Source organism: Streptomyces sp. NPDC107765, assembly GCF_055657085.1.
Window position 1 is genome coordinate 1 of sequence record NZ_JBVKBL010000006.1, and the last position, 56,118, is coordinate 56,118.

50 protein-coding genes, 1 pseudogene and 1 riboswitch (1 of these 52 only partly in view) are annotated in these 56,118 nt (G+C 71.2%); of the genes and pseudogenes, 30 read left to right on the forward strand and 21 right to left on the reverse strand.

Features of this window, described 5'->3' with window-relative positions; all coding sequences use genetic code 11:
• Positions 1-243: 243 nt before the first annotated feature.
• The gene (locus ACZ7MX_RS16305; RefSeq protein WP_472132561.1) at positions 244-2,334 is read right to left on the reverse strand and encodes a SpoIIE family protein phosphatase; all 2,091 of its coding nucleotides are present in this window, start codon (positions 2,332-2,334) and stop codon (positions 244-246) included.
• Positions 2,335-2,652: 318 nt separating this feature from the next.
• Here ACZ7MX_RS16305 and ACZ7MX_RS16310 point away from each other — a divergent pair, with 318 nt between their 5' ends.
• The 6 genes from ACZ7MX_RS16310 to ACZ7MX_RS16335 all read left to right on the forward strand — a co-directional run bounded on the left by ACZ7MX_RS16310 (position 2,653) and on the right by ACZ7MX_RS16335 (position 7,988).
• On the forward strand, positions 2,653-5,025 hold the full coding sequence (locus ACZ7MX_RS16310; protein WP_472132563.1) for a sensor histidine kinase: 2,373 nt from the start codon (positions 2,653-2,655) through the stop codon (positions 5,023-5,025).
• Positions 5,022-5,423: a roadblock/LC7 domain-containing protein gene (locus tag ACZ7MX_RS16315; RefSeq protein ID WP_030412739.1), complete on the forward strand. Its 402-nt coding sequence runs from the start codon at positions 5,022-5,024 to the stop codon at positions 5,421-5,423. Before ACZ7MX_RS16310 ends, ACZ7MX_RS16315 begins: the two co-directional genes overlap by 4 nt.
• A complete protein-coding gene (locus ACZ7MX_RS16320; protein WP_472132565.1) occupies positions 5,420-5,785 on the forward strand; it encodes a DUF742 domain-containing protein in 366 nt (121 codons plus the stop codon). The genes ACZ7MX_RS16315 and ACZ7MX_RS16320 overlap by 4 nt, the downstream gene beginning before the upstream one ends.
• Entirely contained in the window at positions 5,772-6,362 is a 591-nt protein-coding gene (locus tag ACZ7MX_RS16325; RefSeq protein WP_472132567.1) for a GTP-binding protein, read from the forward strand. Before ACZ7MX_RS16320 ends, ACZ7MX_RS16325 begins: the two co-directional genes overlap by 14 nt.
• Before the next feature lie 98 nt (positions 6,363-6,460).
• Positions 6,461-7,081, forward strand: a complete 621-nt coding sequence (locus ACZ7MX_RS16330) for an L-threonylcarbamoyladenylate synthase (RefSeq protein WP_030412736.1) — start codon at positions 6,461-6,463, stop codon at positions 7,079-7,081.
• Between the two features lie 85 nt (positions 7,082-7,166).
• Positions 7,167-7,988, forward strand: a complete 822-nt coding sequence (locus ACZ7MX_RS16335) for a VOC family protein (RefSeq protein ID WP_472132569.1) — start codon at positions 7,167-7,169, stop codon at positions 7,986-7,988.
• Here ACZ7MX_RS16335 and ACZ7MX_RS16340 read toward each other — a convergent pair.
• Positions 7,985-8,134, reverse strand: coding sequence for a hypothetical protein (locus ACZ7MX_RS16340; RefSeq protein WP_472132571.1), 150 nt, complete (start codon positions 8,132-8,134; stop codon positions 7,985-7,987). The genes ACZ7MX_RS16335 and ACZ7MX_RS16340 overlap by 4 nt on opposite strands.
• Positions 8,135-8,216: 82 nt before the next feature.
• Between ACZ7MX_RS16340 and ACZ7MX_RS16345 the strand changes: the two genes are divergently transcribed.
• From ACZ7MX_RS16345 to ACZ7MX_RS16360, 4 genes are all read left to right on the forward strand, one after another.
• The gene (locus ACZ7MX_RS16345; protein ID WP_472132573.1) at positions 8,217-9,779 is read left to right on the forward strand and encodes a GMC family oxidoreductase; all 1,563 of its coding nucleotides are present in this window, start codon (positions 8,217-8,219) and stop codon (positions 9,777-9,779) included.
• 202 nt (positions 9,780-9,981) lie between these two features.
• Complete coding sequence (locus ACZ7MX_RS16350; RefSeq protein ID WP_472132575.1) at positions 9,982-12,000, forward strand: LodA/GoxA family CTQ-dependent oxidase; 2,019 nt, start codon at positions 9,982-9,984, stop codon at positions 11,998-12,000.
• The gene (locus ACZ7MX_RS16355; RefSeq protein ID WP_472132577.1) at positions 11,997-13,166 is read left to right on the forward strand and encodes a tryptophan 7-halogenase; all 1,170 of its coding nucleotides are present in this window, start codon (positions 11,997-11,999) and stop codon (positions 13,164-13,166) included. The genes ACZ7MX_RS16350 and ACZ7MX_RS16355 overlap by 4 nt, the downstream gene beginning before the upstream one ends.
• Positions 13,163-13,882: a hypothetical protein gene (locus ACZ7MX_RS16360; RefSeq protein WP_472132579.1), complete on the forward strand. Its 720-nt coding sequence runs from the start codon at positions 13,163-13,165 to the stop codon at positions 13,880-13,882. The genes ACZ7MX_RS16355 and ACZ7MX_RS16360 overlap by 4 nt, the downstream gene beginning before the upstream one ends.
• A 49-nt stretch (positions 13,883-13,931) precedes the next feature.
• On the opposite strand, the gene eccCb is transcribed toward ACZ7MX_RS16360, so the two are convergent.
• The 5 genes from eccCb to ACZ7MX_RS16385 all read right to left on the reverse strand — a co-directional run bounded on the left by eccCb (position 13,932) and on the right by ACZ7MX_RS16385 (position 21,483).
• The gene (gene eccCb, locus ACZ7MX_RS16365; protein ID WP_472132582.1) at positions 13,932-18,281 is read right to left on the reverse strand and encodes a type VII secretion protein EccCb; all 4,350 of its coding nucleotides are present in this window, start codon (positions 18,279-18,281) and stop codon (positions 13,932-13,934) included.
• 51 nt (positions 18,282-18,332) lie between these two features.
• Entirely contained in the window at positions 18,333-18,788 is a 456-nt protein-coding gene (locus ACZ7MX_RS16370) for a hypothetical protein (RefSeq protein ID WP_472132584.1), read from the reverse strand.
• A gap of 165 nt (positions 18,789-18,953) precedes the next feature.
• Positions 18,954-19,493 (reverse strand): SMI1/KNR4 family protein, encoded by a 540-nt coding sequence (locus tag ACZ7MX_RS16375; protein WP_472132586.1) that lies wholly within the window; start codon positions 19,491-19,493, stop codon positions 18,954-18,956.
• 92 nt (positions 19,494-19,585) lie between these two features.
• Positions 19,586-20,281, reverse strand: a complete 696-nt coding sequence (locus tag ACZ7MX_RS16380) for an LPXTG cell wall anchor domain-containing protein (RefSeq protein ID WP_472132588.1) — start codon at positions 20,279-20,281, stop codon at positions 19,586-19,588.
• A 230-nt stretch (positions 20,282-20,511) separates the two neighbouring features.
• On the reverse strand, positions 20,512-21,483 hold the full coding sequence (locus tag ACZ7MX_RS16385) for a helix-turn-helix transcriptional regulator (protein WP_472132590.1): 972 nt from the start codon (positions 21,481-21,483) through the stop codon (positions 20,512-20,514).
• A 117-nt stretch (positions 21,484-21,600) separates the two neighbouring features.
• On the opposite strand from ACZ7MX_RS16385, the gene ACZ7MX_RS16390 reads away from it, so the two are divergent.
• Both ACZ7MX_RS16390 and ACZ7MX_RS16395 read left to right on the forward strand, forming a co-directional pair.
• Entirely contained in the window at positions 21,601-22,008 is a 408-nt protein-coding gene (locus ACZ7MX_RS16390) for a DUF3224 domain-containing protein (protein WP_472132591.1), read from the forward strand.
• Between the two features lie 203 nt (positions 22,009-22,211).
• A complete protein-coding gene (locus ACZ7MX_RS16395; RefSeq protein WP_472132593.1) occupies positions 22,212-23,165 on the forward strand; it encodes an SMP-30/gluconolactonase/LRE family protein in 954 nt (317 codons plus the stop codon).
• Positions 23,166-23,253: 88 nt separating this feature from the next.
• Here the strand turns inward: ACZ7MX_RS16395 and ACZ7MX_RS16400 are convergent.
• A pseudogene (locus ACZ7MX_RS16400) lies at positions 23,254-23,819 on the reverse strand (HoxN/HupN/NixA family nickel/cobalt transporter); the annotation flags it as partial.
• A gap of 161 nt (positions 23,820-23,980) precedes the next feature.
• A complete protein-coding gene (locus ACZ7MX_RS16405; protein ID WP_472132595.1) occupies positions 23,981-24,376 on the reverse strand; it encodes a DUF5997 family protein in 396 nt (131 codons plus the stop codon).
• Between the two features lie 59 nt (positions 24,377-24,435).
• On the opposite strand from ACZ7MX_RS16405, the gene ACZ7MX_RS16410 reads away from it, so the two are divergent.
• Positions 24,436-25,245 (forward strand): LysR family transcriptional regulator substrate-binding protein, encoded by an 810-nt coding sequence (locus tag ACZ7MX_RS16410; protein WP_472132596.1) that lies wholly within the window; start codon positions 24,436-24,438, stop codon positions 25,243-25,245.
• 196 nt (positions 25,246-25,441) lie between these two features.
• Entirely contained in the window at positions 25,442-27,013 is a 1,572-nt protein-coding gene (locus ACZ7MX_RS16415) for an esterase/lipase family protein (RefSeq protein ID WP_472132598.1), read from the forward strand.
• Here the strand turns inward: ACZ7MX_RS16415 and ACZ7MX_RS16420 are convergent.
• Positions 27,006-27,569 (reverse strand): glycoside hydrolase family 25 protein, encoded by a 564-nt coding sequence (locus ACZ7MX_RS16420; RefSeq protein WP_472132600.1) that lies wholly within the window; start codon positions 27,567-27,569, stop codon positions 27,006-27,008. The genes ACZ7MX_RS16415 and ACZ7MX_RS16420 overlap by 8 nt on opposite strands.
• Positions 27,570-27,669: 100 nt before the next feature.
• Entirely contained in the window at positions 27,670-28,485 is an 816-nt protein-coding gene (locus tag ACZ7MX_RS16425) for a DUF6424 family protein (RefSeq protein WP_472132602.1), read from the reverse strand.
• A gap of 531 nt (positions 28,486-29,016) precedes the next feature.
• Here ACZ7MX_RS16425 and ggt point away from each other — a divergent pair.
• Both ggt and ACZ7MX_RS16435 read left to right on the forward strand, forming a co-directional pair.
• Positions 29,017-30,873, forward strand: a complete 1,857-nt coding sequence (gene ggt, locus ACZ7MX_RS16430; protein WP_472133252.1) for a gamma-glutamyltransferase — start codon at positions 29,017-29,019, stop codon at positions 30,871-30,873.
• A 153-nt stretch (positions 30,874-31,026) separates the two neighbouring features.
• Positions 31,027-31,590 (forward strand): Type-2Aa cytolytic delta-endotoxin, encoded by a 564-nt coding sequence (locus ACZ7MX_RS16435; protein ID WP_472132604.1) that lies wholly within the window; start codon positions 31,027-31,029, stop codon positions 31,588-31,590.
• A gap of 128 nt (positions 31,591-31,718) precedes the next feature.
• On the opposite strand, the gene cynS is transcribed toward ACZ7MX_RS16435, so the two are convergent.
• Both cynS and ACZ7MX_RS16445 read right to left on the reverse strand, forming a co-directional pair.
• The gene (gene cynS / locus ACZ7MX_RS16440) at positions 31,719-32,189 is read right to left on the reverse strand and encodes a cyanase (RefSeq protein ID WP_472132606.1); all 471 of its coding nucleotides are present in this window, start codon (positions 32,187-32,189) and stop codon (positions 31,719-31,721) included.
• Between the two features lie 112 nt (positions 32,190-32,301).
• Positions 32,302-32,904 carry a carbonic anhydrase gene (locus tag ACZ7MX_RS16445; protein ID WP_472133254.1) on the reverse strand — a complete coding sequence of 201 codons (603 nt, stop codon included), beginning with the start codon at positions 32,902-32,904 and terminating at the stop codon, positions 32,302-32,304.
• 360 nt (positions 32,905-33,264) lie between these two features.
• On the opposite strand from ACZ7MX_RS16445, the gene cynR reads away from it, so the two are divergent.
• The 4 genes from cynR (at position 33,265) to ACZ7MX_RS16465 (ending at position 37,432) form a co-directional block, all read left to right on the forward strand.
• Positions 33,265-34,197 carry a transcriptional regulator CynR gene (gene cynR, locus ACZ7MX_RS16450; RefSeq protein WP_472132608.1) on the forward strand — a complete coding sequence of 311 codons (933 nt, stop codon included), beginning with the start codon at positions 33,265-33,267 and terminating at the stop codon, positions 34,195-34,197.
• An 80-nt stretch (positions 34,198-34,277) separates the two neighbouring features.
• Positions 34,278-35,039, forward strand: a complete 762-nt coding sequence (locus ACZ7MX_RS16455; RefSeq protein ID WP_472132610.1) for a MerR family transcriptional regulator — start codon at positions 34,278-34,280, stop codon at positions 35,037-35,039.
• A gap of 234 nt (positions 35,040-35,273) precedes the next feature.
• The gene (locus tag ACZ7MX_RS16460) at positions 35,274-35,648 is read left to right on the forward strand and encodes a hypothetical protein (RefSeq protein WP_472132612.1); all 375 of its coding nucleotides are present in this window, start codon (positions 35,274-35,276) and stop codon (positions 35,646-35,648) included.
• Positions 35,649-35,812: 164 nt separating this feature from the next.
• On the forward strand, positions 35,813-37,432 hold the full coding sequence (locus tag ACZ7MX_RS16465) for an amidase (RefSeq protein ID WP_472132614.1): 1,620 nt from the start codon (positions 35,813-35,815) through the stop codon (positions 37,430-37,432).
• On the opposite strand, the gene ACZ7MX_RS16470 is transcribed toward ACZ7MX_RS16465, so the two are convergent.
• Complete coding sequence (locus tag ACZ7MX_RS16470; RefSeq protein ID WP_472132616.1) at positions 37,393-37,881, reverse strand: hypothetical protein; 489 nt, start codon at positions 37,879-37,881, stop codon at positions 37,393-37,395. The two genes, ACZ7MX_RS16465 and ACZ7MX_RS16470, sit on opposite strands and share 40 nt — an antisense overlap.
• A gap of 143 nt (positions 37,882-38,024) precedes the next feature.
• Between ACZ7MX_RS16470 and ACZ7MX_RS16475 the strand changes: the two genes are divergently transcribed.
• On the forward strand, positions 38,025-38,390 hold the full coding sequence (locus ACZ7MX_RS16475) for a MerR family transcriptional regulator (RefSeq protein WP_472132618.1): 366 nt from the start codon (positions 38,025-38,027) through the stop codon (positions 38,388-38,390).
• A gap of 676 nt (positions 38,391-39,066) precedes the next feature.
• On the opposite strand, the gene ACZ7MX_RS16480 is transcribed toward ACZ7MX_RS16475, so the two are convergent.
• Positions 39,067-39,807 carry a hypothetical protein gene (locus ACZ7MX_RS16480; RefSeq protein ID WP_472132620.1) on the reverse strand — a complete coding sequence of 247 codons (741 nt, stop codon included), beginning with the start codon at positions 39,805-39,807 and terminating at the stop codon, positions 39,067-39,069.
• 422 nt (positions 39,808-40,229) lie between these two features.
• Here ACZ7MX_RS16480 and ACZ7MX_RS16485 point away from each other — a divergent pair, with 422 nt between their 5' ends.
• The 3 genes from ACZ7MX_RS16485 (at position 40,230) to ACZ7MX_RS16495 (ending at position 45,233) form a co-directional block, all read left to right on the forward strand.
• On the forward strand, positions 40,230-42,776 hold the full coding sequence (locus ACZ7MX_RS16485; RefSeq protein ID WP_472133256.1) for a SpoIIE family protein phosphatase: 2,547 nt from the start codon (positions 40,230-40,232) through the stop codon (positions 42,774-42,776).
• A 113-nt stretch (positions 42,777-42,889) separates the two neighbouring features.
• Positions 42,890-43,468, forward strand: coding sequence for a PadR family transcriptional regulator (locus ACZ7MX_RS16490; RefSeq protein ID WP_472132622.1), 579 nt, complete (start codon positions 42,890-42,892; stop codon positions 43,466-43,468).
• A gap of 40 nt (positions 43,469-43,508) precedes the next feature.
• Positions 43,509-45,233, forward strand: a complete 1,725-nt coding sequence (locus tag ACZ7MX_RS16495) for an acyl-CoA dehydrogenase family protein (RefSeq protein WP_472132624.1) — start codon at positions 43,509-43,511, stop codon at positions 45,231-45,233.
• A gap of 110 nt (positions 45,234-45,343) precedes the next feature.
• On the opposite strand, the gene ACZ7MX_RS16500 is transcribed toward ACZ7MX_RS16495, so the two are convergent.
• Both ACZ7MX_RS16500 and ACZ7MX_RS16505 read right to left on the reverse strand, forming a co-directional pair.
• Entirely contained in the window at positions 45,344-45,907 is a 564-nt protein-coding gene (locus ACZ7MX_RS16500) for a GNAT family N-acetyltransferase (RefSeq protein ID WP_472132626.1), read from the reverse strand.
• Between the two features lie 55 nt (positions 45,908-45,962).
• Complete coding sequence (locus ACZ7MX_RS16505; protein WP_472132628.1) at positions 45,963-47,474, reverse strand: glycosyltransferase family 39 protein; 1,512 nt, start codon at positions 47,472-47,474, stop codon at positions 45,963-45,965.
• A 368-nt stretch (positions 47,475-47,842) separates the two neighbouring features.
• On the opposite strand from ACZ7MX_RS16505, the gene ACZ7MX_RS16510 reads away from it, so the two are divergent.
• Positions 47,843-48,721 carry a DUF4190 domain-containing protein gene (locus ACZ7MX_RS16510; protein ID WP_472132630.1) on the forward strand — a complete coding sequence of 293 codons (879 nt, stop codon included), beginning with the start codon at positions 47,843-47,845 and terminating at the stop codon, positions 48,719-48,721.
• Between the two features lie 230 nt (positions 48,722-48,951).
• Complete coding sequence (locus ACZ7MX_RS16515) at positions 48,952-49,584, forward strand: GmrSD restriction endonuclease domain-containing protein (RefSeq protein WP_472132632.1); 633 nt, start codon at positions 48,952-48,954, stop codon at positions 49,582-49,584.
• 142 nt (positions 49,585-49,726) lie between these two features.
• Here ACZ7MX_RS16515 and ACZ7MX_RS16520 read toward each other — a convergent pair whose 3' ends face one another.
• Positions 49,727-50,173: a MerR family transcriptional regulator gene (locus ACZ7MX_RS16520; RefSeq protein WP_472132634.1), complete on the reverse strand. Its 447-nt coding sequence runs from the start codon at positions 50,171-50,173 to the stop codon at positions 49,727-49,729.
• Between the two features lie 96 nt (positions 50,174-50,269).
• On the opposite strand from ACZ7MX_RS16520, the gene ACZ7MX_RS16525 reads away from it, so the two are divergent.
• From ACZ7MX_RS16525 to ACZ7MX_RS16535, 3 genes are all read left to right on the forward strand, one after another.
• Positions 50,270-51,217: an SDR family NAD(P)-dependent oxidoreductase gene (locus ACZ7MX_RS16525; RefSeq protein ID WP_472132636.1), complete on the forward strand. Its 948-nt coding sequence runs from the start codon at positions 50,270-50,272 to the stop codon at positions 51,215-51,217.
• 115 nt (positions 51,218-51,332) lie between these two features.
• Positions 51,333-51,776, forward strand: coding sequence for a helix-turn-helix transcriptional regulator (locus ACZ7MX_RS16530; protein WP_472132638.1), 444 nt, complete (start codon positions 51,333-51,335; stop codon positions 51,774-51,776).
• Positions 51,777-51,786: 10 nt separating this feature from the next.
• A complete protein-coding gene (locus tag ACZ7MX_RS16535) occupies positions 51,787-52,197 on the forward strand; it encodes a VOC family protein (RefSeq protein WP_030412696.1) in 411 nt (136 codons plus the stop codon).
• Between the two features lie 85 nt (positions 52,198-52,282).
• On the opposite strand, the gene nicT is transcribed toward ACZ7MX_RS16535, so the two are convergent.
• Positions 52,283-53,413 carry a Nickel transporter NicT gene (gene nicT, locus ACZ7MX_RS16540; protein WP_472133258.1) on the reverse strand — a complete coding sequence of 377 codons (1,131 nt, stop codon included), beginning with the start codon at positions 53,411-53,413 and terminating at the stop codon, positions 52,283-52,285.
• A gap of 31 nt (positions 53,414-53,444) precedes the next feature.
• Positions 53,445-53,660, reverse strand: a riboswitch (cobalamin riboswitch).
• A gap of 81 nt (positions 53,661-53,741) precedes the next feature.
• Here nicT and ACZ7MX_RS16545 point away from each other — a divergent pair.
• Positions 53,742-54,116 (forward strand): ArsR/SmtB family transcription factor, encoded by a 375-nt coding sequence (locus ACZ7MX_RS16545; RefSeq protein ID WP_472132640.1) that lies wholly within the window; start codon positions 53,742-53,744, stop codon positions 54,114-54,116.
• A gap of 63 nt (positions 54,117-54,179) precedes the next feature.
• On the opposite strand, the gene ACZ7MX_RS16550 is transcribed toward ACZ7MX_RS16545, so the two are convergent.
• Both ACZ7MX_RS16550 and ACZ7MX_RS16555 read right to left on the reverse strand, forming a co-directional pair.
• Positions 54,180-55,061: a carbohydrate ABC transporter permease gene (locus ACZ7MX_RS16550; RefSeq protein ID WP_472132642.1), complete on the reverse strand. Its 882-nt coding sequence runs from the start codon at positions 55,059-55,061 to the stop codon at positions 54,180-54,182.
• On the reverse strand, positions 55,058-56,118 hold the 3' portion of the coding sequence (locus ACZ7MX_RS16555) for an ABC transporter permease (protein WP_472132644.1). 346 nt of this gene lie beyond the right edge of the window; the window shows 1,061 of its 1,407 coding nt (coding positions 347-1,407); its start codon lies beyond the right edge, outside the window; it ends in the stop codon at positions 55,058-55,060. Before ACZ7MX_RS16555 ends, ACZ7MX_RS16550 begins: the two co-directional genes overlap by 4 nt.

A 56,118-nucleotide genomic window follows, 5' to 3' on the forward strand; every position in this document is an offset into this window, starting at 1 on the left:
AACGGGAGGGGACGGGCCGGAGGGGCCGGTTGTGTGGACGTAAAGCGTCAGCAGTCCACACAACCGGCCCCGGAGGCCCGTCACCGCACCCACAAAAAACCCAGCCCGCCGCAGGCGCAACGGCGACCAAGCCCCGCGGCGGGAAAGACAGCTACGTGCGGGGCGCCGCAAAGCGCAACGGCGAGCAACCCCCACGGCGGGACAGCCAAGTACGTGGGGAAAAAGCCAAGCGCAGCGGAACGGTCAAAGACAACTCGCAATCAGGAGCGCCACGTCGTCCGGGTCCTCCGGGCGTCGTAGTTCGCGGAGGAGGCGGTCGCAGGTTTCTTCCAGGGAGCGGTCGGGCGCGTCCAGCAGGCACAGGAGGGTCTCCAGACGTTCGTCGAGGGAGTGGTGGCGGGTCTCGACCAGGCCGTCGGTGTACAGGACGAGCTGGTCGCCGGGGCCGAGGTGCACCGTGGTGGTCTCGAACGGGACGCCGCCGACCCCGAGCGGCGTGCCGGTGGGCAGGTCGAGGAAGGCGGGGTGCCGGCCGTGGCGGACGAGGACCGGCGGCAGATGGCCGGCGGTGGCCAGGTGGCAGATGGCGCGGTGCGGGTCGTAGATCGCGTAGACGCAGGTGGCGATGTAGTGCTCCAGCGCCGAGGTGATCTTGTCGAGGTGGGTCAGGACCTGCGCCGGGTCCAGATCGAGGTCGGCGAAGGCGCTCGTGGCGGTGCGCAGCCGGCCCATGGTCGCGGCGGCGTCGATGCCGCTGCCCATGACGTCACCCACGACCAGCGCGGTCCGGTCGCCGTCCAGCGGCAGCACGTCGTACCAGTCGCCGCCGATCTCGTACGTGGCCTGTGCGGGCCGGTACCGGGACGCGATCTGCAGGCCGGGGAGCTGCGGCGGGTGGTCCGGGAGCAGGCTGCGCTGGAGGGTCTCGGCGGCGTTGCGCACGCTCTGGTGCGAGCGGGCGTTGTCGATGCACACCGCGGCGCGGGCGGCCAGCTCACCGGCGAGCGCGAGGTCGTCCTCGTCGAACGGCTGCGGGGTGCGGGCCCGGGACATGCCCAGGAAGCCGAGGATCTGGCCCCGGGCGGTGAGCGGGACCAGCAGGTAGGAGTGCACCCCGGCGCGGGCCAGCCGGGCGGCGGCGGGGGCGTCGCGGGCGATGCGCGCGAGGTCCCGGTCGTCGGTCCGGGGCACCAGGATCGGGCGGCCGGTGCGGACGCACTGGGTGGCCAGCCGGTCGGGGGCGTAGGCGACGGTCTGGCCGGGGGGATCGGCGGCCTGGACGGCCTCGGTGGGGTAGGCGGCCTTGACCGCGAGGGCGCGGAAGAGTGCGGGTCCGTCGGCAGCGTCGTGGCGGTGCTCGTCCAGGACGGAGTCCAGTACGTCGACGGTGGCGACGTCGGCCAGTTCGGGGACGGTGACCTCGGCCAGTTCGCGGGCGGTCTGCCGGACCTCCAGGGTGGTGCCGATGCGGGCGGTGCCGTCGGCGATCAAGGCCAGCCGGCGCCGGGCCTCGGTCGCCTCCATGGCGGCCTGGTACCGGTCGGTGACGTCGACCACGAGGTCGGCCACGCCCAGCACCCGGCCCTGGGGGTCGTCCAGCCGGTACAGCGAGATGGACCAGGCGTGCAGCCGGCCCGGGTCGGCGGGGGTGTGGCCGACGATGGTGGTCTCGTCGACCATCGGGATGCCGGTCGCCAGGACCTGCCGCATCGCGGCCTCCGGCACCTCGAACTTCGGGGCGGTCATGATCTCCCGGTAGTGCCGGCCCAGGTGCTCGTCGGCGGGGACGCCGTGCATCCGTTCCAGGGCCGGGTTCACGGCCACGTACCGCAGATCGGTGTCGAGGATCGCCAGCCCGATGGGGGACTGGGAGATCAGCCGGGTGGACAGCGCGACGTCCCGCTCCAGCTCGCGCAGGGTCGGGGAGTCGGTGGCGAGCCCGAGGGCGTAGAAGTCGCCGCGGTCGTCCAGCAGCCGCATGTTGCGCAGCTCCACCATGCGTGCGGTGCCGTCCTTGTGCCGGACCGGGAAGGTGCCGCCCCAGCTCCCGCCGGTCTCCATGACCTCGGCGAACTTCTTCAGCACCAGGTCCCAGTGCTCTTCGTGCACGAGCAGTGGCGCGGCGTATTTGCCGAGCGCCTCCTCGGCGGTGTAGCCGTAGAGGTCCTCGGCCTGGGGGCTCCACAGCGCGATCCGGCCGTCGGCGTCCACGAGCACGGCGGCCACGCCGAGGAGGTCCAACAGCCCGCTCGGCGGGGACCACCGTCCCTGCGGCAGGCCGGCTTCGGGCCGGTCGCCGGCCGGCGGGGTCCCGGGGTCTTCGGCTGCGCTCACCCGGGCACTCCTTCCACTGCCCCGGCTTCCATCGTGCCCCCGTCCCCGCGGATGCGCCGACCGGGGATGCGGCCGGTCCGGGCGAGGGGCCGGTGCGCGCGGTGAAGTTCCCCTTTTTCGCGCCCTGTTCGTGCCGTATTGCGGTGGCTATTAGCACGTAGTGATCATCGAGGCAACCTCTCGTTTTCGCGTCGTGGCTGGTTATGATCGGCAACCCCCACGGCCTCACGATCACGGACCGGCGCCTTCCGTTTCCCCCACGCGGAGCGGCCGAACCGCTGATGGGCTTCTGTTCCCTGTCTCCACCCACGAGGACCGATGACTTCCACAGACCCTGAGGGCCCGCCGCCCGAAGGCCAGCGAAAGCAAGCACGAAACCGCCGGCGGGGTGTGGTCCGGCTGCGTACCCTCCTCATCTGGCTGGCGGTGGTGCCCACCGTCGCGATGGGTGCCCAAGTCTTCGTCTCCGCCGACCGGCTGCTGCAGCAGTCCGCGAATCTGCGCGCCGACGTGGCCGACGGTGAGCGGATCGGCCGGCCGCTGTACGACCTCATGGCCCAGATGCAGGCCGAGCGCAGCACGACGGCGGCGCGGTGGGCCGGCTCGCCGGTCGCGCGGGCCGTCCTGAACCGTCAGCGCGCCGCCACCGACCGCGCCGTCGCCGCGTTCCAGCGGGCGGCCGGGGGCCGCGACGCCCGGGACGACGACCGGGTCGACCACTACCTCCGTGAGGTGCAGAAACAGCTCGGGGAGCTGGACGCCTACCGCGAGCGCACGGATGCCCGTTCCGGCAGCGCGGACCGGACCATCAGCTACTACGGCGACGCGATCGGCCGGATGATCCGCGTCTACCAAGAGTTCAGCAACATGGACGACGCCGAGCTCACGCAGGAAAGCCGGCCGGTGGTCGCCCTGTTCGAGGCCTCCGAGGTGCTCGCCCGCGAGGACACCCTCTTCGCGTCCGCCGGGCCGGCCCGAAGGCTGAACGGGGCCAGGTTCGGCGAACTCACCGACTCCATCGGCGCCCACCGCTTCCTCTACGGCACGTCGATCGTGCCCTATCTGCCGGAAGACGGCCGGAAAGCCTATGCCCGGATCGCCGCCTCGGACGCGTGGAAGACCATGTCCCGCATCGAGGACGCGGCCCTCGCCGACCACCACGACATCCCGAACGGCGTCGCACTGCCCCGCGCCGTGGGCGACTGGCCGGCCGCCTACGGCACGCTCGTCCCGCAACTGACCGCCCTCAACTCCGAGCGGGTGCAAGGGGTCATCGAGCACGCCGACGCCACGGCCGACGCGCTGGAGGCCGAGGTCTGGTGGATGGTCGCGGGCAGCGCCGCGGGCCTGCTGCTCGTCGTGGCCGTCGTCGTCTTCACCACCCGCACGGTGCTGCGCCGCATGGCCATGCTGCACGAACGCACCGTCACCGTCGCCGAGAAGACCCTCCCGGACATCGTCGACCGGCTCCAGCGCGGCCGGCCCGTCGACGCCGCCGCACTGCCCGGACCCGGGCGGGAACGGGACGAGGTCGGCCGCATCAGCGACGCGTTCGCCCGGGCCGTGACGGTGTCCGTCGAGGGCTACCGGCAGCTCGCCGACGAGCGGCACGGCTTCGGCATGTTCGCCGCGGGCATCGCCGCCCGCACCGGAAACCTGGTCAGCCGCCAGCTCAGCCTGACCGAGGACCTCCAGGACACCTTCGGGCACGACGAGGCGCTGCTCGCCCAGCTGATGAAGTCCGACCAGCTGACGGTGGGTATGCGGCGGCAGATCGAGAACCTGCTGATCCTCGCCGGCGGCGAGATCACCGACCCGCACACCGAGCCCATGCGCGTCGCCGACCTGCTCCGGGAGGCCGCCGCGGAGGTCGAGGACTTCCGCCGGATCGACCGGGTCGCGCTCGACGAGATCAGCGTGGAGGCCCGGTCCATCAGCGCGATCAGCCACCTCCTCGCCGAACTGCTGGACAACGCCACGCGGTTCTCCCCGCCGGCGTCGAAGGTCGCCATCCGGGCCGAACTCGTCACGGACGGCCTGTCCGTGGAGATCGAGGACCGCGGCCCGCGCGTCGCCGCCGAGCGCTACGAGGAGATGAACGCCCGGCTGCACGCCGCCCCGCCGTACGCCGTCCTCGCCGAGAACGCCCACCGGCTCGGCCTCTTCGTGGTCGGCCACCTCGCCGACCAGTTGCAGGCCCGGGTCACCCTGCGCCGCTCCGCGTTCGGCGGGACGGCGGCCATCGTGATCATCCCCCAGGACCACCTGGTCCGGACCGAGGAGGCGGCCCCCGCCGCGACGGCACCGCGGGTCCCCGCGCCGGAACGGCCGGCCCCACGCACCCCGGCGCAGCCACGACAGGAGGAGCGCAAGCCCGAACTCGTCCTCCACGCACGCCCCGTGGCGCCCGCCGAACCCGCCGAACGGGCCCCCGCCGGGGCCGGGCTGCCGCGCCGTCAGCCCGCCGAGGCCCGGGCGACGGTCCGGCCGCTGCCCCGGGGCGGCTCCGCCCCGCCGCCGCTGCCGGAACGGGTGCCCCAGACGCACATGGCCCGGCAGCTCCGCGAGCCCCGCACCGTGGAGCCGGCCGGCCAGGACACCGCGACCCCCGAAGAGGTGGCCGACGCCTGGGCGGATTACGAGCAGGGCACCGAAACAGTGGAAATCGAGCTCCGACAGGACCAGCCATGACGACGAACGACATGATCTACAGCATTCTGGACAACAACCTGAGCCGGATCGCCGGCATCGAAGGTGCCGTGCTGCTGTCCAACGACGGCATCCGGCTCAGCGCCTACCTGCTGGAACGGGACCAGGCCGAACGGATAGCCGCGGCCTCCTCCGGCATCGCGGCCACCATGAAGGCCATTTCCCGGGAGGTCGGCGGCGGCCGGGTGATCCGGCAGCTGGTGGAGATGGACGACCGCTACCTCTGTCTCGTCGGCTGCGGCGAGGGCAGCACGCTGATCGTCGTCACCTCGCGCAAGGCCCGCCTCGGCGAGCTGGGCGGTGAGGTCGTACGGGCCTCGCAGGCGCTCGGGGAGTGGCTCGGCACCCCGGAGCGCACCGCGGCCCCCGAGCCGTCATGACGGCCGGCCCGCAGCCGGCCCGGCGGCGCCGCACGCGGCTGTACGCCCTCACCGACGGGCGGACCACCGCACCGCGCACCGTCCTGACCATGGACACCCTGATCACGGCGACGGTCGCGGCGGATGCCGACGGCAGCCTGTCCACCGAATGGCAGGCCATCCTCGCCATGTGCCGGCCGCCCCACGGGCGGGCCGTCGCCGAGATCGCCGCGCGCATGCACATGCGCCTCACGCCCATGGCGGTCCTCCTCGGCGAGCTGGCGGACCGCGGTCTGATCCATCACCGGCCGCCGCTGGAAGCGGCCGAAACGTCCAATGTTCATCTGCTCAGGAAAATCAGGGACAACCTTGCCCGGATATGACACAGACGCCCTGGAAGAGTCACCCGTCAAGATCCTCATCGCCGGTGGATTCGGGGTCGGCAAGACGACGCTGGTCGAGGCGATCTCCGAAATCGAGCCGCTGCGCACCGAGGAGCGGCTGACCGCCGCGGGCGTCGGCGTCGACGACCTCCAGGGCATCGAGGACAAGTCGGCGACCACCGTCGCGATGGACTTCGGCCGGATCACCCTCAGCGACGCCGGGGTGGTCCTCTACCTCTTCGGCACACCGGGTCAGGAACGCTTCTGGTTCATGTGGGACGACCTGTTGGCGGGCGCGCTCGGGGCGATCGTCCTGGTCGACACCCGGCGGCTGGACCGCAGCTTCCCGGCCGTCGACTTCTTCGAGAACCGCGGGCTGCCGTTCGTCGTCGGCGCCAACTGCTTCGACGGCGAGCAGCCGTACAGCGCCGAGCAGATCAGGGCGGCCCTGCACCTCAAGGACCCGGACACGCCCCTGCTCATGCTCGACGCCCGCTCCCGCGAGGACGTCCGCGGCGCCCTGCTGTCGCTGCTGGACGTGCTCATCGCCGAGGTGGAACCGGCCCCGTCGGTCTGACCCCCTGCGGTGCCGGGGCGGCCGGCCGTGGTCCGGCCGCCCGGCGCCGCCCGGCAGGCCACCGGGGCGGCCCGGTTCCGATCACCTAGACTCGCCGGATGGCGAAGTACTTCGATGTCCATCCCGAAAACCCCCAGCGGCGCACCCTCACCACCGTCGCCGACAGCATTCGCTCCGGCGCGCTCGTCGCGTATCCGACGGACTCCTGCTACGCGCTGGGATGCCAGCTGGGCAGTCGGGACGGCATGAGCCGGATCCGGTCGATCCGGAACCTCGACGAGCGCCACCACTTCACCCTGCTGTGCCAGAACTTCGCGCAGCTGGGGCAGTTCGTGCACGTCGACAACGACGTCTTCCGCGCCATCAAGGCCGCGACGCCCGGGAGTTACACCTTCATCCTCCCCGCGACGCGGGAGGTCCCGCGGCAGCTGCAGCACCCGAAGAAGAAGACCGTCGGCGTCCGGATCCCCGACCACCTCGTCGCCCAGGCCCTGCTCGCCGAACTCGGCGAACCGCTGCTCTCCAGCACCCTGCTGCTGCCCGACGAGGACGAGCCGATGACGCAGGGCTGGGAGATCAAGGAACGACTCGACCATGTGGTGGACGCCGTGCTCGACTCCGGGGACTGCGGCACCGAACCGACCACGGTCATCGACTTCTCCGGCGGCGAACCCGAGATCGTACGCCGTGGCGCGGGCGACACCGCGCGGTTCGAGTAGCCACCCGACGGGTGCCGCACTCCGTTCGGCGCGCGGACCGCACCCCGCGCGCCTAGCGTGAAAGGCGGAAGGAGTGAGGCACACCATGAGCGATTTCCCGGAAGGCGCCCCCTGCTGGGCGGACGCCATGTTCAAGGACGTCGAAGGCGCCAAGAGCTTCTACGGCGAGGTGCTCGGCTGGACCTTCGGCGAGGCGGCCAGTGAGTTCGGCAATTACACCCAGGCGTATTCCGACGGCAAGGCCGTCGCCGCCGTCGTCCCGCCGATGCCCGGCGGTGACGACGTGCCCTCCGCATGGTGTCTGTATTTCGCGTCCCACGACGTGGCGAAGACCGCAGAAAAGATCAAGGCAGCCGGCGGCACCCTCCTCATGGAGCCGATGCAGGTCGGCTCGTTCGGCTCGATGACGCTCGCCCGGGAGCCCAGCGGGGCCGTCCTCGGGGTCTGGCAGGCCGGCGAACACCACGGATTCGAGAAGGTGGCGGAACCCGGCGCGTACTGCTGGGCGGAGGTGTTCACCCGCGCCCCGGAAAAGGCCGATGCCTTCCTCCAGGCGGTGTTCCCGTATTCCGCGAAGAAGATCGAGCCGGGCGACGACCCCGAGGCCCAGGGCATGGACTTCAAGGTCTTCAGCCTCGGCGACTCCGGAAATCCGGTACTCGGCCGGATGAAAATGGGTGACGAATTCCCGGCCGAGATCCCCTCCTACATCCAGGTGTATTTCACCGTCGCGAACTGCGACGACGCCGTCGCCGCGGCGAAGAAGCTCGGCGGCCGGCTGCACTTCGGCCCCATGGACAGCCCCTTCGGCCGCTTCGCCGCCCTCACCGACCCCCAGGGCGCGGCCTTCGCGGTCATCGACACGACCACGACGGCCGGCGAGATGCCGCGGATGAGCGACGCCTAGCGGACACCCTGCCGGCCGAACACCCCGCCGGAGCCGGACACCCCGCCGGAGCCGAACACCCCGTCAGTCCCGGCGACCCCCTCCGTCCCCTCGATCCCCTCGATCTCCTCGACCCCCTCGCCCCCTTCGTCCCGTCGGTCCGACAATGGCCGGTTTTCCGGTGTGGGGGACCGGCCGATACGGCTTGGGTGGGGGATCCACCACCGTGTTTGGGGAGGGGACGGGACGGTGTACGTGTACGACTACATCATCGTGGGTGCCGGGTCGGCGGGGTGCGTACTGGCAGCCCGGCTCAGCGAGGACCAGGACGCCCGGGTCCTGCTCGTCGAGGCCGGGCCGCCGGACGACGCCCGGGAGATCCACGTACCGGCCGCGTTCAGCAAGCTGTTCCAGACGAAGTACGACTGGGGCTACCTCAGCGACTGCGAACCCGGATTGGACGGCCGCCGCCGGTTCCTGCCCAGGGGCCGCATGCTCGGCGGTTCCTCGTCGATGAACGCCATGATCTACATCCGGGGCAACCGGCGCGACTACGACGCCTGGGCCGCCGCCGGCGCCGAACAGTGGGCGTGGGACGACGTCCTCCCGTACTTCCTGCGCGCCGAGGACTTCCAGGGGCCGCCCTCTCCCTGGCACGGCACCGGAGGGCCGCTCACGGTCAGCGAGGGCCGCTCCCGAAGCCCCCTGATGGCCGCCTACGTGGCGGCGGCGCAGGAGGCCGGGCATCCCCTCACCGACGACTTCAACGGCCCCGAACAGGACGGCGTCGGCCACTACCACCTCACCCAACGCGACGGCCTGCGCTGCAGCACCGCCGTCGGCTATCTGCGACCTGCCCTGGCCCGGCCGAACCTCGACGTGCTCACCGGAGCCCGGTGCACCCGCGTGCTGTTCGACGGCGACCGCGCGACCGGCGTCGAGCTGGACCGCGGCGGGGAGCTGCTGCGGCGGCGGGCGGAACGCGAAGTGGTGCTCTGCGCGGGCGCGTACAACTCCCCGCAGCTGCTGATGCTGTCCGGGATCGGACCGGCCGGGGAACTGGCGGCCCACGGCATCACCGCCCGCGTCGACCTCCCGGTGGGGGAGAACCTCCAGGACCACCCGCACGTCGGCCTCACCTTCCTGACCGACACCCCGTCCCTGCTGGCCGCCGAAAGCCCGGACGCGATACGGCAGTTGGAGGACCACGGGACCGGCCCGCTCACCTCCAACGTCGGCGAGGCCGGCGGCTTCCACCGCACCCTCGACGGCCTCGAAGCCCCCGACATCCAGGTGCACGCCGCCCCGGTGTTGTTCCACGAGGAGGGCCTCGGCGCGGTCACCGACCACGCGTTCATGGTGGGCGCGGCCCTGCTCACCCCCACCAGCCGGGGCAAGGTCTCGCTGCGCTCCGCGATCCCCAGCGCACAGCCGCGCATCCTGCACAACTACCTGGCCACCAAAGAGGACCGGGACACCTTGGTCCGGGCGGTCAGGCTGCTGCTGGACATCGCCGACCGGCCCAGCCTGCGCAAGCACCGCAGGGCCGACTTCCGCCACCCCGCCTCCCTGACGGACGCGGGCCTGCTGGACTTCGTCCGGAGCGAACTGCACACGCTGTACCACCCGGCGGGGAGCTGCGCCATCGGTCCCGTCGTCGACCCGCGCCTGAGGGTGCACGGGGTGCGCGGGCTGCGGGTGGTGGACGCGTCCGTGATGCCCACCGTCGTACGGGGCAACACCAACGCCCCCACGATCATGATCGCCGAAAAGGCGGCGGACCTGATCCGCGACCTCCCGGCACCCGTCTGAGCCTGTCGGCCGGAAATCCGCAGGTATATCGCCCGCCGTCACCTTCGGTGAATTGACGGCGGGTGATACGGGCCGGGTGGCGGCCGGAAGGGTGAATTCGTGCACTCATTGTGACGCCTTGGGAGAGCGGTCCGCATTGAGGTGTTCCTACGGTTGAGTCATCGGTGGGCATGTGTGGCCCCACCCGAACGAAGGCTCTTCCATGGACACCCAGATCGTACAAATAAAGATTCACCCTGCCATCGGCATAGCCCGGGTGGGCAACAGCGATCAGCAGCCCTTCATCGGCCCGGAATCACCGGACCAGCCGGCACTTCCGGCCGGCTCGTACAAGGACAGCTCGGGCAAGGTCATCCGGCAGGCCGCCCGATTCCGCATCTACGGCTACAACGAGAAGGGGGAGGTCGTCAAGGAACTCAAACTGGGCCAGGACGGCGTGACGGACATCAAATGGTCCGTACATCTCGCCAACAAAAAGCCTGCCTGGTACCAGTTCCACATTCCGCTCGACATCCCCGAAGCCACCGCCCTGCCGGACGCCCAGCGGCGCCGCCGCAATGTCGACGTCAAGGGCGCGGACCGGAAGAAACTCGTCATCGACCCCGGCCGCAAGGACATCCGCGCCTCCGCGCAGGAGACCGCCACCTTCGACGGCAAGATCATGGACAAACCGGTGTCCCTGGGGTCCATCTCCACCCAGCAGGACGGCCGCCTCCTGGTCGTCGGCGGCGTCGGCAGGTCGGCCTCCTACGCCACCCCGGAGAAGCCGATCACCGGTGTCACCAACAACGACACCTGGTACGACGACGTCTCCGACGGCCCGGTGACGGCGGAGGTCACGATCAACGGCGCGACGAAGGCCGCGACCCCCAGCTGGGTCGTGGTCGCCCCGCCGCACTACGCCCCCGGCGTGAAGACCGTCCGCACCCTCTACGACCTGCTGTACGACGTGTTCGTCACCGAACAGACGCTGCCCGTCGAGCAGCAGCCTTCGTTCCCGGACGACATCGAACCGCTGCTGGGCCGGTTCTGCGATCTGCAGTGGGTCAACCACGGCTTCGCCACCCAGTTCGGCTGGCAGGGACCGCACGACTTCCGCAACCCGGCCCTCCGCAAGCGGCTCGCCGACCCGGGCGAGGCCAGCCGCGAACTCCGTCGCCAGGTCTACGTCCAGATGCGCGACTACTGCCGGGACGGCATCTCCCCCGTCCCCTGGCCGTGGATCTACGGCGACGCCATGGCCAGCAAGCCCAACTCCGTCCGGCAGCACATCACCCTCTCTCCCACCCAGGACCGGATGCTGGCGCTGTGGGCCGAGGGCCACTTCACCACCGGCCCGACCCGCACCGGCCACCCCGACGTCGACCAGGCGCCCGTCACCGAGCAGCCGCGCCTGCTGGACCGGGGCGCGCTGGAGAACTGCGCCGCCGACGCCTTCCATCCCGGCTGCGAGGTCACCTGGCCGGTGCGGCACAAGACCATGTACTCCGAGCCGTTCCGCATCCTGCACCGCACTCCCGACAACCCGGAACGCGACTACGGCGATGTGCTCAGCCTCGTGGACGCCCTCGGCAAGAACGGCCCGCTGTACGCGCAGGGGCCCGGCGACCTCACCCGCTGGATGGCCGCCCCCTGGCAGTGTGACGCGGCGAGCTGCCGCTCCGGCTACGAAGTACGTGCCGGGCTCGGCCCCCGCTACAGCCCCTATCTGCCGACCTTCTGGCCCGCCCAGGTTCCCAACCACGTGCTGAAGCAGGCCGACTTCGACATCGTCAACACCAAGCCGACCGGCGATGACGACAGCGCCAGGGAGAACGCCTTCGAGAACCGGGCGGTGTGGCTGCGCGGCCTGAAGGGCACCGACTTCAACGTCCAGCGCCGCCAGATGATCGACGACTGGTACAAATTCGGCATCGTCCGGACCCAGGAATACCAGGTGGGCGACGAGAAGTTCCCCCGGTTCATGCAGGTGGAGTCCGAGCCCGGATATCCGACGGCCCCCGACCACGCCAACCTCATCAACATCCAGGTGCCCGAGGCGGGCGTGCCCCAACTGGCCGCCGCGGCCGACGCCTGGGGCGGCAGGACCCCGGCCGAGTCCGTCGAGGCGGACCTCGTGCGCCAGGCGGTGCAGGAGGTCAGGGAGGCGACCGGAGTGGACGAGACGGCGATCGCCGCCGGATACCTGGAGAAGCTCGACCCCCTGCACGGCTCCCCGTGAGCCCCGGGCCCGCCTACGACGTCGTGGTGGCGGGCGGCGGTCCGGCAGGCTGCGCCGCCGCGCTCGCCCTCGTACGGGCCGGGCGCACGGTCCTGCTGGCCGACGCCGGCACCGGGCCGCCCAAGGCCGGTGAGGCGCTGGTCCCCGTGGCGCGGCTGCTCCTCGCCGACCTCGGCGTCGACCGGTCCGTGCTGGGCGCCGGCCATCTGCCCTGCCACGGCAACCTGTCCGCCTGGGGTTCGGCCGAACTGCACGCGGTGGACTTCCTCCACGACCCGTACGGGCACGGCTGGCACCTCGACCGTGGGCTGTTCGACCGGCGGTTGCGCGCCGCCGCCCGCGCGGCCGGTGCCGACCTCGCCGAGCGCACCGCCGTACGGCGCCCCGACCGCCAACCGGACGGCACCTGGCAGCTCGCGCTGCGCGACCGCTCCCGCGGGGACGAGGAACGCACGGTCCGCTGCCGCTGGGTGGTGGACGCCACCGGTCGGGGTGCGGCGATCGCCGTCCGCGCCGGCGCCCGGCGGCGGACCGGAGACCGGCTGACCGCGCTCCACCTGACCCTGGACCCGGCCGCGCAGCACACCGCCGACGGCCGTTCCCTGGTCGAGTCCGACCAGGACGGCTGGTGGTACACGGCCCTGCTGCCCTCCCGGCGCCGGCTGGTCGCCTACTTCACCGACCCCGATCTGCCCGTCGCCGGCGGACGCGGCGCCGAGCGGTTCCGGGACCGGCTGCTGGCCACCCGGCACGTCATCGGCCGGGCCCGCCCGCACGGCCTCACCTCCCTTCCGCCACCCCGGCGGGCCGCCGCGCACACCGCCCATCTGGACCGGGTGCACGGCGACGGCTGGACGGCCGCCGGCGACGCGGCGGCCGCCTTCGACCCGCTCAGCTCCCAGGGCATCCTCACCGCCCTCTACACCGGGCTGAGCGCGGGCCGGGCGGTCGACGCCCGGCTCCACGGCGACCGGACGGCACTGGCCGGCTACGCGGCGCAGGTCGCCACGGCCCGTACGGCCTACCGGCACGACCACCGCGTCGTGCACGCCCGGGAAACCCGCTGGCCCGACCGCCCCTTCTGGGCCCGACGGCAGCACCCACCCCACCCGGACGCCCGCACCCTCCCGAACACCCTCCACACGAAAGGCACGACCTCACCATGAGCACCACCCCCGAAGCCGGCCACGCCGGACACGAGCACATCCACCGCTTCCTGATCCTCGGCAAGAAGAAGCAGTTCTTCTACCACCTGGCGCTGTACAACCCGCAGTCCGGCCACGACTACCAGGCGGTCTTCACCTTCACCATCAAGGACAACGGTGAGCTGCGGGACATGTACCTCAAGGACCTGGCGCAGCACGAGAGCGAGCGGGTCTTCTACTCGCTGCGCTGTCCGCACCACTTCGAGCTCCCGGAGCTCCAGCAGGGCAAGGTCTTCAAGGTCCACCTGGAGCGGGTCGTCGTCGACAAGGACGGGAACCGCGACTTCCAGCAGATGACGACGTCCGAGACCGAGGTGGAGTGCAAGAAGGAGGACGTCCGTCACTTCCGCAAGCTCGGCAACCTCCCCTACCCCGAGTACCTCACCTACCTGATGTTCGGGGAGGGCGAGGAGATCCACCTCGCGCACCAGCTCGCGGCCCGCCCGAACTGGGACGAGGCGGTCACCATCAACCCCATGGCCGCCATCGACCCGGCGACCCTGAAGAAGGTCCCGACCCTCGTCATCGAGTCGATCAAGGACGCGCACGGCACGCTCATCGAGAGCCCGCTCAAGAAGGGCCAGCAGTACGAGGGCAAGCTCAACGGGGACGAGTCGACCCTCGACTTCACCGTGGGCCGCCAGGGCTGGTGGAACCACACCAGCCTCAACAACTGACCGACCCCCCAGGTGTCCGGGCCGCGACCCTCGCGGCCCGGGCGCTGCGTCACGCGGGCGGGGACCAGGCCGTCTGGACCAGCCGTGCCTCCCGCTTGCGATTGACGAACAGGGCGCGGCCGGGCGGGAGCCGGCGCGCACGGTGGTTGCCGATCAGGTGCCCCTCACCGGGGTCACCCGACAACAGCAGCCCCTGTGCGCCCAGTTCGAGCGTGCGCTGCATCACGGGCTCGAACGACGCCCGGCCGGCGCCCGAGGAACTGCGCGCCAGTATCAGCCGCAGCCCCAGATCGCGCGCGAACGGCAGGTACTCCAGCAAGGGCTGCAGCGGATTGCCGCTGCTGGTCGCCACCAGGTCGTAGTCGTCGACGAGCACGAAGGCGTCCGGCAGGTCGTACCAGCTGCGCCGGCGCAACTGCTCGGGGGTGACGTCCGGCCCGGGCATCCGCCGGCTCAGCGAACCGGCGAGCCCGGCGATCACCTCCTTCAACTGAGGTGCCATACCGCAGTAGTGGGAGACGTGACCGTCGGGAATGTCGCCCAGGAGCGACCGGCGGTAGTCGGCGACGACCAGCAGCGCCCGCTCCGGCGGGTGGCGCTCGGCGATCTGCCGGGCCAGCAGCCGCAGCAGCGACGACTTGCCGGACTCGCTCTCGCCGTAGACGACCAGCAGCGGATCGGTCTCGAAATCGAGGCGCACGGGGGCCAGCGCGGCCTCGTCGAGGGCGAACGGGATGCCGGTGGCGGGCCCGTCGCCCGGCTGCGGCAACGCCTCGACCGCGAGCAGGGCCGGCAGCATCCGGACCGGTGGCGCGGCCGGCCCGTTCCAGTGCGTGCGCACCGCGCTCACCAGGTCCGACAGGGCCTCCCCGAGCGTGTCGGGGTCGGGGCGGCCGTCCAGCCGCGGCAGCGCGGCGAGGAAGTGGTCCCGGTCGGGCGACAGGCCGCGGCCGGGCCGCCCGATCGGCACGTTCTCGGCCTGCCGGCGGTCGACCTCCGACTCCATGGGATCGCCCAGGCGCAGTTCCACCCGGTTGAGCAGCAGATCGCGCAGCGCGGGCCGGATCTCGGTGTACCGGTTGGCGCCGAGCAGGAGGTGGACGCCCAGCCCGAGGCCGCGGCCGGCGATGTCGAGGACGGCGGACTCCAGCTCCTCGTGGTCGGACCGGAACGACGACCAGCCGTCGAGCACCAGGAAGACGTCGCCGCACGCCTCGTCGGGGAAGTGCCCGGCGGCCCGGCGCTTCCGGTAGGTGGCCATGGTGTCGAGGGAGTGCGAGCGGAAGAACTCCTCGCGGCGGTCGAGGAGACCGGCGACCTCGGAGATCGTCCGGCGCACCTTGTCGGCGTCCAGCCGGGAGGCGACCGTACCGACGTGCGGCAGGTCCTCGACGTCGAGCAACCCGCCGCCACCGAAGTCGACGCAGTAGAACTGCACTTCACGCGGTGTGTGGGTGAGGGCGAACGCGGCGATCACCGAGCGCAGCGCGGTCGACTTGCCCGACCGGGGGCCGCCGACGAACAGCCCGTGGCCGGCCGCGCCGGAGAAGTCCAGGTACCGCACGTCGCGCCGCTGCTCGTACGGCTTGTCCACCACCCCTGCGGGCACCACGAGCGTGCCGGGGGCGAACACCTCCGCGTGCAGGCCCCGTGCGGGTGTCACCGCGAGCGGCGGCAGCAGCTGGTCGACCGTCGGCGACTCGTCCAGCGGCGGCAGCCACACCTGGTGCGCCGCCGGGCCCCGGCCTGCCATCCGCTGCACCAGCACGTCCAGGACGGTGTCGGCCAGTGCGTCGGCGGGCTCGGCGCTCCGGCCGGGAGCCCGGTGGACGCCGGAGACGTACGCGGCCTTGAAACGGGCCATGGCGTCGCCGTCGTGGCGCAGGATGCCGGACCCCGGGGCGCTCGGCAGGTGGTAGGCGTCCGGTACGCCGATCGCCGCCCGGGACTCCGCGGCGGAGAACGTCCGCAACCCGATCCGGTACGACAGATGGGTGTCCAGGCCCCGCAGCCTGCCCTCCTCCAGCCGCTGCGAGGCGAGCAGCATATGGACGCCCAGGGAGCGGCCGATCCGGCCGATCTGGATGAACATCTCGATGAAGTCGGGCTTGGCCGTGAGCAGTTCGCTGAACTCGTCGACCACCAGGACCAGGGAGGGCAGCGGCAGCAGATCCGCGCCGGCGGCCCGGGCGTTCTCGTAGTCGGTGATGTTGGCGTAGTTGCCCGCGGAGCGCAGCAGCTCCTGGCGGCGCTGGAGTTCGCCGGTGATCGCATCCCGCATCCGGTCGATCAGGGCCGTGTCGTCGGCGAGGTTGGTGATCACCGCCGCCACGTGCGGCAGCATCGACACGCCGGCGAAGGTCGCGCCGCCCTTGAAGTCCGCCAGGATGAAGTTGAGGTTCTCCGAGGAGTGCGTGACGGCCAGCGCCAGCACCAGGGTGCGCAGCAGCTCGGACTTGCCCGAACCGGTCGAGCCGACGCACAGCCCGTGCGGGCCCATCCCGCCCTGCGCGGCCTCCTTGAGATCGAGCACGGCCGGCTGCCCGTCCGGTCCGATGCCGATCGGCACCCGCAACCGCTCCTGCGCGGTGCGCGGCCGCCATGCCTGGACGGTGTCGAACGTCCCGGGGTCCTCGATCCCCATCAGGTGCGTGAAATCGAGCTGGTCCGTGACCCGGGAAACGGGCGGCGCGATGTCGTCGGCCGCCGACCGTGACCAGCCGCCGCGGGCCTGCCGGCCCAGCGCGGCGGCCGCCGTCGCCAGATCGTCCACCGTGGTGAGGCCGTCCGTCCGGGGCAGGGCGATGTGCACGTACCGCTTCTCGGTCCGGTCGGTGCACAGGGCCACACCGGGGGTCGCCGGGGTCAGCCGCGCGGCCGGTTCCGGGTGGACGAGGGACTCGTCGGGGGAGCTGAGCGCCAGCTCGAAGCGGGTCAGCATCACGTCGAGCAGCGACTTGGGCAGCGCCGACCAGTGCGGCGTGGTCACCGCGAGGTGCACGCCGTGCCGCAGGCTCGTCGCCCCGATGCCCCGCAGCGCCACCGCGAGGTCCTGGAAGTTGTCGGCGAACTCCGACCAGCCGTCGACCAGGAGGAACAGATCGCCCACCGGCTGGTCGGCGAGTTCGCCGCGGGCCCGCGCACCGCGGTACGCCTCGATGGAGTCGATCGACGGCAGCTGGCCGAACTGGTTCTCCCGCTGGGTGTTGAGCCAGACGGCGTGCGCCACCATGCGGTGCACCTCGTCGGGGTTCTGCCGGTGGGCGACGCCGCGGACGTGCGGCAGATGTGTCAGCCGGCGCAGTCCGCCGCCACCGAAGTCGAGGCAGTGGAACTCGACCTCGTGCGGGGTGTGCGTCAGGGCCAGCGAGGTCACCAGGGTCTGCAGCAGCAGCGTCTTGCCGCTGCGCGGACCGCCGGCCACCGCCACATGCCCGGCTCCTCCGGACAGATCCACGCAGTGGGTGCGGACCCGGCGGCCCTCCGTGCGGTGCGACCGGCCGACCGGGGTGATCAGGCGGCCGCTGTCCCGCCAGTCCACCGCCGACAGCCCGCGCTCCTCGGTCACCACCAGCGGCGGCAGCAGCTGGTCCAGCGTCGTCAGAGGAGACGGGCCCTCGGTCTCCGTGAGGCTCGGGAACGGCCGGTGCGCGTGCGCGGCCGCCTTCGACAGCCGCAGCCGGCTGCCGCCCTGGATATCGCTGCCGAAGAACGTCGGCTTCTGCTCATGGGTACGGGCGACCACCTCGGCCACGTACTGGTACAGCTCCTGCGCCGTGACCCAGCCGTCCTCGTCGAGATCGGCCCGGCCCGTGGTGAGGCCGTTGATCACCGCGCGGGTGAAGACCGAACTCCACTCGGCCGCGCCGGCCCCCGGGGTCTCGTCCTCCAGGGCCTCCTGGACGGAGTTGGCGGCGGTGATCACATAGCTGCCGCGGTCGACGAACTGTCGGGGGATGTCCTCGGCGTCCGCACCGCCCTTCGACGCACCGAACGCACCGGAGAAGCAGCAGTCCAGCAGGGCGATCTTCTGCTTGGCCCGGCTGTACTCCATCGACTCCTTGATGAACTCCGCCGAGACCGAGCTGGCCCGGACCATCTCACGACTGGACTTGACGGTCGCGAAGTGCAGCCGCCCCCGGCCGTCCTTCAGCCCGTGGCAGGACAGGTAGACCAGCGCGAGGTCGACCCCGCGGGCCTGGAAGAGCCGCTCGACGGCCTCCTCGATGACGGCCTTCGACTCGTCCACCAGCACCTGGACGGAGTCGAACTGCCCGACGTCGGGGTCTTCGAGGAGCGCGGCCAGCTTCCGGGCGTCATGCACCGGCGACCGTAGCTGGGGGAGCGAGTCGTCGAGATAGCGCTCGGTGGCGATGAGCAGGGCACGCCGTTCACCCACCCGGTCCTCCCGCGCTCACCGCCGCCCGCCCGACGGCATGGTGACGACCCATCAGGCGCCCTCCGCCGACCCCTCCAGGGCCGCCGGGGCCGCCGGTTCCGACAGCGGTGCAGCACCCGCGCCCGACCCGTCGTCGGCGGCCAGCGCCTGGATCCAGGCCTCCACCACCGCCTCCTGCGTCTTCTTCGACACCCCTTCGATCTCCAGCCGCCGCTCCCCGCTGACCAGCACGGCCTTACGGGCGCCGCTGCGCTTGATCCAGTCCCGCACCACGAGCGTCAGGGACCGCAGTGCGGCGACCGAGAACCCGCCGCTGACCACCAGCGTCGTGAGTGACGACAACACCCCGCTCTTGCCGCCCACCGTGCCGGGCTCCTGCCCGCGCACCACCTCGGACAGATCCAGCGCCAGCAACTCCTCCAGGAGCCCTCGCGTCAGTTCGTCGAGTTCCTGCGCATCGGCGTCCTCGTCGTGCACGACGACGGTGACGTCCCCCGTGATCGTCATGAGCCACCCTTCCCGTTGCTGCGGATTCTAGAGGCAGCAGCAGCGCCGTGTGAGACGACTGAGGGACCCAACTCGGTTGCAGGTCAGGAAGGTTGGCGGGGTGCTGGGACGGATCGGGGACGCGGTGCCCGCGGCGGGCCGTCCGCGGAGGGATCCCCGGGGCACTCAGCGGCAGAGGGCGTCGATGTCCTCGCAGAAGGTGGGGAACTCCGCCTCGGCCTCCTCGATGATCTGCTCGGCCGTCCGGCGCGGGGTGGTCGCATACCGCTCGGCGAGGGCGGTCAGGGCCGGGTCCGGATGCGCGTCGTGGTCGAACACCACGGCCTCCACCGGCCCCAAGCCATCGGCCAGCACCCACAGGAACCCGGACAGGTCCCCGGCCACCACACCGCACTCGCCCTCCGAGCCCAGGAACACCACGGGCTGTTCGGCGAGCGGACGCCCCGGACGGGCGCACCATATGGCGGCCCGGCCACCCGTGCCGTCCATGCCGAAGAACCGGAAGGCGTCGCCGTCGAGTTCGTGGTTGCCGGTCCAGTGACGCAGCCAGTCGGTGGTCTCCTCGGCCGACTCGAATGCGTCGAACGGCTCGAAGTCGACGCCCTCGCCGTCGTCGCCGATGTCGAACTCGGCCTTGGCCACTGCGGCGAGCGCGGGCGGGAAACGGCGGTCGTCGCCGGGGATCTCCTGCACGATCACGTTCATGGTCACAAGCTAACCGCTGCCACTGACAACGCGGGCCGGGCTCCTGGTCGTGCCCGCACGGGCGCGACCAGGAGCCCGGAGCACCGGCCGGATCAGTGCTGCTGTGCCTTGCGGCGGCGGAACACCAGGTAGCCGCCGCCCGCGACGAACAGGGCCGCAGCGGCCGACAGCGGACCGACGGGCGCGCCGTTACCGGTCTCGGCCAGGTCGCCGCTCTGCGCGGAGCGGGACGGCGACGGCGACGGCGCGGCGGACGCGGCCGCCGAGGACGTCGGGGCGGTGCCCGCGGGGGCGGTGGAGGTCGGCGAGGCGCTCGGCCTGTCCGCCGGCCCGCCCGCCGTGGCGGACGGCGACGGCTTGCCGGCGCCGGGCCCGCCGGCGTCCTTGCAGTCGGTCCAGAAGACCTTGTGCTTGGCCCGGCCGTGCTCGCCGGCGAAGTTCCAGAACAGCTTGTAGTGGCCGTCGGGCAGGGACAGGTCCTGCGTCCGGCCGTGTCCCTCGCCGTCCAGCGTCAGGGAACCGGACGTGACCGTCTCCCCCTTGGTGTGGGCGGTCGGGGCCCAGGCCTCGATGTGCCATTCGACCTGCTGGGAACCGTCGAAGCCGAAGGAGTCGAGGTAGAAGGTGCAGACGTGCGGTTCGTTCTTGCGGAGCTCGACGCCGGTCTTGGCGTCGTGGATCTTCACGGTGCCGTTGTCGCCGGGGGGCGCGGCGTAAGCGGAAGGGGCGGTCAGCAGGGCCGCGGCCACGGCGGCCGTGAGCGAGCCTGCGGAAACAAGCGGGCGCATGGGCATTCCAACGGTGAAAGGGGAACGTTGCCGTGGGGGGCGGCTCAGCTTCCTGGGGACCTCATGAACCCGTCAAGGCGTCTCACGTCACTTATGTCATCCGGTGTCTTGCACATCCCCATTGGTCCTGCATAACGATTGGGTATGCGCCCGCCGGACGCCCGTCGGTCGCGTGCCGGACGCCCGCCGGGACGCGTGCCGGGCCCACCGGACACCCGGTGCGCAGCGGCTCAGGACACCGTGGCGTAGCGCTCCGCCAGTACGGCCACGGTCCGGGCCATCGCCTGCCGCAGCGCGGCCGGGCCCAGCACCTCCGCCTCCGTGCCCAGCCGGAGGAGATCGCTCACCGCGACGGCCTCCCCCTCGACCACCATCTCCACCTCGACCCAGCCGTCCCCGTCCGGCGGCCCGGCGCCTTCCAGGGCCCGGGTGCCGAGCGCGCCGAACTGCATGGGCAGCAGCCGCTGTGCCCGGGGGGAGATCCGCAGCCGGGCCGTGCCCTGGTGGAGCGCGGCCTCCAGCCGCCGGGAGGACTCCTCCCAATAGGCGGCCAGATCGAACCCGGCCGGCCGCTCGAAGCCCTCGTCGGTGAGATCCACCGCCAGGAGCCGCGACACCCGGTAGGTCCGCACCGTCCCGTCCGCCCGCGCCACCAGGTACCAGAGCCCGCCCTTGAGGACGATGCCGAGCGGGTGCAGTTCCCGGTGCACCTCCCCGCCCCAACGCCGGTAGTGCGCACGGAGCATGCGCTGTTCCCACACCGCCTGGGCGACCGGCGCCAGATGCGGTACCGGATCGGCGTCCCGGAACCACGCCGGTGCGTCCAGGTGGAACCGGTCCTGAATGCGCCGGGTGCTGTCCGCCGCATCCGCCGGGAGCGCGGCCTGCAACTTCAGCTGCGCGGTCGCCAGCACCGCCCCGAGGCCCAGATCGCGCGCCGGCCCCGGGATTCCGGCGAGGAACAGCGCGCCCGCCTCGGCATCGGTGAGCCCGGTCAGCCGGGTCCGGTACCCGTCCATCAGGCGGTACCCGCCGGCGGGCCCGCGGTCGACGCACACCGGCACGCCCGACGTGATCAGCGCCTCGACGTCCCGGTAGACCGTACGGACCGACACCTCCAGTTCCGCGGCGAGTTCGGGAGCGGTCATCCGCCCGCGATTCTGGAGCAGCAACAGCAGGGAGAGGAGCCGGTCGGCGCGCATGGGGCCATTGTTCCGTGGTCCTCCGCCGTACCTGACAGAAGGTGTCAGGTACGGGTCCGATGCTGGTCACGCACCGCAGGCACGAACCCGTGCCCGCGGCCGACCGAGAGGACCACCATGCCCACGCAGACCACCGGCCACTTCACCTTCGCCAACTGGGAGGAGCGCACGGTCGGCCGGAGCGAGACCAGCCCGAAGCTCGCCCACGCCTCCGTCACCAACGCCTTCTCCGGCGGCATCGAGGCCGCCGAGACCGACTGCGAGTACACCATCGTCTACGTCACGGAGAAGACCGGCACCTTCACCGGCATGCAGGTCCTGGCCGGCCGGCTCGACGGACGCGAGGGCACCTTCGTGGTCGAGGAGCGGGGCTCGTTCGAGCCGGACGGGACGGTGCACTGCACCTTCGAGGTCGTACCGGGCGCGGCCACCGGGGAACTGACCGGACTGAGCGGAACCGGCAGCTACACCGCCAAGCCGGGCGCCCCCTCCGTCGCGTACACCTTCCGCTACGACCTGGGCTGACCACGGGCTGCCGGGCGAGGGCCGACCCGCCGCACCGCTGATTACCGGACATCACCACGTGCCGGAAACGCCCTCCCCAACTCCCCGCCCAACAAGGAGACTTGACGCACGAACCACGAATCACGAACCACGAACCACGAAGAGCGACCAGCGGCAAACGATGAGCGGCGAGCGGGCCAGCGGGCGAGCGGGAGGCAGCGAGGATGGGGCGTCGTGGGAGCGCGGCGGTTGCGGTGACGGCGCTGTTGTCCGGGCTGCTGCTCGGCGGTGCGCAACCGCCGGCGGCGGCATCCGGGCGGCACGCACCGGGGGCCACCTCCGCCCAGCCGTGCGGCGTGCGGACGCAGGTCGAGGTCTTCCGGCCGGGCGGCGTACCGCTCCTGGACTGGCGGGAGAACCTGGCCTTCGACGGGCACGGCACCCTCTGGGTCTCCCATGTCACCCGGCACCGGGTCGAGGGCTACGCCCCGGACGGCACGCTCAAGGTCACCCTCCCGGTCAACGGTCCCGGCGGCATCCGGCGCGGCCCGGACGGCCTCATGTACGTCAACTACGGCGTGAATCCGCTGACCGCGGGTTTGGGCAGCGGCATCCTGCGCTTCGACCCGGCCGCCGCCCGCCCCAGGACCGAGCAGGTCGTGGACGGGCTGTCCGGTATCAACGGGCTGGCCATCGATGCCGCAGGCAACCTCTACGTCAGCCGCGAACTGGCCACCGGCGTCCTCAAGTTCCGCCCGGACGGGACCGCGGACGAGCGGTGGACGCGGGCCGCCTCCGTCTTCGGCACCAACGGCCTGGAGATCGTCGGCGACCAGTTGTACGCGAGCGTCCTCACCAGCACCGCGTCGCCGATCGTCCGCATTCCCTTGAAGGACCCGGCCCGCCACACCACGGTCACCGAGTTGAGCCCCCACCCCTGGGACGCCAAGCTCCTCGACGACCTCACGTCGTTCCGGGGTGAGCTGGTCGTCGCGTCGTTCCGTGCCGGGGAACTCCTCCGGGTGGACCCGGTCACCGGCCGGTCCTGCGTCCTGGTGAGCGGCCTGCGGATGCCCACCAGTGTCCGTGTGCCCCTCGGCTTCGGCACGCACGATCCGCGCCACGAGCTGTTCGTCGTCGAGGCATCCGGCCGCATCGTCACGGTGCGGGTCGCCTGACGCGCCGTCGCCGGTGGCCGCCCGCGGGGCGCAGGTCCGCCGTCCATTTCTCCTCGATGCGGCCGAACTTCCACACGGCGAGGGCGACGGCCCAGAACAGCACGGGCAGGCAGAGGACGGCGTACCAGGGCAGCCCGGAGGCGGCGCCGGAGCCGGCCAGGACGAGCAGGGCGATCTCGGTGCCGGTGTCGAAGCCGAGGCCGAAGAGCAGGCCGAGCGGGTACATGTGCCACGGCTCGGTGATCGACTTCATGGCCCGGCCCAGGAAGCGGTTCATGAACCCGCGGTGGTTCAGCTGCGCCTCCAGCGCCGCCTCGTCGAACCGGCCGGCCCGCATCTGCCGGAGGACCTGCCGGATGCCGGCCAGGACGACGAGGTTGAGGGCGGCGATGACGTAGAGGAAGACGCCGGAGACGGTGCTGCCGATCAGCTGGAGTGCCCCAGGGAGAACCAGAAGCCGACCGACAGGGGGCGGCGGCCTTCGCCCATCAGCTTGCGTGTGGTGTTGTCGATGGCGGTGATGTGGTCGGCGTCGAAGGCGTGCCGCATGCCGAGGGTGTAGGCGGTGACGCCGATGCCGACCCCGAAGGTCTTGGTGCCCACGCTGTAGTGCGCGGGCGCCACGACTCCTTGCTCATGCCTATTAGCTGCAATGCAAGTGCAATAAGGGCCAGGGTCTGGGTGGAGGCCCGGCCGGGCAGGAAAAACCGCACCCGGACCGCCATGGACGCCCTGCTGGGTGTCGTGCGGACCGGGTGCGGACAGGGTGGGTGGGGCGACCCTCGAAAGGGCGGGTCAGGCCCCCTGGGCAAGCCTCAGGCCTGCTTCTTCTTCTCCTCCTGGAGGCGCTTCTCCTTGACGCGCTGCGCTTCCTTGCGGACGTCGGCCTGGGTGGCGCGCTCCCGCTCCAGCCACTCGGGACGCTCCTCCTTCAGCGCGTCGATCTGCTCCGTGGTGAGCGCCTCGGTGACCCCGCCACGGGCGAGACCCGAAATCGAGATGCCAAGCTTCGCCGCGACCACCGGCCGGGGGTGCGGGCCGTTGCGCCGCAGCTCCCGCAGCCACTCGGGCGGATCGGTCTGCAAGGCGTTCAGCTCGGCGCGCGAGACGACGCCCTCCTGGAACTCGGCGGGGGTGGCCTCGAGGTACACACCCAGCTTCTTCGCCGCGGTGGCGGGCTTCATCGTCTGGGTGGTTTGGTGCGACGTCATGCAGCCAAGGATATCGAGCGTATGCGCTACCGCCGACCACGACCGGTTACCCTGGCGGCGTGACAGGCTCGGAAGCATCCCCTTCGTTCCGGCTCGCCTACGTCCCGGGAGTGACCCCCACGAAGTGGGTGCGGATCTGGAACGAGCGGCTGCCCGACATCCCCCTCACCCTCGTGCAGGTGCCCGCCGCCGACGCCTTCGAGGTGCTGCGGAGCGGCGAGGCCGATGCGGGTTTCGTGCGTCTGCCGGTCGACCGGACGGACCTGGCCGCGATCCCGTTGTACACCGAGACGACGGTGGTCGTGATTCCCAAGGACCACCTCGTGGCGGCGGTCGACGAGGTCAGCGCCGAGGACCTGGCCGACGAGATCCTGCTGCACCCCCTCGACGACACCCTCGACTGGGAGCGTCCGCCGGGACTGCCCGCGTTCGAGCGGCCCGCCACCACGGCGGACGCCATCGAGCTGGTGGCGGCAGGGGTGGGCCTCCTCGTCGTTCCACAGTCCCTCGCCCGCCTGCACCACCGCAAGGACCTCACCTACCGGCCGGTATCGGACACCCCCGCGTCGCGGGTCGCGCTGTCCTGGCCGCAGGACGCCACGACCGACATGGTCGAGGACTTCATCGGGATCGTCCGCGGACGCACGGTCAACAGCTCCCGCGGCCGGCGCCCGGCCGCCGCCCCCGAACAGTCGCCGAAGGCCAAGCGGGCCGAATCGGGCGGCGCCCGGCGCAAGCCCGCCGCCGGTGCGTCGGCCGGCAAGGCGGGCGGCAAGCCGGCCGGGGCCGGGCGCCGGGGCACCGGAGGCCCGCAGGGCGGCAAGAGCGGCAGGAGCGCCAGAAGCGGCAAACCGCGCCGTCGCTCCTAGCGAGCCCCGCCCGTCCCCCGTACGTGGCCGCTGGGCCCCCGTACGACCCGGCCGGCCCCGCCGGGCTGGCGCGCGCCGCGGTCCGCCCGGAAGCTGGCGTGGTCAGCGGTTCACCGCGCGCCGGCCGCAGCAGGAGGACCTGTGCCTCCGCGGACCTGCGCCTCGGTAGGAAAGTGCCCCGGGAAGGTGTTCTCCCATGGCGGAGCGATCGCCCCTCATCTATCTGCGTGGGTACGCCGGCCCGCCCAGCGGGGTGGACAAGCAGGTCGACGACCCGTTCTACGGGCTCAACAGCGGCGCCACCCACATCCGCGTGGACGGCGACGGTGCGCCGCGCTTCTACCAGTTCGAGGGGCCGCTGCTGCGGCTGATGATCGACGAGGACTACGAGCTCCTGGTGCGCGGCGATCAGCATGCGTATCTCGAAGCACAGGACGACGGTACGGTCCCGGCCGAGTCCGTCTGGGTGTTCCGGTTCTACGACTACGCCGCCTCCACCTTCGGCACGTCCGTGACGGCGTCCCCGGAGGAATTCGATCTGGAGAAGGCGGCGGAGCGGCTGTACGACTTCGTGCAACTCGTCCGCCGGAAGACCGGCGCCGCCAAGGTCCATCTGGTGGCCCATTCCATGGGTGGCCTGGTGGCCCGCTGCATGATCCAGAAGGTGTCCCATACCGCGGATCCGAGTGCGGGCACACCGCGCGTTCCCGGTGCCGACCTGGTGGACACATTCTTCACCTACGGCACGCCGCACGGGGGCATTTCCTTCGACGTCGGCGGAGGACTGGTCGACTGGGCGATGGAGACGTTCGGGCCGGCCGGGTCGGCAATGTTCGCCCCGGACCGGATGTACACCTATCTCACGCCCGGGGCGTCCGACGGCGAGGAGCCGCCCGCCGGCTGGCAGCCGCAGGACATCCCGGAATCCGCCTTCGACGTGCGGCGGGTGTTCTGCCTCGTCGGTACCAATGCCGCCGATTACGGACTGGTGGAGAAGGCGGTCGGCCCGCGCAGCGACGGTCTGGTGCACATCGACAACGCCTATGTGCACCAGGCATACCGGGCGTACGTCCACCGCTCCCACTCGGGACGCTACGGACTGGTCAACTCCGAAGAGGGGTACCAGAATCTGCGCCGTTTCCTCTTCGGGACGTACCGGGTCCGGGCCGATCTGTGCCGGCTCGCCCTGCGCCGCCGCCCCGGTGACGCAGAGACGGTCTGGCAGGCGGAGGCGCGGCTGTCGGTGCGCGGCCTGCCGGTGGTGCTGCACGAGCAGAGCGCGGCGCATAACTGCCCGATTCAACTGGATCAGGAAGTCGCCCAGCACGCCGATGCGGACGGCCAGGTGGCCCCGGTCCCGCTGGCCACCGCATTCCTCCTCGACCCGGAGCGCGCCCGGGCGCGCAGCCAGGAACAGTCACCGAACCGCGCGCGCTACACGTTGGCGCTGCGGGTGTTCCACCTCGTCGAACGGAACGGCCGGTTCTTCTGGGAGGACCACCTGGAGCAGGTGGCCGACTGGGAGGACACGCTCATCGTGGACGTGGGCCACCCCGATCAGGCACCGGACAACGGGCTGCACGTCTGGGCCGGGTGGAATTCGGAGGTCGCCGGTGCGGTCGATCGGGTCGATCCGATCAAGCGGGATCCGTGTTCCCTGACCGCCGAGGACGGAGAATTGCACGCCGACATCCCGTTGCCCGGACCGGCCCTTCCTCTTCTCGGCTCCGAGTCCTGTCTCCGCCTCACCGTCAGCCGCGTCAGGTGAGTTCCACGAGGGACGAGGACCACTGCTTGAGCGCGGCCTTGTCCTTGAAGTTCCCCACGTTCGTGTCGATCGGGCGATCGGTGAATTGGTGGAAGACCCACGGGTGCCGGATGTCGGGGTTACCGGGTTGGCCGTTGTACTGGGCGATCCACAGGCCGTCACCGGCGAACCCGGACTCGTCACGGTGCAGCCAGAAATCCCGGTTGCAGTAGAGGATCACCTTGTGGCCGGCGGCGCGCTGCCGGGCCTCCTTGAGCCAGCTGTCCTTCCAGGCACTTGAGAGGCGCGGATCCTCCCAGTCGAGGACGAGGATGTCCCCCGCCACCAGGTTGATTTTGGAGAGGAAGAAATCGACCTGGTCCGAGACGGAGCCGGGACGGCCGAAATGGTAGAACCCGGTCACCAGCCCGGCGTCGCGGGCGGTCTTCCGCTGGCCGACCCAGTTCTTGTTGGTGAATCCGGTCCCTTCGGTGATTTTGATGAACACGAAGTCGGAGCCGGCGGTCCGGTACTTCTGCGGCTGGAATGCCGAGACATCGATTCCTTTGATGGTCATGATCGTTCCCTGTGAGGGTCCATGGCGAGGGGCGCATGGTGAGGGGCATGGGGGCGTGCGGGGGCGGTCGGGGCGCGGCCGGGTGACGGTTGCGGGACCGTCAGCCCACCTGCCGGCGGAACGCCTGCCGCGCCAGGGCGTCGTCGGGGGGAAGGACCGCGCCCTTCCACTCCTCGGCCCGCGCTTCGGGCTCCGCGCCAGCGGCCGAACGGGGCGCGGCGGCCGCGGGCGGAGTGACGAGGCACTCCGCGTAGGACGAGCTGGGATGGGCCGCGAGGACCCGCACCCGGCCGTCGCCGGAGCCGCGCGGCGCGACCGGCACGACCGCCACCGAGAAACCCTTCTCATCGGTGACGAACAGCTCGAAGTCGTCATGGCGGAAGTGGTCGATGTCCACGATCGGCTTCGGGTAATGGTGATATCCGGCCGCTTTCGGGAGCACCCCGGAATGGGTACCGGCGGGCAGCGGCACGGAGGCGTTGAATATCGAGTCCGTCCACTCGGCCACCTGGGCGGCATTCTTTATGGCGGTGGTCAGGAGCCGTTCGCCGTCGTCATAGCCGAAGCTCGCATAACCGGGCAGGGTGTCCGGGAACGCGCCGACCACCCGGGCCGCGCACTGGCGCACCCGGTCCACCTTCGCGGGGTCCGCGCAGAATTGCGCCGACCACTCGATGCCGAGCGGGAGGAACAGGCAGATCCAGCCGTCGTTGTCCTTGACCCAGACTCCGCCGCCGTGGTGGTCCTGGTACGGGCCGGGGGCGAACGTCCAGTCGTCCGTCGTGTCGACGAGTTCACGCATCAGCTTGCGGCTGGCTATGTACTGGGCACTATCGGTGCGGGGCGGGTGGTCGGCGACGGATATCGTCCAGGGGAAGTCTTCGTGTTCCGGGTGTGACCGTGCCGGGCTGTTCATGACGATCTCCTTGTCGAAAACCCGATACCTGGGGCTTCAACAACACCCGGAAGCACCTCAGTCCCGCTCCGTGGACCGGCTCAGCTCACTTCGACGAGGCGAAAGTTGAAGCCGCGAGCGCCTCGAACTCCTCGATCCGGCGATGCTTCTGAAATTCCCTGCTCTACGGGCGATGCTACCCCTGGCCCGGTGCCGGTGCGCGGGGTAGCGGTCCCGCGCAGAGCCGGTACGGCCGGTATGCGGCGAGGAGTGCCTCTGCGGTCGTCGGGTGGGATTCGACCGGATGCCGGAGGTGCTGCACTGCCTTGGGTGACGTAGTCCCGTAGTGGCCGGTGCGGTCGGTGCCGTTGATGCACGTGGCGTAGTTGGTGTGGTTACCGGGCGGGAACCTCAGAAGAAGCGCAATTATTGCCCGCAGGCGTTGCTGCGCTGATCAACCGCTGTCAGGGTTTCGGAAATCTCAACCCTCGTCGAGAGATCCCCGGAGGCGTCTTGCCTGTCCGTCGTCGTGTCGTGGTCGCCGCCGCATCCGTGGTCGCGGTCACCGTTCCCCTCGTCTTCTCCCTCAGCGCAGGTGCCCAGCCGGGCGCCGGGTCCGCGCCCCGTGCCGCGTTGGCCGGGTCGGAAACCGGACTCAAGCCGCCTGCCAAGGAGTCCGTCGCCACCGGCAGCGGCGGCGCCGTCTCCAGCGTCAACCCCTACGCGTCCCGGGCCGGCCTCGAAGTGCTGCGGCACGGCGGCAATGCCGCCGACGCCGCGGTCGCCACGGCCGCGGCCCTGGGCGTCGTCGAGCCGTACTCGGCGGGCATCGGGGGCGGCGGCTACTTCACGTACTACAACGCCCGTACCGGCAAGGTCAGCACCATCGACGGCCGGGAGACCGCGCCGGCCCGGATGACGTCGGACGCCTTCGTCGATCCTTCGACGGGCAAGCCGATTCCGTTCCCCGAAGCCGTCAACTCCGGCCTGTCCGTGGGAGTTCCGGGGACGCCGGCGACCTGGCGGAAGGCGCTGCGCGACTGGGGAACGCTCTCCCCGGCCAAGGCCCTGCGGCCCGCGACGCGGATCGCCGAGGACGGTTTCGTCGTCAACGAGGAGTTCCGCGCCCAGACCGAGATGAACGAGGAGCGCTTCCGGAACATCTCCTCCACCGCGAAGCTCTTCCTGCCGCACGGCAAACTCCCGGTCGTCGGTTCCCGCTTCCGCAACCCGGACCTCGCCCGTACGTACCGGCAACTCGCCCGCGAGGGCATGGACGCGCTCTACAAGGGCGCGATCGGCCGCGATGTCGTCCGGACCGTCCAGCACCCGCCGGTGGCCCCGGGAGCCGGTGCGAAGGTCCGCCCCGGTCTGATGGCGGCCGGTGACCTCGCGAAGTACACCGCACTGCGCCGCGAGCCGACCCACACCACCTACCGCGGCCTCGACGTCTACTCCATGGCGCCCTCGTCGTCCGGCGGCACCACCGTCGGGGAGGCCCTCAACATCCTGGGCAACTTCCACCTCTCCGCGGCCGACCGGGTCCAGGCGCTCCACCACTACCTCGAAGCCAGCCGCATCGCGTTCGCCGACCGCAACCGGTGGGTGGGCGACCCGGCCTTCTCCGACGTGCCCACCAAGGAACTGATGGCGAAGAAGTTCGCCAAGGAACGGGCCTGCCTGATCAAGCCGACCAGCACCCTGACCAGCCCGGTGGCGCCCGCTGACCCGCGGCATCCGGGCAACGGCTGCACCACGGGATCCGGCAACCACGAGCCGTACGAAGGCCCGTCGACCACGCACCTGGTGACCTCCGACCGCTGGGGCAACGTGGTGTCGTACACCCTCACCATCGAGCAGACCGGCGGCTCCGCGATCACCGTCCCCGGACGCGGCTTCCTGCTCAACAACGAACTGACCGACTTCGACTTCACGCCGCTCGCCAAGGACGTGCCCGACCCCAACCTGCCCGGACCCGGCAAGCGGCCGCGCAGCAGCATGTCCCCGGTGATCGTCCTGAAGGACGGCAAGCCGCGCTACGCCGTCGGCTCGCCCGGGGGCGCCACGATCATCACGACCGTGCTGCAGACCCTGGTCAACCGCATCGACCTGGGGATGACCCTGCCCGAAGCGGTCGCCGCACCGCGGATCTCGCAGCGCAACCGCCCGGACACCGAGGCGGAGCCGGCGTTCCTCAAGTCCCCCGAGCGCGCGGCCCTGGAGCGGCTCGGCCAGCACTTCGTCGAGGCCCCGAAGACGTTCACCCCGTCACCGGAGATCGGTGCGGTCGCCGCCCTGGAGTTCCTCCGCGACGGCCGGACCCAGGCGGTCGCCGAACCGAAGCGCCGGGGCGGCGGGTCCGCGATGGTGCTCCACAAGACGGATGGTGCGGCGGGAGCCGCCCACTAGGACCGGACGGTCCCTCTCGTTCCCTCGGGCCCGCGGCGTTCGTCAGCCGCGGGCCCGAATGCCGTGCGCTTCCGGCCAGGGTCGGCCCGTCGTCCCGGTTGGCATACTTGCCCGTCGGCGCGACGTGTTGATTCCCGCAGATGAGGAGCAGTCATGGCCGACCAGCCCACCGCCGAGAAGACCACCTTCCGGACGGTCTTCGAAGTGGGCCCCGACGCCCTGGCGCAGACACAGCGCATCGCCGACACCTTCCAGCGCGCGCTCGCCGGCAAGGCGACCGAGGGCCACGACTTCGGCGCGATCAGCCGCGCGGCGGGGACGCTCCCCGACAGCGCGACGGTCAAGATCATCCCCGGCTGGGGACTCCAGGAGACCGCGCCGGTCGGGGTCATGGTGCTCTCCCTCAGGGAGACCGTTCGCCAGGGGCTGGGGCGGTCCTTCGGTAACCCGGCCTTCTGGGAAAAGGCCGAGGCGGCGCTCGCCGATGCGTTCGCCGGCGGGGAGGTTGCCGACGGCGCCAGCTACTCCCGCAACCTGCTGTTTGCGCTCCAGGACGAGGAGACCGAGGGCTTTGTGCATGTCGTTGCCCTCTGCGCCGACGTGACGCTCGCTCTGGATGCCGCGCAGGGCCGCCCGCTGGCCCTCGACGACACGGCGAGTTTCACCATCCGGCTGAACGCCCTCGGGGTGCGCCAGGCACTCCGGCCCCTCGGCTGACCCGGTCGGCCGCCCGACCCCCACGGGGGCCGGGGCGTGGCACACGCGCCACGCCCCGGTTCCTCGGGAGTCCGGCCACGATCCCGTCACGAACCGGTCGGTGCGCGACGGGAGGTGCCATGGGCCGATCAGAAGGGCTTGGTGGGCAGGTACTTGCCGTCGAGGGTGATGACGGCACGCTCGCCACCTTCGGGGTCGGCGACCTTCTGCACCTCCAGCTTGAAGTTGATCGCGGAGATGATGCCGTTGCCGAACTGCTCGTGGATCAGGGCCTTGAGGGTGGTGCCGTAGACCTGGAGCATCTCGTAGAAGCGGTAGATCGTCGGGTCGGTGGGGATGCCGCCCTCGATCGAGCCGCGGGTCGGCACGGTCTGCAGCAGCCGTACGGCGTCCTCGTCCAGCCCCAGCAGGTCGGCGACGGCCCGCGCGGACTCCGCGGGCAGGGCGTGCTGGCCGAGGACGGCGGCGGTGACGAAGGCGACCGACAAACCGGCGGCGTCCGCGAGCCGCTGCCAGGACAGATCACGACGGGTCTTGGCCTCGACGGCGGCGAGGGCGAGCTGCTGACGGGCGGTGGGATCGAGCTGAGCGTGCACCATGAGAGGGCTTTTCCTTTCGGGAGGGGGCCGTTCACCGGGGGGCGGACGGCGGGTGAGGGACCGGCGGGGGGAGGGACCGGCGAGGGAGGGGACCGCTGAGGGGTGAGGTGGTTCAGGCGGGGTGGGGCGCCGGCCGGGTCCCGGGGGGTGTGCCGTCGCCGAGGTGGTCGACCGCCCCGGTGGCGATGTCGAAGACCCAGCCGTGCAGCCGGACCGTGTCACCGGCCAGGGCGCGGGCCACGGAGGGGTGGGTGGCGAGGTTCGTCAGCTGCGCCGCGACGTTCGCCCGTACCAGCGCGGCCACCCGGTCCTGGCCGACGGGGCCCGCGGCGGCCGCGGCGCGGGCCCGCGCGGCATCGGCATGCCGTAGCCAGTCGGCGACCGCCGGTGCGCCCCGCAGATCGTGGCCTTCGACAAGGGCGGTCATGGCCCCGCAGCCGGAGTGCCCGCAGACGACGATGTCCGCCACGCCCAGCACGGCGACCGCGTACTCGATGCTTGCCGCGATCCCGTCGGTGCCCGGCGCGTAGGCCGGGACCAGGTTGCCGGCCGTGCGGATCACGAACAGCTCGCCGGGTTCCGTCTGCGTGACCAGCTCGGGCACGACGCGGGCATCGGAGCAGCCGATGAACAGCGTGCCCGGCCGATGACTGGTGGCCAGCCGGGCGAAGAGACCGGCCTTGGCGGGGAGCACGTCCCGCTGGAAGCGCGCGATGCCCTCGGCGAGATGACGCGGGTGGGCACCGAGGTGGTCCGCGGGGTGCGTACGGCCCGACCGCCCTGGCTGACCGGACGGGTGCGCGGCGTCGGAAGGTCGCACTCGCTGTCTCCCTTCTCTCAGGATCGTCCATCTGGCGACGGCGTCTTCCGGTGACGGCGTCTTTTTGGCAACGGCGTCTTTCTGTGGCCGTCGGTCCGCCGGACGACATTCGCCCGGGGACTGTCGGTCCGGCCCGACGGCATTCCCCGGCTGTCGTCGCTCCGGACCGACGACATTCACCCTCCCCGACCAGCACCTATAGCGTCCAATACCTACTACCGATGACTTCTATCGTTGGCACCTATACTTGCCGCCATGAAGCCGGAACTGCGTCATCTGCGGTACCTGCTCGCCGTGGCCGAGCACGCCAACTTCACCCGCGCCGCCGAAGAGCTGCACATCTCCCAGCCCACGCTCTCCCAGCAGATCAAGCAGCTGGAGAAGGCCCTCGGCGTCCAGTTGCTGGACCGCACCGGCCGCACGGTGCGGCTGACCGATGCCGGCGAGACCTACGTCCACCACGCCCGGCGCGCGCTGCAGGACCTGGCGGCGGGCGAACGGGCCGTCCTGGACGTGCAGGACCTCTCCCGGGGCCACCTACGGCTCGCGGTGACACCCACCTTCACCGCCTATCTCACCGGCCCGCTGGTGGCCGACTTCCACGCCCGGCACCCCGGCATCAGCCTGGAGGTGCGGGAGATGACCCAGGACCGCATCGAGGCCGAACTCCTCGGCGACCGCCTCGACCTCGGCATCGCCTTCGCCGGCCCCCATCTGCCCGGTATCCGGGCCACCGCGCTGTTCACCGAGACCCTCAGCCTCGTCGTCGGGCCCCAGCATCCGGACCTCGGCACCCCCGGCCCCCAACCGGTCAGCACCCTCGACGAACGCCAACTCGCCCTGCTCAGCGGCGATTTCGCCACCCGACGGCACATCGACGCCTACCTCACCCGGCACGGGGCGCGCCCTCGGATCGCGGTGGAGGCGAACTCCCTCCTCGCCCTCACCGAAATCGTCCGGCGCAGCCCGCTCGCCACCGTCCTGCCCGATGCCCTCACCCGCGACCACCCGCACCTGGCGCCCCTCGCGCTCGCCCCGGCACTGCCCGCCCGCACCGTCACGCTGCTGCGCCGCGAGACGACGTACCAGAGCGCGGCCGCCCGTGCCTTCACCCGCCTGACCACCCGGTGGGTACGCGCCCAGGGCTTCCCCGAGGCGTGCGGAAGGGAGGCCACCCGCCCGGCTTGAAACTGCCGCAGCGGCAGCTTCTACCGTTCTGACCAGGGCCGGAAGGACCGGCCCGGTGAACACTCGGGAAGGGGGCGGCGATGGCCTGGCCGACCGCGGAGGTGGCACGGATGTCGGGCGTGACGGCCCGGACGCTACGGCACTACGACGAGATCGGCCTGCTGCCGCCGGCCTGGATCGGCGCCAACGGCTACCGCTACTACGAGGAGCGCCAGTTGCTGCGGCTGCAGCAGATCCTCGTACTGCGGGCGCTGGGCCTGGGGCTGACCGAGATCGGCCGGATCCTGGCCGAGCAGGTCGACGAACTCCAGGCCCTGCGCGGTCATCACCGCCGGCTGCTCGCCGAGCGCGACCGGCTCGACGCCCTGGCCGGCACCGTCGCCCGCACGCTCACCGAACTGGAGCGGTCCAGAAAGGACGGTACCCCCATGGCCGGCATCAACCGGCCGGAGAACCTCTTCGAGGGCGTCCGGCCCGACCAGTACGGAGCGAACCTGCGGGAGTTCCCGGAGCTGGCCGCGGAGGTCGAGCGGTACGCGTCGACCATGACCGAGGCCGAGGTCGAGGCCGGGCACCGGGCGCGTACGGCACAGATGATCCGGCTGGCCGAGCTGATGGCCGCCGGCGAGCCCGTCGACTCCGACGCGGTCCAGGCGCACATCGACGCCCAGTACCGGACCTTGGCCGGGATCCGGGAGGTCTCGCCCGGGGAGCACCGGGCCATCGGACGTGCCTGTGTGGAGAACGAGCAGTGGCGCGCCGCATACGAGGCGATCGCGCCGGGCCTGGCCGCGTACCAGCGTGACGCCATCGAGGTGTACGCCACCACCCGGCAGAACTGAGCCGGAGCGGCTGTCGTGGTGGGCGCGCACACCCGCGGCGGCGGCGCTGACCGGCCCGTCGCGACTACCACAAGTCACCCTTTTCCGCCCCCGATTTCGCCCCAGATCGAAGAGATGGTGCAACCGCGGCATCTGGTGAAAAATCCTGTGGTGACCGCCTTACGACGCCTCGCGCCGCATACCGCCGGGTTGCCGTCCAGCGGTCACGCAGACCAGACCACCAGGGGGAAAACCATGCGAAAGATCACCAAGGCCGCCGCGCTGGCGTTCGCCGTCGGTGCGCTGACCACGGTCGGCGCGACCGGCGCCCACGCCGCCCAGGCCGCGGGCAGCCTGCACGGCTGCCCGTCCGGGGCCGTCTGTGTCTACCCGCAGAACGCCGGGTGGAACGGCGACCGCCCGTCCCTCGCCTTCTACAGCTACGGGCCCCACAACCTCAGCAACCAGGTGGGGCAGCACTACGTCCTGAACAACCAGACCGGCGGCGCGACGGCCCGCACCTGCACCGGCTACAACGGCACGGGCGACTGCCAGGGTTACCTCTGGGCCGGCTACTACATCGACAAGGACCTGACGCCGATCAACTCGATCCTCCTCGTCCGGCCGTAAAGCGGTAACCGCCTTGCGCGTCCGGTGAGTTGCCTGGGCCGGTCCTCCGGCGGAGAGGTCCGGCCCAGGCATCCGCACGGCACGGCGTCGCGGGCGCCCCGGTGCCCTCTTGCGGCGGATCGCCGGAATGTAGTCCGCTGCCCCTCATGGGAAAGCTACCCCTCATGAAGAGCCGGAGCATGGCCACGCTGCTCGCCGCCCTGGGGGCCGGAGCCCTCGTCATCCCAGGGGCGACGCAGCCACGTGCCGAGGCCGCCACCGCCGCACACCGCGTCAACTCCCCACACATGCAGGGCCGTTCGCCCGGCACGCCAGCGCTCGATCACCTCGACACCGTGACCATCCCGGAGTTACAGGCGCGCATGGCGGACGGTTCGCTGACCTCGTCCGCGCTCACCCGGGCCTACCTGCGGCGGATCGCGACCCTCGACCCCGTGATCCACGCGGTGCTGCGTACCGATCCGACGGCCCTGCGTCAGGCGGCCGCCAGTGACGCCAGGCACCGGCACGGCAACCCCCGCGGCCCGCTCGACGGCATTCCCGTCCTGCTCAAGGACAACGTGGACACCCACGACCTGCCGACGACGGCCGGTTCGCTCGCGCTCGCCGGGAGCCCACCGGACCGCGACGCCGCCCTGGTGACCCGGCTGCGGGACGCGGGGGCGGTGATCCTCGGCAAGACCAACCTCTCCGAGTGGGCGAACTTCCGCGCGCAGAAGCCGACCTCAGGATGGTCGGCGGTGGGCGGGCAGACCCACAACCCGTACGTCCTGGACCGGAATCCCTGCGGGTCGTCCGCCGGTTCGGCCGCCGCGCTCGCCGCGTCGTTGTCGCAGGTGGCGATCGGCACCGAAACCGACGGCTCGATCGTCTGCCCCGCCGGGATGAACGGGGTGGTCGGCCACAAACCCACCCTCGGGCTGGTCAGCCGGTCCGGCGTGGTGCCGATCTCCGCCGAACAGGACACCGCCGGGCCCATGGCGCGCAATGTGACCGACGTCGCGCTCACCCTCGCGGCGCTCAGCGGCGACGACAGCGTCCGCCGCGGCACGTCCGGCGGCTCCGTCGGTCCCAGCGGATCCGGCGGCCTGCGCGGAAAGCGGATCGGTCTGTGGCGGTTGCCCTCGCTCGGGCCGAAGGTCGACGCCCTGATGACCCGTACGGCACGGAGACTGCGCACCGCGGGAGCCGAGGTCGTCGAGGTGACACCCCCGTACCAGGACCGGCTCGCCGAGCTCGAATTCCCGGCGCTGTTCAGCGAATTCCACCGGGACATCGACGCCTACCTCGCCACCCGCCACGGGCCGCGGAACCTCGCCCGGCTCATCGAGTTCGACCGCACCCACCCGGCCGAACGGACCTGCTTCGCCGGTCAGGAACTGTTCGAGCGCGCGCTTGCCGCGCCGCCCACCACCGACCCCGCCTACCGGGCACACCGCGCCGAGCTGAGGGACCTGTCCCGGCGTTCCCTCGACGAGACGATCGCCGCCCATCATCTGGACGCCATCGCCGCGCCGACGAATCCGCCCGCCTGGACGACCGATTGCGCGCGCGGAGACAACGACGTGATCCCGTCCTCCACGCCCGCGGCCGTGGCCGGCTACCCGTCCCTGTCGGTGCCCGCCGGGTTCGTCGACGAGCTGCCGGTCGGCCTGCTCCTGATGGCCGGTGGCCACCGGGACGCCGCGCTGCTGTCGTTGGGAGCCGCGGTGGAGCACCGCCTGCACGCCTGGCGAGCGCCGCGCTACCTGCCGTCGGTGGGCCCGGAGAGCTCCTGGGACTGAGCGGGCCGAGAACGCCGCTCGGGCACGGCCAGGGCACGGCGGTCGTGCCACCACGGCACGAGCTGGACCACGCCGAACGCCACCTCGACGACGAAGAACGGCCACAGCACCCGCGGGGCCCCGTGGGCCAGCGCGTACGCCTGCCAGGAGGCGAACAGCGTGCGCGCGGCGGCGTCGAACAGCCCGTGCACCGGCAGTGGCCGGACGACGCGCAGCAGCGCCCAGACGACCACGACCGAACCCATCAGGTTCGCGAACAGGGTCTGCAGGGGCTCGCGGGCCGGCATGGCGCCCAGCCCGAGCGCGCCACCCCACGACGACAGCGCGCCGTGCACCAGCGCATACGTCCACGGGGTCGCGAACCCCGCCGTGACGACGAGGTCGTACCAGGCACTCGCGCGCACCACGCGCAGATAGGACGGGCGGGACGGGGCGACAAGGCGTATCACGGCGCAACTCCTGTTGTTCTCCTGGCCCGGTCCTGGGGCCTGCTCTCATGACGCGATCTCGTGCCGCGGTCTCACGACGGCGACGCCGCACGCTAAAGGGTGGAGTAGGCTCCAAGGTCAAGCCCACGACCTGACGGGGAGTCATGCTCATCGGGGAACTCGCCGCGCAAGCGGGCATGACCAAGGACACCATCCGCTTCTACGAGAGGCTCGGGCTCGTCACCGGCCGTCGGCTGCCCAACGGCTACCGCGACTTCCCGCCCGAGACCGTGCCCTGGCTGCTCTACGTCCGCACCGCGCAGACGCTCGGCTTCTCCCTCGCGGAGATCGCCCGGCTCGGCGAGGAACTGCGCGACGCACCGGACTCCGCGGCGGCACTGTCCGAGCTGTTCGCGGAGAAGATCACCCTCATCGATGCCCGGATGGCCGACCTCGCCGCGCTGCGCGCCGATCTCGACGCCCGTGTCGGCACCGGCTGCCCCCTCCGTGCAGGCCGGCCGGCGGACTGAGGGCCCACGACGGAATTCCATGGTCGACTCCGCGCCGCGGCTCCTGTGATGGCGGGATCCGACCCACTGGCGGCCAACCGCCGCCCTGTCCACGCCGCCTGCCACGCCTGCGAACGCAACGCGCAGGGTGCCTGGTACGCCGACCACGGTGACGACGAACGTGCCCTCGCCCTTTGGGCGCCCGTGCTGAACGGCGAACTCAGCTGTCGCGAGGAACCGCACCGCGTCATCTCCCGGTCCCTGCTGCCCCTGGTGCGCCTCGGACGGTACGACGAGCGCCGCCACCACCATCTGCGCGGCTACCGGATGGCCCGCGGCCACGAGAGCCTGCTGCCGACCATCGGCCGCCCCATCGCATTCTGCGCACTGACCGGCAACGAGGCCCGCGGCCTGGAGATCCTGGCCGAGCACACGGCGCATCTCGGCAGAGACGGGGACCCGCTCGACCGGCTGGACCCGCTCGCCCCGACGACCCTGCTGCTGCGGAGGCTGGTGGCACTGGGCCACGGCGCCCGGCCCGTGCCCGCACCGGGCGGCACCACCTCCACCACCGCCCACCCAACTCGGCCCAGTCGATGGCCAGTTGGCCAGTTGGCCGATTGGCCGGAGGCCGTGCAGCGGCACCGGGCGGATGCCCGGGCCCTGCTCGACCGCGTCGGGTGGGCCGCCGGGCCGCCTACTTCGCCTTCTGCACCTGCGCCACGATCTTCTTGGTCAGATCGAGTCCGGCGGCGCCCTTGTCGTTGGACTGGACGTTGTAGAAGGTGGTGACCACGACGTTGCCGACCCGGGAGGCCACCAGTGTGGTGCCGCCCTCCCACTCGGGGGCGGTGAGGACGGCCTTGAGGGTCTGGTCGCCCGTCTTCGGAACGGTGGCGGTCTTGATCGTCACCGCGGCGGTGGTGCCGTTGGACTTGTCCGTGAAATGTGCACAGTGCCGCAGCACCTGGCCCAGGCGCAGCATGACCGTTTGCGCGTCCTTGCCCCTGAAGCTGTCGACCTCCTGATTGAACTCCTCCTGGGAGGCGTTCGCGAAGTCGCCCTGGGCGAAAGCGGCGCTTTCCAGGCCGGCGGTCTGGATCCAGGCGCTGGCCTCCAGCTTCGGGCAGGCGCCGGCCAGGTCGAGCGGCGCCTTCGCCTTCGACGAGGCGGGCGCGAGGGCGGTCCCCGAGTCGCGGGTGGCGTGCGGGTCGGCCTTGTAGCCCTTGGGCAGCTCGCCGACCGGAAGCAGCGCGGCCTTCAGCCGGGTGCCGTTGAGCAGGCCGGCGTCCGGGCCGCCGGCGGAGTCCGAGGACCCCTTGTGGCCTGCGGACGCGTCGGACGACGGGCGGTCGGAGCCGCCGGACGAACAGGCGGCGAGGGCGAGCGGCAGCACGGCGGTCGCGGCGACCGCCGTCAAGGCACGACGAAGCTTCATGAAGCCTTCTTCTGAATCAAGAAAGGAAGTGAGAAAAGCACGACGAGCCGTCGCGGTATGGGGGTGCGCGGTGCGGCAGGCGCTGATCGTAAGGCTGAGCAGCGAGGACGCCCAGCGGTCCGCCGCTGCCCGGTCGTCGGCGACCGGGTAACCGGAGGGGAAAATTCCGCGAAACCGGGCAGTTGCCCTTGGATGCCGAAACTTTCCTATGGTGAATGTCACGCCGGAGCGGCTCTCGTCTGCGCCGGTGGGGGCGACGGTGCGCGGCGCGCAACGTACGCCGTGTTACATGTATCCATATGTGGCTGAAAAAGGGTCAAATCTGGCTCCGCCGCGTGCGCACCGCGCTCGCCCGACGAGCCGAGGACCCACGCCACGGAACGGGGGGTCGGTCCAGCGTCGCCGCCCAGGTCTTCGTCCTGATGTCGGCCATCATGATCGTGCTGATCGCGGCCGCGGGCGTGGTGCAGGTGCTGCAGGCCCGGCGCGAGAGCGAGGACACCGCCGGTGCCCGGTCCCTCGGGGTGGCGGTGGCCTTCGCCCATGCGCCCGGTACGGCAGCGGCGTTGCGCTCTCCCGACCCCACGGCCGTGCTGCAGCCCCGCGCCCAGGCGACCCGGCGGGACTCCGGGGTCGACTTCGTCGCCGTCCTCAGCCCCACCGGCATCCGCTACACCGACCCCCTGCCGCAGTTGATCGGCCACCCGGCCTCGGGTGACTGGCCACGGGCGCTGCGCGGGGAGTCGTTCACGGAGAAGTTCACCGGCGCACCCCGCGACGCGATCCGCGCGGTGGTGCCGGTGACCGACGCGCGCGGTGTCGTGGTGGGGGTGGTCACCGCGGGCGTGCAGATCACCACGGTGTCCGAAGCGGTGAACCGGGAGCTGCCCCTGCTCGCGGGCGCGGTGGCCGCGGCGCTCGCGCTGGCCGTCGGCGGCGCGGCACTGGTGAGCCGGCGGCTGCGCCGGCAGACCCACGGCCTGGGGCCCGCCGAGGTGACGCGGATGTACGAGCACCACGACGCGGTGCTGCACGCCGTCCGGGAAGGGGTGCTCATCGTCGGGCCCGACCGGCGGCTGGTGTTGGCCAACGACGAGGCCCGGCGGCTGCTGGAACTGCCCTGGGGCGCCGAACAGGGCGACGTCCGCGAACTGGGCCTGGAGGCCGAGTTCGCCGGCCTGCTGGCCTCCTGCCGGGAGGCGACGGACGAGGTCCACCGGGTGCACGACCGGCTGCTCGCCGCCAGCTGCCGCCCGACCGGCCCGCACGGCGGCATCGTGGTCACCCTGCGGGACACCACGGAGCTGAAGGCCGTCACCGGACGCGCCGAGGTCGCCCGGGAGCGCCTCCAACTGCTCTACGACGCCAGCCTCCTCATCGGCACCACACTGGACGTGACGCACACCGCCGAAGAGCTGACGCAGGTGGCCACTCCGCGCTTCGCCGATGCCGTGACGGTCGACGTACCGGAGTGGGTGCTGCGTGGCGAGGAACCCGGTGCGAAGGCGCCGGGCGAGATGCGGCGCGCGGCAGCCGCCGGGGCTCCCGGGGTCGCCGCGGTGCCGGCGGAGACCGTGGCCTTCGTCCGGCCCGGAACCGATCCCCAGGTGCTGCTGGTGCCCGATCTGGAGGTCGCCAGCGGCTGGCGGTCACGCGCACCGGAGCTGGCCCGGACCCTTCTCCGCAGCGGATTCCGCTCCCTGATCACCGCCTCCCTGCGCAGCGGGGACGCGGAACTCGGTGTGGTCCACTTCTGGCGCACCGGCGAGCGCGCCCCGTTCGAGGGCGATGACCGGTCGGCGGCGATGGAGCTGGTGGCCCGGGCCGCCCTCAGCATCGACAACGCCCGCCGCTACACGCGCGAGCACGCCACGGCCGTGGCCCTCCAGCGCAGCCTGCTCCCGCGCGATCTGCCGAGCCCGGACGCGGTCCAGGTCGCCCACCGCTACCTGCCGGCCCGGGCCGGCGTGGGCGGTGACTGGTTCGACGTCATCCCGCTGGCGGGGGAGCGCGTCGCCCTCGTGGTCGGCGACGTCGTCGGGCACGGGCTGCACGCCGCCGCCACCATGGGCCGGCTGCGCACCGCGATCCACAACTTCGCCGGCCTCGACATGCCGCCCGACGAACTGCTCAGCCACCTCGACGAACTCGTCGACCGGATCGACCGCGACGAAACCGCCGACACGGATGCGACCACCGTCACCGGAGCCACGGTCCTGTACGCGATCTACGACTCGGTCTCCGGACGGTGCACCATGGCCCGGGCCGGCCATCCACCCCCGGCGCTGGTCTTCCCCGACGGCACGGTCACGATCCCGGACGTCCCCGCGGGCCCGCCCCTCGGCCTGACCCAACTCCCCTTCGAGAGCAGCGAACACCACCTGCCCGAAGGCACCCGGATCGTCCTCTACACCGACGGCCTGATCCGCAGCCGCGAGCGCTCCCTCGACACCGGCCTGACCCTGCTGCGCCGCGCCCTCACCGGCGCCGGGGACCGGAACGTCGACCAGATCTGCGAGGACGCCTGCCGCACGCTGCTCCCCGCCGAGCAGGAGGACGACATCGTGCTGCTCATCGCCCGCACCCGACGACTGCCGGCCGCCCAGGTCGCCCACTGGGACGTGCCCCACGAGCCGTCCGCCGTCGCGCCCGTCCGCACCGCGGTCAGCGAGAAACTCGCCGAATGGGGCCTCGCGGAGACCGCCTTCACCACCGAACTCATCCTCAGCGAACTCGTCACCAACGCCGTCCGGTACGGCACCCCACCGGTCGCCGTCCGCCTCCTCCGCGACCGCACGCTGACCTGCGAGGTCTTTGACGGCAGCAGCACCGCCCCGCATCTTCGCTACGCCGCCACCACGGACGAAGGCGGCCGCGGCCTGTACCTGGTCGCCCACCTCGCCGACCGCTGGGGCACCCGCTACACGCCCGAAGGGAAGATCATCTGGACCGAGCAGCACCTCGGGTGAGAATCCGGACTGCGGGGCCGGGGACGGGCTTCCGAGGGGGCGTCAGGGTGAGCCGGGTCTCACCCTGACGTCCCCTCTTGTTTATGCAACGAGTTGCATAGAAGGATCGGGGCATGGCGCTCGAACACGCGATCCTCGTCTCGCTGCTGGAGCGGCCGGGCTCCGGCTATGAGCTGTCCCGGCGCTTCGAGCGGTCCATCGGATACTTCTGGACCGCCACCCACCAGCAGATCTACCGCGTGCTCAAGCGCATGGAGAACGACGGCTGGATCGATGTCCGCGAGGTGCCGCAGCAGGCCCGGCCGGACAAGAAGGAGTACTCCGTCGCCGCCCGCGGCCGGACCGCCCTCTCCGAGTGGCTCCATGAGCCGATCGAACCCGAGAGCGTCCGGCACGACCTCGCGGTGAAGATCCGCGGCGCCGCCTTCGACGATCCGTCCGCGCTGATCCGCGAGGTCGAACGGCACCACCGGGCGCACACCGACCGGCTCGCGCACTACCTCGCGGGCGAACGCCGGGACTTCACCGGCCCCGACGCCCCCGCGGCACCCGACGCCGGCCAGCAGCTCCAGCACGTGGTGCTGCGCGGCGGCATCGCCTACGAGCGGATGACGCTCGACTGGCTCGACGACGTCCTCGCCACCCTCCGCCGGCTCGGCGCGACACCACCGTCCGCCGACTCGGCCCCGTAACCCCACCCCTCGACCAACGACCCCCGGAAGGCAACCCTCCATGGCCGACCAGCTGCTGTTCAACCCGCGCACCTACGACCCGGCGCATTTCGACCCCGAGACCCGCAGGCTGCTGCGCGCCACCGTCGACTGGTTCGAGACCCGCGGCAAGCGCAAGCTGATCGAGGACTACCGCTCCCGCGCCTGGCTGGCGGACTTCCTCGCGTTCTCCGCGGAGGAAGGGCTGTTCGCGACCTTCCTCACCCCGGCCGCGGCCGCCGGTGACGAACCGGGGGACAAGCGCTGGGACACCGCCCGGATCGCCGCGCTCAACGAGATCTTCGGCTTCTACGGGCTCGACTACTGGTACGCCTGGCAGGTCACCATCCTCGGCCTCGGCCCGGTCTGGCAGAGCGACAACGCCACCGCCCGCGCCCGCGCGGCCGAACTCCTCGAACAGGGCGAGGTGTTCGCCTTCGGTCTGTCCGAGAAGGCGCACGGCGCCGACATCTACTCCACCGACATGCTGCTGGAGCCCGACGGCGTCGGCGGCTTCCGCGCCACCGGCTCCAAGTACTACATAGGCAACGGCAACGCCGCCGGCCTGGTCTCCGTCTTCGGCCGCCGCACCGACATCGAGGGCCCGGACGGCTACGTCTTCTTCGCCGCCGACAGCCGCCACGAGGCGTACCACCTGGTGAAGAACGTCGTCGACTCCTCGAAGTACGTCAGCGAATTCCGCCTGGAGAACTACCCGGTCGGCCCCGACGACATCCTGCACACCGGCCGCGCCGCCTTCGACGCCGCCCTCAACACCGTCAACGTCGGCAAGTTCAACCTCTGCACCGCCTCCATCGGCATCTGCGAGCACGCGATGTACGAGGCCGTCACCCATGCCCAGAACCGCATCCTCTACGGCCGCCCGGTCACCGCGTTCCCGCACGTGCGCCGCGAACTGACCGACGCCTACGTCCGCCTCATCGGCATGAAGCTGTTCAGCGACCGCGCCGTCGACTACTTCCGGTCCGCCGGCCCCGACGACCGCCGCTACCTGCTCTTCAACCCCATGACCAAGATGAAGGTGACCACCGAGGGCGAGAAGGTCATCGACCTGATGTGGGACGTGATCGCCGCCAAGGGCTTCGAGAAGGACACCTACTTCGCCCAGGCCGCCACCGAGATCCGCGGCCTGCCGAAGCTGGAGGGCACCGTCCACGTCAACCTGGCGCTGATCCTCAAGTTCATGGGCAACCACCTGCTCGCCCCGGCCGAGTACGAGCCCGTGCCGACCCGCCTCGACGCGGCCGACGACGACTTCCTCTTCCGCCAGGGACCGGCTCGCGGCCTGGGCGCCATCCGCTTCCACGACTGGCGCACCGCCTACGACGCCCACGCCCACCTGCCCAACGTCGCCCGCTTCCGCGAACAGGCCGACGCCCTCTGCGAGTTCGTCACCACCGCGGCCCCCGACGAGAAGCAGAGCCGCGACCTGGACCTCCTCCTCGCCGTCGGCCAGCTCTTCGCCCTGGTCGTGCACGGTCAGCTGATCCTGGAGCAGGCCCAGCTCACCACCCTCGACGAGGACGTGCTGGACGAACTCTTCGCCGTCCTGGTCCGGGACTTCTCCGCACACGCCGTCGAGCTGCACGGCAAGGACTCCGCCACCGAGGCACAGCAGACCTGGGCCCTGGGCGCGGTCCGCCGCCCGGCGGTCGACGACGGCCGCTCGGCACGCGTCTGGGAGCGGGTGGAGGCGCTGGCGGGGGCTTACGAGATGGCGCCGTAACGCCAACTGGCTCGTGCATCAGCCCAGTTGACCAGGTCCGGCCGGCGTTCGAGAACGCCGGCCGGACCGCCATGCCGGCCGCGGACCACGGACGGACCGTCCGCTGCTCTTCATTCGGCCCCTTCGGCCCATTCCGCCCTGGTCAGGGCGTACTCGACATCCCCGTGCTCGGAACCGGGAATGGCTTCGGGCCAGTCGCCGAAGTAGGTGCGGACGTAGCGCAGGCCGGCCTTCTCCATGACGCGTCGTGAGGCGGCATTGACGGCCATGGTGTTCGCGGTCACCCGCTGGACGCCGAGTTCGGTGAATCCCTTACGGATCAACGCCCGGGCGCCCTCGGTGGCGTAGCCGTGGCCCCAGGCAGCCCGGCGCAGGCGGTAGCCGAGCTCGGCCACGGCCGGGCTGTCCTCCTCGACGGGGCGGAACTCGAACCAGCCGAGGAACGCCTGGGTGTCCTTGGCCTCGGCGGCCCAGTAACCCACGGTCCCGGTTGCGGGGAAGGTGTGCATCAGGCGCGGCAGGCTCTCGGTGCGGATCGTCTCGCGCGGCGTCGGCCGCCCGCCGTTGAGGTACCGCATCACCTCGGGGTCACCGTTCAGATCGACCAGTCGATCCACGTCCCCGGCGGTGAACGGCCGGAGCGCGATCCGCCCGGTCTCCAGAAAGGTGCTCATACGGCTCCTCATACCCCTGCTTGTGCGGCTGCGCGTTTGTGGGTGAGCTTGATCCCTATCGCCGAGCACCCCGGCGTGCCGAGCCGGTGCGCAGGGTGTCCGGTCCACCTCGGCGGTGACACTTCCCGCGCTCGTAGAGGTCCACTTGGCGGCCCCGTGCGACGCTGGCCGAGCAGCGCACGAAGCGTTCCCGCAGCACCCGCTGCTTGGTGAGGTCGCGAACGGTGTCGGCCTGGCGCGGTCCAGGGTCGGTGACGAGCACGATGCGCCGTGCGCCCAGCATGGCGCGCTCTATGTCGCGTGGTGCAGCCTCTATGCCCTTGAGCGTGCCCGATGCCACCGGCCCCTGGGCCAGGGCCAGATCGCGCAGGCCGGTGAACTCCTGGGGCGACACGAGAGCGGTGTCGCGGCGCGCGGCGGGGATGTAGAGGACGCCGTCGGCGGTGTCGCGAACGTCGCCGACCCTGGCTGCCGCGCTGAGTACGTCGTCGATGCGGCTCTCTTCGGTACGCAGACGGAGCTCGAACGGGAGCAGCGCCAGCAGGGCCAGGGTGACGGTGACGGGGAGCAGCACCCGGGCGTCCGTTCTGAGACGTGCGGCGACCGTGGTGAGCAGGACACCGATCAGGACACCGATCAGAAGCGCGAGCCCTGCGTACGCGAACAGCACGTAGCGCGTCACGTAGAGGGGTTTGACCAGGGAGATCAGCACCAGTCCGATCTGCGGCACCGCGCAGAGCGGGAGTGCGACGACCGCGAGGTTCAGACGCGTCGGCGGCGCTTCCGCGCGCGGGCGCGCCACCCCGCGGGCCTGCGGCAGACGTGTGCAGAGGGCCGCGACCGTCACGGTGATCAGCACCCCCAGTACGGTCGACCAGCCGAGCGGCTTGATCCAGGAGACCTGCGAGGACTGCGCCCGGCTGGTCAGGATCACCGGCAGGGCCGCGGCAACGGCCCCGGAGGCGGCAAGGGTCCACCCCACAAGGCGGGTTCGGCCGGGCCGGACGCACACCATGGTGACGCCGTGCGCGACGAGCGCGAACAGCGAGAACCAGTTGAGCCATGCGGCGATCAGAGTGGCGGCCGCATACCCGGCCCACCGCCGACCGTCCGGCCGCTCAAGTGCCCTCACCAGCAACCAGGTGGCGAGTACGACGAAGGCGAGCACGAGGGCGTACGACCGTCCCTCCTGGGCGTGCTCCTGAACCGCCGGAACGACCGCCAGCGCGAGCCCTGCGGCCGTCCCCGCCATGCCGGTGGAGAGCCGGGCGCCGATCAGCGCGGTCAGTCCGCATGCGGTGGCGGTGGCGAGTACCGAGGGCAGTCGCAGGGTGACCAGGCTGTCGCCGAAGACGGCGAAGACTCCGTGCATCACCGCGTAGTACAGGCCATGGACGACGTCGACCTGGCCGACCATGTGCCCTATCTCGGTCAGCGACCGATGTGCTGCTTGCCAGGTCGCTGCCTCATCCCGCCACATGCTGTGCTCGCGCGTGATGCCCCACAGCCCGAGAGCGAGCGCAAGGACGGCCGGACCGGTGCCGATGGATATGCGGCCGTGCCGCACGGTGCCCCCCCAAAAAACCGAATGCGGAAGATACCGGATCGCCTGCTGAAGCGTGCGTTCCGCCAAAGCCGAAGGAGGGAGCCGTAATTGGGCTCGATGATCTCCCCGTCGTCCGGAATCTACGCGCCGCGGGCACATTTCCTCGCCGTCAGGTCACCTCCAGGAACAGGTTCCGAGGAAGATCACATGGAGATGTTCTGACTTGGCGGTAAATGTCCTGCCCATCGGCTTCTGCGCCGGCCCGGGCCGCCGTTGGGGGCGGGGCGTCCTCCTGCCCCGGGGGGCGAGGGTCCGGTATCGACGGTACGAGGTAATAAAATCGAAAAACTCGGGCAGGTCCGAGTGCCTCATTGCCCGAAGGGATCCGCATGACCACGCCCGCCTCTTCTGACGACTCCTCGCCCTCGGGGAGACCGTCGCCGGACCACGACCCGTGGGCTCCGCCTTCCTCCGCGGCGGGTGAGGTCGAAGTGCCCCGCCTGCCGTACCCGGTGCCGACGGCGCAGCCGCGCAACGGCATGGGCATCACGGCTCTGGTGCTCGGCCTCGTCGGCATCGGCCTCGGCGTGTTCATCCTCTTGTTCTGGATTTCCTGGTTGCCGGCACTCCTGGCCGTGATCTTCGGTTCGGTGGGCCTGAGCCACGCCCGCAAGGGCCTGGCCACGAACAGGGCCATGGCCGTCAGCGGTCTCGTCATGGGTGTCGTCGGCCTGCTGATCGCCGCGGGCACCGGGGTCTTCATGGTCGTGACGGTCAAACACGCCGTCGACCACGCCCGCGCGAAGGTCAGGGAGGTCAAGAAGGAGGCCAAGGAGGAGAGGGAAGAGGCGGCGGCCGAGGAGAAGGCCCGGCATCTGCCCTTCGGGAAGTCGTACACCTTCGGTGACGGACTGAAGGTCACCGTGGCCAAGCCGACGCCGTTCACCCCGGACGCCTTCGCCAACGGTCACGCCAAGGGCAACAAGGCCGTTCAGGTCACGATCACGGTGGTCAACACCGGTAAGGAACGGGTCTCGATCGAGACCGGGCTGCCCGACGTCAATGACGCCGACGGAGCCTCGGCGCAGCTGGTGATCGACGGAAGCGGCCGGCAGAAGGTCCTCACCGGATACCTCCTGCCCGGCCGGAAGGCCGTCGGCATGTACGCCTTCTCGCTGCCGCCAACTGCCGCCGACCGGGCCGAGGTCGAGTTCAGCCCCGACGTGATGCGGTGGGACGACGCCTACTGGAGCGGCTCGACCCGCTGACGCCGCCGCTGTGTCCCCTCCGGTCGGCGGTTCCCGCACCGTTGGGGACCGCCGCCGGGTCGGATCGTTGCCTGGCGCGGCGTCAGGAAAGCCCGGGGCGGGCGTTTTCCCATGCGTTGGTAATGAACAAGGCATGAGATTGTCATGTTCATTCAACGCGCGTAGCGTCCGGTCCCCGTTGTGCGGTTCCCTGAAGTGTCTCTCCAACCCCCCACACTTCTGGAGACCCCATGCGTCGTGCCGTTTTCGGCCTGTCCGCCGCCTGCGTCACCCTCGTCGGCCTGACCGCCGCACCGGCGCTGGCCGAACCGCCCGCCCCGCCCTCGACGGCCACCGCCCGCGCCGAACTCGCCGCCCTCACCGTCGCGCCCCCGCACTCCATGGACGGCTACGCCCGCGACAAGTTCGACATATGGGCCAAGCAGCCCGACGGCTGCACCACCCGCCAGGACGTCCTCGCCCGCGACGGCAAGAATGTCGTCGACAAGTCCGGCAACTGCCAGCCGTCCAGCGGAAGTTGGTACTCGGCCTACGACGACACCACCGTCACCGACGTTGCCCAGGCCACCATCGACCACATGGTCCCGCTCGCCGAAGCCTGGCGCTCCGGCGCCGACTCCTGGAGCGCCGACCAGCGCAAGGCGTTCGGCAACGACCTCAAGGACCCCCAGCTCCTGATCGCCTCGGAGTCCTCCAACAGCTCCAAGAGCGACAGCGGACCGGCCGACTGGAAGCCCACCAACCACGCCTTCTGGTGCACCTACGCCAAGGACTACACCCACATCAAGTCCCTCTATAAGCTCACCACCACCGACAAGGAGAAGACCGCCCTGTCCTCCATGCTCGACAGCTGCACCAACTGATCGACGGGCGGCGGAGGTTGAGCACCCCGACGCCGCCACTCCTCTCGGCGCGTGCCCGTAGCGCGGTGCCCGGCCGGCCCTTCCTCCGGCCGGACACCGCGGCCGTGCCCGGAAGGTCCCTGGGGCCGGGAAGCCCCGCCCCTCACGAGGACTGCGCCGCGTCCGAGGACCCGGGCGGAGGCGTAGGGGCCCACACCCCCGCAGCAGTTCCGTCGCGCACGTGCTGCTCGTACGCGACGACCTTGGCGTGGATGACTTCCCGGCATGCGTGCAGGTCCGCCATCTTCGCTTCCACATCGCGCTCGTGCGCGCGCAGCAGCGCCAGCCGGTCCGGCTCATTGCCCGGACCGGAGCGGACGAGGTCGGCGAACTTCCTGATCGTGGCGATCGGCATGCCGGAGGCCCGCAGCCGGTCGCACAGCGCGAGCCAGTCCACGTCCGTCTGCGCATAGACGCGCTGCCCACCGGCGGAGCGCGGGATCTCCCGCAGGAACAGCCCCTCGCGCTCGAAGAACCGCAGCGCGTGAACGCTCATCCCGGTCAAATCGGCGACCCTGCCTATGGACATGCCGTTCGCGTGCTCACCCATCCTGCCCACCCCTCCAGCCTCTCCGGCTCCTCCGCCCGCTCCTTCGGCGAACCGTACCTTGACCTAGCGTGCACTCCAGCTTTTAGCGTCGTCCGCATGATCACGAAGCAGCAGAAGATCGGCACGGGATTCGGCGCGCACAGTACGGCCGACGAGGTCCTGGCCGGCATCGACCTGACCGGCACCACCGCCCTGGTCACCGGCGGATACTCCGGACTCGGCCTGGCAGCGACTCGTGCCCTGGCCCGCGCCGGGGCCCGCGTCATCGTCCCCGCACGGCGGGCAGCCGTCGCCGAGGACGCCCTGCGGGACGTCCCCGAGGCCGAGGTCCGAACGCTCGATCTGGCCGACCTGGAAAGCGTCCGGACCTTCTCCGACCGCTTCCTGCAGACCGGGCGCACCCTCGACATCCTCATCAACAACGCCGGAATCATGGCGTGTCCGGAGACCCGCATCGGGCCCGGCTGGGAAGCCCACTTCGCCGTCAACCACCTCGGGCACTTCGCGCTCGTCAACCGTCTCCGCCCCTGCCTCGCCCCCGGCTCCCGGGTGGTGGCCGTGGCCTCCTCGGGGCACTTCCTCTCCGACATCCGTTGGGACGACCTCCACTTCCGGACCGGCTACGACCGCTGGCTCGCCTACGCGCAGTCCAAGACGGCCAACGCCCTCTTCGCCCGCCACCTCGACCGCCTCGGTGGCCAGAGCGGACTGCACGCCTTCGCCGTCCACCCGGGCAGCATCCTGACCCCGCTGCAACGCCACGTCCCGCGCGAGGAGTGGCTCGCGCACGGCTGGGTGACCCCCGACGGCCGGCCCACCGACGGCTTCAAGACGCCGCAGCAGGGCGCAGCCACCGCGGTCTGGGCCGCGACCTCACCCCTTCTCGACGCGTACGGCGGCGCCTACTGCCAGGACTGCGACCTCGCGGACCCGGCCGAAGGCGACGACATGCTCGTCGGCGGCGTCAAACCGTGGGCCACCGACCCCGAAGCCGCCGCCCGCCTCTGGGAACTCTCCAGCGCCCTCACGGAGACGGATTTCTGAGCCGTCCGGGCCGGCCGAACCGGTGCCGAACGGTGCCGGACCGAGGCGTCCCCCGGGTCCCGCCGGCCGCCGGCGGCGCTGGGCAACGCCGGCGGGACGTGGCACCATCGCGCTCGTGACCAGCAGACCCACCACGGCCCAGGCCCTGCGCGATCTCGCGTTGCTGCGCCGCGTCCGCGACCGGATCGACCGGGAGTACGCCCAGCCGCTGAACGTGGAGGCGCTCGCCCGTGGCGTGAACATGTCGGCCGGGCACCTCAGCCGCCAGTTCCGGCTGGCGTACGACGAGTCGCCGTACTCCTATCTGATGACGCGGCGCATCGAGCGCGCGATGGCCCTCCTGCGCCGTGGCGGCCTCAGCGTCACCGAGGTCTGTTTCGCGGTCGGCTGCTCGTCACTGGGCACCTTCAGCACGCGCTTCACCGAGCTGGTCGGGATGCCGCCCAGCGCCTACCGGCGCCAGGCGGCGCTCGCACCGGCCGAGCTGCCGCCGTGCCTGGCCAAACAGGTGACCAGACCGATCAGGAATCGAGAAGCGCAGGTCACCGAGCGCCCCTAGCGTGAGAGCCATGGACATCACCATTCACACCAGTTTCCTCCCGCACGACGACCCGGACGCCTCCCTGGCCTTCTACCGGGACACCCTCGGCTTCGAGGTCCGCAATGACGTCGGGAACGGCAAGATGCGCTGGATCACGGTCGGCCCCGCCGGCCAGCCCGACACGTCGATCCTCCTGGCGCCGCCGGCCGCCGACCCCGGGGTCACCGACGACGAGCGCCGCACCATCACCGAGATGATGGCCAAGGGCACCTACGGCTGGATCCTGCTGGCCACCAAGGACCTCGACGGCACCTTCGAGCGGGTGCAGGCCGGCGACGCCGAGGTCGTCCAGGAGCCGACCGAGCAGCCGTACGGCATCCGCGACTGCGCCTTCCGCGACCCCGCGGGCAACCTGATCCGCATCCAGGAGCTGCGCTGAGCCTTCCGGCGAGCGCAGCCATGACCACGGGGGAGGGGGCGGGGCCGCGAAGCCCCGCCCCCTCCGCCCCGGCACGCCAGGGTCCTTACGGCGCCGGAGCGCAGCCTCCGCCGTTGCCGGCGGAGCGCGCCGCCCAGCGCTTCTCGACGCCGGCCAGGCGCCAGTACGCCAGCGCCGCGGCCCACACCACCACGAACAGGCCGACGATGATGAAGCCGACGTTGTCGAGGTCGAGGCCGGAGATCCAGCCGGTCACCGGGTCGCTGAGGCCGAGCTTGTCGTGGAGCACGGTCACCAGCTCGATGGTGCCGATGAAGAGCGCGACGGCGATGGACAGACCGGTGATGGTGAGGTTGTAGTAGACCTTGCGCACCGGGTTGGAGAACGCCCACTGGTAGGCGAAGTTCATGAAGGTGCCGTCGAGGGTGTCGAACAGGCTCATGCCCGCGGCGAAGAGCAGCGGCAGGCACAGGATCGCGTACCAGGGCAGGCCGGCCGCGGCGCCGCTGCCCGCCATCACCATCAGCGTGACCTCGGTGGCGGTGTCGAAGCCGATCCCGAAGAGGAAGCCGAGCGGGAACATCTGGCCGGGGCGGGAGATGGAGCGGGTGAACCGGCCCAGGAAGCGGTTCATGAAGCCCCGCGCATCAAGCCGCTGCTCCAGCTCCGCCTCGTCGAAGCGGCCTTCGCGCATCCCGCGGAACACCCGCCAGATCCCGGTCAGCGCAACGAGGTTGAGGGCGGCGATGAGGTAGAGGAACGTGCCCGAGACCGTGGTGCCGACCGTGCCCAGGATCTGGTGGGTGCGGGATTCGTCGTTGAGGAGGGCGCCGGCGAGTTGGGCACCGCCGGCGACGAGGGCGGCCATGACGACCACCACGCTGGAGTGGCCGAGGGCGAACCAGAAGCCGACCGACACGGGACGCTTGCCGTCGGCCATCAGCTTGCGGGTGGTGTTGTCGATCGCGGCGATGTGGTCGGCGTCGAAGGCGTGCCGCATGCCCAGGGTGTAGGCGGTGATGCCGAGTCCGACGCCGAAGACCTGGCTGCCGACGGAGTAGTGGTGGGGCACCACGAGCAGGAACAGCACGCCGAAGGCGACGACGTGCAGCCCGGCTATGACGGCCATCAGGCCCGCGGTGCGTACGGTGTCCTGCCGGCGCCAGCGGAACGTGGCGGGGGCAGGGGTGGTCGGGGTATCGGTGGACAGGGCCATCCGGCGGTCACGCTCCAGCACCTCGTGGATCACTTCGTGAGATGCCGTGGCCGGTCTCCTGGCTTACAGGTGCACGCGTCCATCCCCGCCTTCCCGGCCGCAGGCTGCGGTCAGTGGCGCCGTACCGCGGAGTGCGGGTACGGAAAAGGGCTGGAAACTCCCCGATCACAGTGGCGAGGGCCGCTCCGGACTGGGACCACGAGGTCCGTCACCGGTCTTCCCGAGCACCACGGCGCGCCAACCCTACGGGCCGTCCAGCGATTCCTACAAGCCTGCACAACTGTGCAGGTATCGAAGATCACATTCGGTGACCTGCAAAGATGTCCTCATGCATCTCGTCCCGGCCGAGCGCGCCGACCACCGCATCATCGACGGCCACCGCGTCTGCGACGCCATCGCCGCCATCGGTGAGCCAGGCGAGGTCCGGGCCTGGGCCGACCGCTTCGCCCTGCTCGCCGATCCCGGGCGCCTCGCCCTGCTGCTCGCCCTCCACCGGGCCGGCCCCATCGCCGTCTCCGACCTGGCGGTCGCCACCGGCATGAAGGACACCGCGGTCTCCCAGGCACTGCGCCTGCTCCGGGCCGCCGGAGTGGTGGAGGGCGCCAAGGACGGCCGGGTGGTGCGCTACCGCGTGGTCGATGACGCGACCGCGGCCCTGCTGACGCACTGCACGGCGGCACAGCCCCGGCCGGCGGAGGCATAACGCCGTGGCCCGCTGCCTGGGACAGCGGGCCACGGCGCTACGGGAAGACTCCCGGACCTGGGGCTACTTGACCGAACCGGCCATGATCCCCTGGACGAAGTGCCGTTGGAACGCGAAGAACACGATCAGCGGCACGATCAGGGACAGGAAGGCGCCGGGCGCCAGCACGCCGATGTTGCTGCCGAACTGCCGCATCTGCGACTGCAGGGCGACCGTCAGCGGCTGCGACTCGTTGTCCGCGAAGAGCAGGGCGACCAGCATGTCGTTCCAGACCCACAGGAACTGGAAGATGGCCAGACTGGCGATGGCCGGGCGGCCCAGCGGCAGGATCAGCTGGGAGAAGATCCGCCATTCCCCGCCGCCGTCCATCCGCGCGGCCTCCAGCATCTCCTTGGGGATCTCCGCGAAGTAGTTGCGCAGCAGGAAGATGGCGAACGGCAGACCGTACGCGGTGTGGAACAGGATGACGCCGGGGATGGAGCCGAACAGGCCGAGCGCGCCGAACAGTTTGGCCACCGGCAGCAGTCCGATCTGCACCGGCACCACCAGCATGGCGACCACGACCAGGAAGATCCAGTCCCGGCCGGGGAAGTCCATCCAGGCGAAGGCGTAGCCGGCCAGTGCGGCGATCACCACGACGGCGATCGTGGTGGGCACCGAGATCAGCACGGTGTTCCAGAAGGCCTGGACGATGCCCGAATCCTTCAGCAGCGCCGCGTAGTTGTCGAGCGAGAGCCGGCCGGGCGCGGTCAGCGCGGTCCACCACCCGCTGTTGGCGTTCGCCTCCTCCGTACGCAGCGAGGAGAGGAACAGGCCGGCGGCCGGGGTGAGCCAGACCAGGCCGATGACGAGCAGGAACAGCTGGATCACGGCCCGGCTGATCCGCTTCGCCGGGCGGCGGTCCGACCGCCTGCGCGGCGGGACGGTTTGCTGGGCGGTGGTCATGACTGGCTCCTGCGGAAGCGACGGATGTTGAGGGCCATGGCCGGCACCACCAGGAGCAGCAGCAGGACGCCGAGGGCGCTGCCCAGTCCCTGGTTGTTGCCGCCGCCGAAGGAGACCAGCCACATCTGCAGGGCCAGGACGTTGGCGTCCTGCTGTACGGGCCCGGGCGCGATGATGTAGACGAGGTCGAAGACCTTCATCACGTTGATCACCATCGTCACGAACACCACGCCCAGGACGGGGCCGAGCAGCGGCACGGTGATCCGGCGGAACACCTGCCACTCGTTCGCGCCGTCCATCCGCGCGGCCTCCAGCACGTCCCGCGGCATCGAGGAGAGCCCGGCGCCGATGAGGACCAGGGCGAAGCCGGTCCAGATCCACATGTAGGCGCCGATGATGGCGGGGGTGATGAGGGCCGGGCCGAGCCAGGCGATGCCCTCGTACGGCGGGGCGAAGTCCTTCGCCGGCAGCCGCAGGGCGTACGACCCCGGAGCAAGACCGGTCAGCCGGTAGGAGCCGTCGGCCGCGGTGGTCGCCGTGCCGGCCACCTTGCCACGGGAGTCGACGGCCTCGACGGTGAGCTTCGGCAGTCCGCGTTCGCCGCGGTCCACGGTGCCGGGCTTGCCGCCACCGCCGGGGGTGAAGTCGAGGTAGACCACACCGCGCAGTTCACCGTGGCCGGCCGAGGCCCCCGCGGCCCCGGCCGCGGGCCGCGCCTCGTGCGGCATGTCCTTCGGCGCCACACCGACCAGCCCGAGGTTGACGACCTGGCCGGGGCCGGTGCGGTGCGCCGTGCGGTAGCCGCCGTCGGGGAGTTTGGTCAGCTGCTTGTCGCCGAGCCGGGCCTTGGCCGTCGGGAGGGACGCGGACTCGCCCTGGAAGCTGTCGTGGATGCCGACGGTGACCGCGTTGAGCACACCGCGCTGCGGGTCCTGCTCGTACGCGAGCCGGAAGATGATGCCGGCGGCGAGGAAGGAGATCGCCATCGGCATGAACATCAGCAGCTTGAACGCCGTCTTCCAGCGGATCTTCTCGGTCAGCACGGCCAGCACCAGGC

Excerpts from the sequence above, each read along its gene's own strand:
- ACZ7MX_RS16370 (WP_472132584.1), bottom strand. The coding sequence starts at position 18,788 with ATGACGATCACGGGGGACGTCACCGTCGTCGTGCACGACGAGGACGCC.
- ACZ7MX_RS16405 (WP_472132595.1), bottom strand. The coding sequence starts at position 24,376 with ATGACGTCGCACCAAACCACCCAGACGATGAAGCCCGCCACCGCGGCG.
- ACZ7MX_RS16495 (WP_472132624.1), top strand. The coding sequence starts at position 43,509 with ATGGCCGACCAGCTGCTGTTCAACCCGCGCACCTACGACCCGGCGCAT.
- ACZ7MX_RS16360 (WP_472132579.1), top strand. The coding sequence starts at position 13,163 with ATGAGCACCACCCCCGAAGCCGGCCACGCCGGACACGAGCACATCCAC.
- ACZ7MX_RS16475 (WP_472132618.1), top strand. The coding sequence starts at position 38,025 with ATGCTCATCGGGGAACTCGCCGCGCAAGCGGGCATGACCAAGGACACC.
- ACZ7MX_RS16420 (WP_472132600.1), bottom strand. The coding sequence starts at position 27,569 with ATGACCATCAAAGGAATCGATGTCTCGGCATTCCAGCCGCAGAAGTAC.
- ACZ7MX_RS16525 (WP_472132636.1), top strand. The coding sequence starts at position 50,270 with ATGATCACGAAGCAGCAGAAGATCGGCACGGGATTCGGCGCGCACAGT.
- ACZ7MX_RS16500 (WP_472132626.1), bottom strand. The coding sequence starts at position 45,907 with ATGAGCACCTTTCTGGAGACCGGGCGGATCGCGCTCCGGCCGTTCACC.
- cynR (WP_472132608.1), top strand. The coding sequence starts at position 33,265 with ATGAAGCCGGAACTGCGTCATCTGCGGTACCTGCTCGCCGTGGCCGAG.
- ACZ7MX_RS16385 (WP_472132590.1), bottom strand. The coding sequence starts at position 21,483 with ATGCGCGCCGACCGGCTCCTCTCCCTGCTGTTGCTGCTCCAGAATCGC.
- nicT (WP_472133258.1), bottom strand. The coding sequence starts at position 53,413 with ATGGCCCTGTCCACCGATACCCCGACCACCCCTGCCCCCGCCACGTTC.
- ACZ7MX_RS16465 (WP_472132614.1), top strand. The coding sequence starts at position 35,813 with ATGAAGAGCCGGAGCATGGCCACGCTGCTCGCCGCCCTGGGGGCCGGA.
- ACZ7MX_RS16375 (WP_472132586.1), bottom strand. The coding sequence starts at position 19,493 with ATGAACGTGATCGTGCAGGAGATCCCCGGCGACGACCGCCGTTTCCCG.
- ACZ7MX_RS16480 (WP_472132620.1), bottom strand. The coding sequence starts at position 39,807 with ATGAAGCTTCGTCGTGCCTTGACGGCGGTCGCCGCGACCGCCGTGCTG.
- ACZ7MX_RS16535 (WP_030412696.1), top strand. The coding sequence starts at position 51,787 with ATGGACATCACCATTCACACCAGTTTCCTCCCGCACGACGACCCGGAC.
- ACZ7MX_RS16460 (WP_472132612.1), top strand. The coding sequence starts at position 35,274 with ATGCGAAAGATCACCAAGGCCGCCGCGCTGGCGTTCGCCGTCGGTGCG.
- ACZ7MX_RS16455 (WP_472132610.1), top strand. The coding sequence starts at position 34,278 with ATGGCCTGGCCGACCGCGGAGGTGGCACGGATGTCGGGCGTGACGGCC.
- ACZ7MX_RS16415 (WP_472132598.1), top strand. The coding sequence starts at position 25,442 with ATGGCGGAGCGATCGCCCCTCATCTATCTGCGTGGGTACGCCGGCCCG.
- ACZ7MX_RS16380 (WP_472132588.1), bottom strand. The coding sequence starts at position 20,281 with ATGCGCCCGCTTGTTTCCGCAGGCTCGCTCACGGCCGCCGTGGCCGCG.
- ACZ7MX_RS16490 (WP_472132622.1), top strand. The coding sequence starts at position 42,890 with ATGGCGCTCGAACACGCGATCCTCGTCTCGCTGCTGGAGCGGCCGGGC.
- ACZ7MX_RS16510 (WP_472132630.1), top strand. The coding sequence starts at position 47,843 with ATGACCACGCCCGCCTCTTCTGACGACTCCTCGCCCTCGGGGAGACCG.
- ACZ7MX_RS16390 (WP_472132591.1), top strand. The coding sequence starts at position 21,601 with ATGCCCACGCAGACCACCGGCCACTTCACCTTCGCCAACTGGGAGGAG.
- cynS (WP_472132606.1), bottom strand. The coding sequence starts at position 32,189 with ATGGTGCACGCTCAGCTCGATCCCACCGCCCGTCAGCAGCTCGCCCTC.
- ACZ7MX_RS16435 (WP_472132604.1), top strand. The coding sequence starts at position 31,027 with ATGGCCGACCAGCCCACCGCCGAGAAGACCACCTTCCGGACGGTCTTC.
- ACZ7MX_RS16520 (WP_472132634.1), bottom strand. The coding sequence starts at position 50,173 with ATGGGTGAGCACGCGAACGGCATGTCCATAGGCAGGGTCGCCGATTTG.
- ACZ7MX_RS16310 (WP_472132563.1), top strand. The coding sequence starts at position 2,653 with ATGACTTCCACAGACCCTGAGGGCCCGCCGCCCGAAGGCCAGCGAAAG.
- ACZ7MX_RS16515 (WP_472132632.1), top strand. The coding sequence starts at position 48,952 with ATGCGTCGTGCCGTTTTCGGCCTGTCCGCCGCCTGCGTCACCCTCGTC.
- ACZ7MX_RS16545 (WP_472132640.1), top strand. The coding sequence starts at position 53,742 with ATGCATCTCGTCCCGGCCGAGCGCGCCGACCACCGCATCATCGACGGC.
- ACZ7MX_RS16335 (WP_472132569.1), top strand. The coding sequence starts at position 7,167 with ATGAGCGATTTCCCGGAAGGCGCCCCCTGCTGGGCGGACGCCATGTTC.
- ACZ7MX_RS16315 (WP_030412739.1), top strand. The coding sequence starts at position 5,022 with ATGACGACGAACGACATGATCTACAGCATTCTGGACAACAACCTGAGC.
- ACZ7MX_RS16395 (WP_472132593.1), top strand. The coding sequence starts at position 22,212 with ATGGGGCGTCGTGGGAGCGCGGCGGTTGCGGTGACGGCGCTGTTGTCC.
- ACZ7MX_RS16330 (WP_030412736.1), top strand. The coding sequence starts at position 6,461 with ATGGCGAAGTACTTCGATGTCCATCCCGAAAACCCCCAGCGGCGCACC.
- ACZ7MX_RS16425 (WP_472132602.1), bottom strand. The coding sequence starts at position 28,485 with ATGAACAGCCCGGCACGGTCACACCCGGAACACGAAGACTTCCCCTGG.
- ACZ7MX_RS16485 (WP_472133256.1), top strand. The coding sequence starts at position 40,230 with ATGTCGGCCATCATGATCGTGCTGATCGCGGCCGCGGGCGTGGTGCAG.
- ACZ7MX_RS16320 (WP_472132565.1), top strand. The coding sequence starts at position 5,420 with ATGACGGCCGGCCCGCAGCCGGCCCGGCGGCGCCGCACGCGGCTGTAC.
- ACZ7MX_RS16350 (WP_472132575.1), top strand. The coding sequence starts at position 9,982 with ATGGACACCCAGATCGTACAAATAAAGATTCACCCTGCCATCGGCATA.
- ACZ7MX_RS16550 (WP_472132642.1), bottom strand. The coding sequence starts at position 55,061 with ATGACCACCGCCCAGCAAACCGTCCCGCCGCGCAGGCGGTCGGACCGC.